68 protein-coding genes, 2 other RNA genes and 1 pseudogene (1 of these 71 cut by a window edge) are annotated in these 54466 nt (G+C 41.7%); 20 read left to right on the forward strand and 51 right to left on the reverse strand.

Annotation, left to right across the window (positions count from 1 at the left end):
* Positions 1–401: 401 nt before the first annotated feature.
* From GBN19_RS04095 to GBN19_RS04105, 3 genes are all read left to right on the forward strand, one after another.
* Positions 402–1928, forward strand: coding sequence for a fumarate hydratase (locus tag GBN19_RS04095; RefSeq protein WP_151710278.1), 1527 nt, complete (start codon positions 402–404; stop codon positions 1926–1928).
* 85 nt (positions 1929–2013) lie between these two features.
* Positions 2014–2430, forward strand: coding sequence for a DUF2059 domain-containing protein (locus tag GBN19_RS04100; protein WP_151777273.1), 417 nt, complete (start codon positions 2014–2016; stop codon positions 2428–2430).
* A gap of 80 nt (positions 2431–2510) precedes the next feature.
* Positions 2511–3089, forward strand: a complete 579-nt coding sequence (locus GBN19_RS04105; RefSeq protein WP_151777274.1) for a DUF2059 domain-containing protein — start codon at positions 2511–2513, stop codon at positions 3087–3089.
* A 48-nt stretch (positions 3090–3137) separates the two neighbouring features.
* Here the strand turns inward: GBN19_RS04105 and clpX are convergent, their stop codons facing one another.
* The 3 genes from clpX to tig all read right to left on the reverse strand — a co-directional run bounded on the left by clpX (position 3138) and on the right by tig (position 6607).
* Positions 3138–4445 (reverse strand): ATP-dependent protease ATP-binding subunit ClpX, encoded by a 1308-nt coding sequence (gene clpX / locus GBN19_RS04110; protein ID WP_151777275.1) that lies wholly within the window; start codon positions 4443–4445, stop codon positions 3138–3140.
* 27 nt (positions 4446–4472) lie between these two features.
* Entirely contained in the window at positions 4473–5078 is a 606-nt protein-coding gene (gene clpP / locus GBN19_RS04115; RefSeq protein ID WP_004753838.1) for an ATP-dependent Clp endopeptidase proteolytic subunit ClpP, read from the reverse strand.
* A gap of 194 nt (positions 5079–5272) precedes the next feature.
* Positions 5273–6607: a trigger factor gene (tig, locus tag GBN19_RS04120; RefSeq protein ID WP_151777276.1), complete on the reverse strand. Its 1335-nt coding sequence runs from the start codon at positions 6605–6607 to the stop codon at positions 5273–5275.
* 430 nt (positions 6608–7037) lie between these two features.
* Between tig and GBN19_RS04125 the strand changes: the two genes are divergently transcribed.
* The 7 genes from GBN19_RS04125 to rdgB all read left to right on the forward strand — a co-directional run bounded on the left by GBN19_RS04125 (position 7038) and on the right by rdgB (position 15386).
* Complete coding sequence (locus GBN19_RS04125) at positions 7038–9326, forward strand: TonB-dependent receptor (protein ID WP_151777277.1); 2289 nt, start codon at positions 7038–7040, stop codon at positions 9324–9326.
* A gap of 98 nt (positions 9327–9424) precedes the next feature.
* Positions 9425–10108: a Fe2+-dependent dioxygenase gene (locus tag GBN19_RS04130; RefSeq protein ID WP_151777278.1), complete on the forward strand. Its 684-nt coding sequence runs from the start codon at positions 9425–9427 to the stop codon at positions 10106–10108.
* Between the two features lie 370 nt (positions 10109–10478).
* On the forward strand, positions 10479–12176 hold the full coding sequence (gene leuA / locus GBN19_RS04135; RefSeq protein WP_151777279.1) for a 2-isopropylmalate synthase: 1698 nt from the start codon (positions 10479–10481) through the stop codon (positions 12174–12176).
* Positions 12177–12259: 83 nt separating this feature from the next.
* Entirely contained in the window at positions 12260–13420 is a 1161-nt protein-coding gene (gene metX / locus GBN19_RS04140; RefSeq protein WP_151777280.1) for a homoserine O-succinyltransferase MetX, read from the forward strand.
* Positions 13420–14013: a methionine biosynthesis protein MetW gene (metW, locus tag GBN19_RS04145; RefSeq protein WP_151710286.1), complete on the forward strand. Its 594-nt coding sequence runs from the start codon at positions 13420–13422 to the stop codon at positions 14011–14013. The genes metX and metW overlap by 1 nt, the downstream gene beginning before the upstream one ends.
* The gene (locus tag GBN19_RS04150) at positions 14010–14597 is read left to right on the forward strand and encodes a tetratricopeptide repeat protein (protein WP_151777281.1); all 588 of its coding nucleotides are present in this window, start codon (positions 14010–14012) and stop codon (positions 14595–14597) included. The genes metW and GBN19_RS04150 overlap by 4 nt, the downstream gene beginning before the upstream one ends.
* 159 nt (positions 14598–14756) lie before the next feature.
* On the forward strand, positions 14757–15386 hold the full coding sequence (gene rdgB / locus GBN19_RS04155) for an RdgB/HAM1 family non-canonical purine NTP pyrophosphatase (protein WP_151710288.1): 630 nt from the start codon (positions 14757–14759) through the stop codon (positions 15384–15386).
* Positions 15387–15413: 27 nt separating this feature from the next.
* Here rdgB and GBN19_RS04160 read toward each other — a convergent pair whose 3' ends face one another.
* The 3 genes from GBN19_RS04160 to GBN19_RS04170 all read right to left on the reverse strand — a co-directional run bounded on the left by GBN19_RS04160 (position 15414) and on the right by GBN19_RS04170 (position 18122).
* Positions 15414–16295 (reverse strand): AEC family transporter, encoded by an 882-nt coding sequence (locus tag GBN19_RS04160; protein WP_151777282.1) that lies wholly within the window; start codon positions 16293–16295, stop codon positions 15414–15416.
* A 109-nt stretch (positions 16296–16404) separates the two neighbouring features.
* Positions 16405–17262 carry a DMT family transporter gene (locus GBN19_RS04165; RefSeq protein ID WP_151777283.1) on the reverse strand — a complete coding sequence of 286 codons (858 nt, stop codon included), beginning with the start codon at positions 17260–17262 and terminating at the stop codon, positions 16405–16407.
* Positions 17263–17339: 77 nt separating this feature from the next.
* Entirely contained in the window at positions 17340–18122 is a 783-nt protein-coding gene (locus GBN19_RS04170) for an NRDE family protein (RefSeq protein ID WP_151777325.1), read from the reverse strand.
* 96 nt (positions 18123–18218) lie between these two features.
* On the opposite strand from GBN19_RS04170, the gene lgt reads away from it, so the two are divergent.
* From lgt to GBN19_RS04185, 3 genes are all read left to right on the forward strand, one after another.
* The gene (lgt, locus tag GBN19_RS04175) at positions 18219–19031 is read left to right on the forward strand and encodes a prolipoprotein diacylglyceryl transferase (RefSeq protein WP_151777284.1); all 813 of its coding nucleotides are present in this window, start codon (positions 18219–18221) and stop codon (positions 19029–19031) included.
* A gap of 88 nt (positions 19032–19119) precedes the next feature.
* Complete coding sequence (locus GBN19_RS04180; protein ID WP_151777285.1) at positions 19120–19497, forward strand: hypothetical protein; 378 nt, start codon at positions 19120–19122, stop codon at positions 19495–19497.
* Between the two features lie 2 nt (positions 19498–19499).
* Positions 19500–19841 carry a hypothetical protein gene (locus GBN19_RS04185; RefSeq protein WP_151710294.1) on the forward strand — a complete coding sequence of 114 codons (342 nt, stop codon included), beginning with the start codon at positions 19500–19502 and terminating at the stop codon, positions 19839–19841.
* A 6-nt stretch (positions 19842–19847) separates the two neighbouring features.
* Here GBN19_RS04185 and GBN19_RS04190 read toward each other — a convergent pair whose 3' ends face one another.
* Positions 19848–20675: a YwqG family protein gene (locus GBN19_RS04190; RefSeq protein ID WP_151777286.1), complete on the reverse strand. Its 828-nt coding sequence runs from the start codon at positions 20673–20675 to the stop codon at positions 19848–19850.
* Between the two features lie 126 nt (positions 20676–20801).
* Here GBN19_RS04190 and thyA point away from each other — a divergent pair, with 126 nt between their 5' ends.
* The 4 genes from thyA to msrA all read left to right on the forward strand — a co-directional run bounded on the left by thyA (position 20802) and on the right by msrA (position 23358).
* Positions 20802–21644, forward strand: a complete 843-nt coding sequence (gene thyA, locus GBN19_RS04195) for a thymidylate synthase (RefSeq protein ID WP_151710296.1) — start codon at positions 20802–20804, stop codon at positions 21642–21644.
* Positions 21641–22153, forward strand: a complete 513-nt coding sequence (locus GBN19_RS04200) for a dihydrofolate reductase (protein ID WP_151777287.1) — start codon at positions 21641–21643, stop codon at positions 22151–22153. The genes thyA and GBN19_RS04200 overlap by 4 nt, the downstream gene beginning before the upstream one ends.
* 191 nt (positions 22154–22344) lie before the next feature.
* Entirely contained in the window at positions 22345–22806 is a 462-nt protein-coding gene (locus GBN19_RS04205) for an META domain-containing protein (protein ID WP_151777288.1), read from the forward strand.
* 30 nt (positions 22807–22836) lie between these two features.
* Positions 22837–23358, forward strand: coding sequence for a peptide-methionine (S)-S-oxide reductase MsrA (msrA, locus tag GBN19_RS04210; protein WP_151710298.1), 522 nt, complete (start codon positions 22837–22839; stop codon positions 23356–23358).
* Positions 23359–23407: 49 nt separating this feature from the next.
* Here the strand turns inward: msrA and GBN19_RS04215 are convergent, their stop codons facing one another.
* From GBN19_RS04215 to GBN19_RS04225, 3 genes are read right to left on the reverse strand one after another with little or no spacing between them, the layout of a single operon-like run.
* Entirely contained in the window at positions 23408–23812 is a 405-nt protein-coding gene (locus tag GBN19_RS04215; protein WP_151710053.1) for an ExbD/TolR family protein, read from the reverse strand.
* Positions 23812–24444, reverse strand: a complete 633-nt coding sequence (locus tag GBN19_RS04220; protein ID WP_151710054.1) for a MotA/TolQ/ExbB proton channel family protein — start codon at positions 24442–24444, stop codon at positions 23812–23814. Before GBN19_RS04220 ends, GBN19_RS04215 begins: the two co-directional genes overlap by 1 nt.
* A 34-nt stretch (positions 24445–24478) precedes the next feature.
* Complete coding sequence (locus GBN19_RS04225) at positions 24479–25249, reverse strand: energy transducer TonB (RefSeq protein WP_151777289.1); 771 nt, start codon at positions 25247–25249, stop codon at positions 24479–24481.
* 320 nt (positions 25250–25569) lie between these two features.
* Between GBN19_RS04225 and ssrA the strand changes: the two genes are divergently transcribed.
* Positions 25570–25929: a transfer-messenger RNA gene (ssrA, locus tag GBN19_RS04230) on the forward strand.
* Positions 25930–26109: 180 nt separating this feature from the next.
* Positions 26110–26301, forward strand: a pseudogene (locus GBN19_RS15885) (Arm DNA-binding domain-containing protein); the annotation flags it as partial.
* Positions 26302–26583: 282 nt separating this feature from the next.
* Here the strand turns inward: GBN19_RS15885 and GBN19_RS04240 are convergent.
* The 25 genes from GBN19_RS04240 to GBN19_RS04355 all read right to left on the reverse strand — a co-directional run bounded on the left by GBN19_RS04240 (position 26584) and on the right by GBN19_RS04355 (position 46095).
* Entirely contained in the window at positions 26584–27255 is a 672-nt protein-coding gene (locus tag GBN19_RS04240; protein WP_151777290.1) for a phage baseplate protein, read from the reverse strand.
* Positions 27252–27791, reverse strand: a complete 540-nt coding sequence (locus GBN19_RS04245) for a DUF2313 domain-containing protein (protein WP_151777291.1) — start codon at positions 27789–27791, stop codon at positions 27252–27254. The genes GBN19_RS04240 and GBN19_RS04245 overlap by 4 nt, the downstream gene beginning before the upstream one ends.
* Positions 27788–28840 carry a baseplate J/gp47 family protein gene (locus GBN19_RS04250; RefSeq protein WP_151777292.1) on the reverse strand — a complete coding sequence of 351 codons (1053 nt, stop codon included), beginning with the start codon at positions 28838–28840 and terminating at the stop codon, positions 27788–27790. The genes GBN19_RS04245 and GBN19_RS04250 overlap by 4 nt, the downstream gene beginning before the upstream one ends.
* 1 nt (position 28841) lies before the next feature.
* Entirely contained in the window at positions 28842–29204 is a 363-nt protein-coding gene (locus tag GBN19_RS04255) for a phage GP46 family protein (protein WP_151710060.1), read from the reverse strand.
* An 8-nt stretch (positions 29205–29212) separates the two neighbouring features.
* Entirely contained in the window at positions 29213–29671 is a 459-nt protein-coding gene (locus tag GBN19_RS04260; protein WP_151777293.1) for a phage baseplate assembly protein domain-containing protein, read from the reverse strand.
* Positions 29668–30798 carry a phage baseplate assembly protein gene (locus GBN19_RS04265; RefSeq protein WP_151777294.1) on the reverse strand — a complete coding sequence of 377 codons (1131 nt, stop codon included), beginning with the start codon at positions 30796–30798 and terminating at the stop codon, positions 29668–29670. The genes GBN19_RS04260 and GBN19_RS04265 overlap by 4 nt, the downstream gene beginning before the upstream one ends.
* A 54-nt stretch (positions 30799–30852) precedes the next feature.
* Complete coding sequence (locus tag GBN19_RS04270; RefSeq protein WP_151777295.1) at positions 30853–32040, reverse strand: DNA circularization protein; 1188 nt, start codon at positions 32038–32040, stop codon at positions 30853–30855.
* Between the two features lie 70 nt (positions 32041–32110).
* Entirely contained in the window at positions 32111–34336 is a 2226-nt protein-coding gene (locus tag GBN19_RS04275; protein ID WP_151777296.1) for a hypothetical protein, read from the reverse strand.
* Between the two features lie 199 nt (positions 34337–34535).
* Positions 34536–34862, reverse strand: coding sequence for a hypothetical protein (locus tag GBN19_RS04280; RefSeq protein WP_151710065.1), 327 nt, complete (start codon positions 34860–34862; stop codon positions 34536–34538).
* Between the two features lie 19 nt (positions 34863–34881).
* Positions 34882–35259: a hypothetical protein gene (locus GBN19_RS04285; RefSeq protein WP_151710066.1), complete on the reverse strand. Its 378-nt coding sequence runs from the start codon at positions 35257–35259 to the stop codon at positions 34882–34884.
* A gap of 128 nt (positions 35260–35387) precedes the next feature.
* Positions 35388–36188, reverse strand: coding sequence for a phage tail sheath C-terminal domain-containing protein (locus GBN19_RS04290; protein ID WP_151777297.1), 801 nt, complete (start codon positions 36186–36188; stop codon positions 35388–35390).
* 19 nt (positions 36189–36207) lie between these two features.
* Positions 36208–36978: a hypothetical protein gene (locus GBN19_RS04295; protein ID WP_151777298.1), complete on the reverse strand. Its 771-nt coding sequence runs from the start codon at positions 36976–36978 to the stop codon at positions 36208–36210.
* Positions 36951–37220 (reverse strand): hypothetical protein, encoded by a 270-nt coding sequence (locus GBN19_RS04300; RefSeq protein ID WP_151777299.1) that lies wholly within the window; start codon positions 37218–37220, stop codon positions 36951–36953. The genes GBN19_RS04295 and GBN19_RS04300 overlap by 28 nt, the downstream gene beginning before the upstream one ends.
* A 12-nt stretch (positions 37221–37232) precedes the next feature.
* Complete coding sequence (locus GBN19_RS04305; protein ID WP_151777300.1) at positions 37233–37757, reverse strand: hypothetical protein; 525 nt, start codon at positions 37755–37757, stop codon at positions 37233–37235.
* A 10-nt stretch (positions 37758–37767) separates the two neighbouring features.
* Positions 37768–38397 (reverse strand): phage protein Gp37, encoded by a 630-nt coding sequence (locus GBN19_RS04310; RefSeq protein WP_151777301.1) that lies wholly within the window; start codon positions 38395–38397, stop codon positions 37768–37770.
* Positions 38391–38819, reverse strand: coding sequence for a gp436 family protein (locus GBN19_RS04315; RefSeq protein WP_151777302.1), 429 nt, complete (start codon positions 38817–38819; stop codon positions 38391–38393). The genes GBN19_RS04310 and GBN19_RS04315 overlap by 7 nt, the downstream gene beginning before the upstream one ends.
* Before the next feature lie 2 nt (positions 38820–38821).
* On the reverse strand, positions 38822–39730 hold the full coding sequence (locus GBN19_RS04320; protein ID WP_151777303.1) for a Mu-like prophage major head subunit gpT family protein: 909 nt from the start codon (positions 39728–39730) through the stop codon (positions 38822–38824).
* Positions 39727–40137: a hypothetical protein gene (locus GBN19_RS04325; RefSeq protein ID WP_151777304.1), complete on the reverse strand. Its 411-nt coding sequence runs from the start codon at positions 40135–40137 to the stop codon at positions 39727–39729. Before GBN19_RS04325 ends, GBN19_RS04320 begins: the two co-directional genes overlap by 4 nt.
* Positions 40134–41225, reverse strand: coding sequence for a phage protease (locus GBN19_RS04330; RefSeq protein ID WP_151777305.1), 1092 nt, complete (start codon positions 41223–41225; stop codon positions 40134–40136). The genes GBN19_RS04325 and GBN19_RS04330 overlap by 4 nt, the downstream gene beginning before the upstream one ends.
* Positions 41226–41408: 183 nt before the next feature.
* On the reverse strand, positions 41409–41885 hold the full coding sequence (locus GBN19_RS04335; RefSeq protein WP_151777306.1) for a phage virion morphogenesis protein: 477 nt from the start codon (positions 41883–41885) through the stop codon (positions 41409–41411).
* 179 nt (positions 41886–42064) lie between these two features.
* Positions 42065–43387 carry a phage head morphogenesis protein gene (locus GBN19_RS04340; protein WP_151777307.1) on the reverse strand — a complete coding sequence of 441 codons (1323 nt, stop codon included), beginning with the start codon at positions 43385–43387 and terminating at the stop codon, positions 42065–42067.
* Positions 43387–44970, reverse strand: coding sequence for a DUF935 domain-containing protein (locus tag GBN19_RS04345; RefSeq protein ID WP_151777308.1), 1584 nt, complete (start codon positions 44968–44970; stop codon positions 43387–43389). The genes GBN19_RS04340 and GBN19_RS04345 overlap by 1 nt, the downstream gene beginning before the upstream one ends.
* A 72-nt stretch (positions 44971–45042) precedes the next feature.
* On the reverse strand, positions 45043–45177 hold the full coding sequence (locus GBN19_RS16215) for a hypothetical protein (protein WP_266095375.1): 135 nt from the start codon (positions 45175–45177) through the stop codon (positions 45043–45045).
* A 1-nt stretch (position 45178) separates the two neighbouring features.
* Positions 45179–45817 (reverse strand): antA/AntB antirepressor family protein, encoded by a 639-nt coding sequence (locus GBN19_RS04350; RefSeq protein ID WP_228271209.1) that lies wholly within the window; start codon positions 45815–45817, stop codon positions 45179–45181.
* Positions 45818–45915: 98 nt separating this feature from the next.
* Positions 45916–46095, reverse strand: coding sequence for a DNA-binding protein (locus GBN19_RS04355; RefSeq protein ID WP_151777309.1), 180 nt, complete (start codon positions 46093–46095; stop codon positions 45916–45918).
* Positions 46096–46175: 80 nt separating this feature from the next.
* Here GBN19_RS04355 and GBN19_RS04360 point away from each other — a divergent pair, with 80 nt between their 5' ends.
* Positions 46176–46550, forward strand: coding sequence for a helix-turn-helix domain-containing protein (locus GBN19_RS04360; RefSeq protein WP_171494433.1), 375 nt, complete (start codon positions 46176–46178; stop codon positions 46548–46550).
* 33 nt (positions 46551–46583) lie between these two features.
* On the opposite strand, the gene GBN19_RS04365 is transcribed toward GBN19_RS04360, so the two are convergent.
* The 16 genes from GBN19_RS04365 to GBN19_RS04440 form a co-directional block, all read right to left on the reverse strand.
* Entirely contained in the window at positions 46584–47213 is a 630-nt protein-coding gene (locus GBN19_RS04365) for a hypothetical protein (protein WP_151777311.1), read from the reverse strand.
* Between the two features lie 48 nt (positions 47214–47261).
* A complete protein-coding gene (locus GBN19_RS04370) occupies positions 47262–48824 on the reverse strand; it encodes a hypothetical protein (RefSeq protein ID WP_151777312.1) in 1563 nt (520 codons plus the stop codon).
* Positions 48821–49369, reverse strand: a complete 549-nt coding sequence (locus GBN19_RS04375) for a DUF3486 family protein (protein WP_151777313.1) — start codon at positions 49367–49369, stop codon at positions 48821–48823. Before GBN19_RS04375 ends, GBN19_RS04370 begins: the two co-directional genes overlap by 4 nt.
* A gap of 7 nt (positions 49370–49376) precedes the next feature.
* Positions 49377–49688: a hypothetical protein gene (locus GBN19_RS04380; RefSeq protein WP_151777314.1), complete on the reverse strand. Its 312-nt coding sequence runs from the start codon at positions 49686–49688 to the stop codon at positions 49377–49379.
* Positions 49685–50029, reverse strand: coding sequence for a hypothetical protein (locus GBN19_RS04385; RefSeq protein WP_151710084.1), 345 nt, complete (start codon positions 50027–50029; stop codon positions 49685–49687). Before GBN19_RS04385 ends, GBN19_RS04380 begins: the two co-directional genes overlap by 4 nt.
* Entirely contained in the window at positions 50026–50397 is a 372-nt protein-coding gene (locus GBN19_RS04390) for a DUF7940 domain-containing protein (RefSeq protein WP_151777315.1), read from the reverse strand. The genes GBN19_RS04385 and GBN19_RS04390 overlap by 4 nt, the downstream gene beginning before the upstream one ends.
* Positions 50394–50894: a glycoside hydrolase family 108 protein gene (locus tag GBN19_RS04395; RefSeq protein WP_151777316.1), complete on the reverse strand. Its 501-nt coding sequence runs from the start codon at positions 50892–50894 to the stop codon at positions 50394–50396. The genes GBN19_RS04390 and GBN19_RS04395 overlap by 4 nt, the downstream gene beginning before the upstream one ends.
* A gap of 115 nt (positions 50895–51009) precedes the next feature.
* The gene (locus GBN19_RS04400) at positions 51010–51441 is read right to left on the reverse strand and encodes a Mor transcription activator family protein (RefSeq protein WP_151710087.1); all 432 of its coding nucleotides are present in this window, start codon (positions 51439–51441) and stop codon (positions 51010–51012) included.
* Positions 51410–51838 (reverse strand): gp16 family protein, encoded by a 429-nt coding sequence (locus GBN19_RS04405; protein ID WP_151710088.1) that lies wholly within the window; start codon positions 51836–51838, stop codon positions 51410–51412. The genes GBN19_RS04400 and GBN19_RS04405 overlap by 32 nt, the downstream gene beginning before the upstream one ends.
* 200 nt (positions 51839–52038) lie before the next feature.
* Positions 52039–52107, reverse strand: an RNA gene (locus GBN19_RS04410) — hammerhead ribozyme type II.
* Positions 52106–52399, reverse strand: a complete 294-nt coding sequence (locus tag GBN19_RS04415) for an Acb2/Tad1 domain-containing protein (RefSeq protein WP_151710089.1) — start codon at positions 52397–52399, stop codon at positions 52106–52108. The genes GBN19_RS04410 and GBN19_RS04415 overlap by 2 nt, the downstream gene beginning before the upstream one ends.
* Positions 52399–52671 carry an HU family DNA-binding protein gene (locus GBN19_RS04420; RefSeq protein WP_151777317.1) on the reverse strand — a complete coding sequence of 91 codons (273 nt, stop codon included), beginning with the start codon at positions 52669–52671 and terminating at the stop codon, positions 52399–52401. Before GBN19_RS04420 ends, GBN19_RS04415 begins: the two co-directional genes overlap by 1 nt.
* 17 nt (positions 52672–52688) lie before the next feature.
* Positions 52689–53306: a DUF3164 family protein gene (locus GBN19_RS04425; RefSeq protein WP_151777318.1), complete on the reverse strand. Its 618-nt coding sequence runs from the start codon at positions 53304–53306 to the stop codon at positions 52689–52691.
* Complete coding sequence (locus GBN19_RS04430; protein WP_151777319.1) at positions 53303–53980, reverse strand: DUF2752 domain-containing protein; 678 nt, start codon at positions 53978–53980, stop codon at positions 53303–53305. Before GBN19_RS04430 ends, GBN19_RS04425 begins: the two co-directional genes overlap by 4 nt.
* On the reverse strand, positions 53977–54195 hold the full coding sequence (locus tag GBN19_RS04435; protein WP_151777320.1) for a TraR/DksA C4-type zinc finger protein: 219 nt from the start codon (positions 54193–54195) through the stop codon (positions 53977–53979). Before GBN19_RS04435 ends, GBN19_RS04430 begins: the two co-directional genes overlap by 4 nt.
* A gap of 94 nt (positions 54196–54289) precedes the next feature.
* Positions 54290–54466, reverse strand: partial view of a LysR family transcriptional regulator gene (locus GBN19_RS04440; protein WP_151710094.1) — the 3' portion only. 171 nt of this gene lie beyond the right edge of the window; 177 of the gene's 348 nt are visible here — the last part of the coding sequence; its start codon lies off the right edge, out of view — the gene reads right to left on this strand; its stop codon occupies positions 54290–54292.

A 54466-nucleotide genomic window follows, 5' to 3' on the forward strand; every position in this document is an offset into this window, starting at 1 on the left:
TTTAATATTGTATTTACAAAAGATCCATAAATTGCATTACATTCTCTTTACATTGTATTTTTAAATACAGTATCTATACAAAATAATATAGTGTTTTTTATTATAAAACATAAATTTATCTTATTTTAAAAGAACATTCTTTATTCAACAAAACTGAATAAATATTTTGATGATGAATTTGAGAAACCGGCATAATCCCTAGCGGGTATAGACCATATCGCAATACCTAAAAGCACAAATGAGCAGTTGTTCAAATTTTAACAATTAAGGTAATTATAAAATATTTATCACTTTATTATTGGTGATTTTATAAATAAGCACTGGATATTTTGCCCACAAAATGGCCTTTTTATCATATAATTTAGCACGCTAGCTAACAGCCCGCTCAAGAGACTTTTGATATGACAACCATTATCAAACAAGATGACTTGATCACTTCGGTCAAGGATGCCTTACAGTTTATTTCATACTATCATCCACAAGATTTTATTCAGGCAATGAGCCGTGCGTATGATCGTGAAGAAAACCAAGCAGCCAAGGATGCAATCGCACAAATTCTTATTAACTCGCGTATGTGTGCAGAAGGTCATCGCCCAATCTGCCAAGATACCGGGATTGTCAACGTATTTGTTGATGTGGGCTTAGACGTTAAATTTGATTTAACCTTGAGTCTTGATGATGCGATCAATGAAGGTGTACGCCAAGGTTACTTAGAAAATACCAACGTACTTCGTGCATCTGTTTTAGCAGATCCTGCGTTTGGTCGTAAGAACACCAAAGACAATACGCCTGCCGTGATTCATTATAAGCTCGTACCTGGCAACAAAGTTGATATTACCGTTGCAGCAAAAGGCGGCGGTTCAGAAAATAAATCTAAACTTGCAATGTTAAACCCGTCTGACTCGATTGTGGACTGGGTACTTAAAACTGTTCCAACAATGGGTGCAGGCTGGTGTCCACCAGGGATGCTGGGTATCGGGATCGGTGGTACTGCTGAAAAAGCCATGATGCTTGCGAAAGAAGCACTCATGGAAGAAATCAACATGGATGAACTGCTTCGTCGTGGTCCTCAAAGCAAAATGGAAGAGCTTCGTATCGAAATCTTCGAAAAAGTAAATGCTTTGGGTATTGGTGCGCAAGGTCTTGGCGGTTTAACCACTGTTCTTGATATTAAAATCAAAGATTACCCTTGTCACGCTGCGGGCAAACCAGTGGGTATGATTCCAAACTGTGCAGCAACTCGCCATGCGCATTTCCAACTTGATGGTTCAGGTCCTGCACACATTCAAGCACCTAAACTTGAAGATTACCCTCAAGTGGCTTGGGATGCATCGAAGTCTAAGCGTGTAAACCTTGACACCATCACTCAAGAAGAAATGAACTCTTGGAAACCAGGTGATACGCTTCTTCTAAACGGTACAATCTACACAGGTCGTGACGCTGCCCATAAACGTATGGTTGATATGCTAAACAACGGTGAAGAGCTTCCTGTAGACCTTAAAGGTAAGTTCATTTACTACGTTGGACCTGTTGATCCAGTGGGTGATGAAGTAGTTGGCCCTGCTGGCCCTACAACTGCAACCCGTATGGACAAGTTCACTCGCCAAGTCTTAGAAGCGACTGGCATGTTTGGTATGATTGGTAAAGCAGACCGTGGGCCTGCTGCAGTTGAAGCAATCAAAGACAACAAAGCTACTTATTTGATGGCTGTTGGTGGCGCTGCATACCTCGTATCTAAAGCGGTTCGTCAAGCAGAAGTGGTTGCTTTTGCTGACTTAGGTATGGAAGCGATCTACAAATTTGTCGTTGAAGATATGCCTGTTTCTGTTGCTGTCGATGTGAATGGTACGTCAATCCATGCGATTGCACCAAGAATCTGGCAAGAGAAAATCGGCAAGATTCCAGTTGTAGATGCAACAGCGGGTTAACCGAAATACATCAAAAAACACGCCTCAGGGCGTGTTTTTTTATTTAAATTATTACGCTACAACGAATGCGATAAGGTCGTTCCTCATGCAACTCAAGAGTATTAGTCAAATCATCACTTTACTTGGAGGGTTGTTCTTATTTGAATTGAGCCATGCGCAACCCGCATCTCAAGGCTCTATTGATCAACTCTTTGATATTTTAGAAATTAAACAAGATACCCAAGCAATTATCCAACCTCGACAGCTACAAGTGCTTGGTTTAAACCAAGAACAATTTTGGCAAGGTGTAGAACCTGAGCTCAAACAACTCTATCAAAAAAATCTATCCGAACAAGAAGTTCAAGCACTCAACCGTTTTTACCAAACCCCTGAAGGTCAATCACTTACAGTACAAATGCCCTTCTTGAGTCAAGAAACATATAATCATGTTATCAATCACATGATGCATAACACTTCTGTAAACAACAGCCTATTTAAACTCATAGGCATTGATAATATATAGTGATAAACATACAATTTGTAAGGTTTAGACACAAAATCCACTCATAGCAACATCGAGTAAAATAGTAATAGGAATCTAATATGCTTTTAAAAACAACGATTAAATCTGCTTTAACAATTGGACTAATGAGCTGTGCTGTCACAGCATTTGCTAGCCCTGCTCAACCGAAATCTGTTGATGAATTATTAAAATTAGCAAATATTGATCAGACTATTCAAAACTCAATTAACAATATGCAACCTTATTACTATCAGCAAGGTGTGACGATTGTTAAAGACTACACTCAGCATACAACGCTTAATCAACAAGAATTAAATGCAGCAAGCCAACTTAGTCAACTCATGCTAGGAACTACACGAAATATTTTAACTCAAAGTAATTTCCATGATGTAATGCAAAAAATTTATGCTCAACAGTTTAGCGAGCAAGAAGTACAAGCTTATATTCGTTTTTTGAAAACACCTGAAGGACAAGCAATTAACCGCAAGACCCCTGCATTAGTCGCTGAAACATCCAAGCAAATGGCACAAATCAGTACTTCAGTCATGCAACAACCCCAAATGAAACAACAGCTACAAGTACAAGTCGCAAACATTCTAAAACCGATCACGCCAGCTCCTCAGCCTACACCTGCACCAACAAAACCTAAAAAGAAATAAATAAACATAAAAAAACGCGCACATGGCGCGTTTTTTTATAGCTGAGTTTTAAGCAGATTTTGAATCAATGATTTTCAAATCTGTTTTCTCTACAGCCACTTGCTGACTTTTATGAATTCGCTCAGCTTTTACTTCAGGCTCAGCTTGATCATTAATCACAGCATCATTAATGATGACTGTACCGACATCTGTACGACTTGGTAAATCATACATGGTATCGAGCAAAACATTTTCCAGAATTGAACGCAAACCACGTGCACCTGTATTACGCTCTAGCGCTTTTTTAGCAACAGCGTGTAATGCAGACTCTTCAAAAACTAAATCTACATTTTCCATATCAAACAAATGTTGATACTGACGTGTTAATGCATTTTTAGGTTCAGTCAAGATCTGAATTAAAGCGTGTTCATCAAGTTCATCGAGCGTTGCAATTACAGGTAAACGACCGATAAATTCAGGAATCAGACCAAATTTTACTAGGTCTGTCGCTTCAACCTGACGGAATAACTCAGAGACTTTTTTATTGTCATCTTTATTCTTCACTTCAGCATTGAAACCAATACCACCTTTTTCCTGACGCTGCTGAACGATTTTTTCGAGTCCAGAGAATGCACCACCACAAATAAACAGAATATTTGAGGTATCAATCTGAATGAATTCTTGCTGCGGATGCTTACGCCCACCTTGTGGTGGAATCGATGCCACAGTACCTTCAATCATTTTCAGCAAAGCTTGCTGTACACCTTCACCAGACACATCACGAGTAATGGAAGGGTTTTCAGATTTACGGGTAATTTTGTCGATTTCATCGATATAGATAATGCCTTTTTGTGCTTTCTCTACATCATACTCTGCTTTCTGCAAAAGCTTCTGTATGATGTTTTCAACATCTTCACCCACATAACCTGCTTCGGTCAGTGTTGTTGCATCTGCCATGGCAAATGGTACGTCAAGCAAGCGTGCCAAAGTTTGAGCCAGTAAGGTTTTACCTGAACCTGTAGGACCAATCAGCAAGATATTGCTTTTCGCAATCTCAATATCGTCATGCTTGTGCCCTGTTTGTGACACTTTTAAGCGTTTATAGTGGTTATAAACTGCCACTGATAAGGTTTTCTTCGCCATATCCTGACCAATGACATACTGGTCAAGCGCTGCGCGAATTTCATGTGGCTTTGGCAAAGGACGGCTTGCCCAGTCACCTGAGTCGACTTGTTGACTGGTTTGTACCAAGTCAAGACATACGTCCACACACTCGTTACAAATGTATGCGTCCTCGCCTGCAATCAGTTTCCCGACTTCAGACTGCGTTTTACCGCAAAATGAACAATGTTTTTGTCCTTGAGGATGGTTGGACATATTTTCTCCAATAAATAATCTTTTACATTATGGGCGTTTAGTTAATACAGCATCAACTAAGCCATACTCTTTCGCAGCCTGCGCAGTCATGAAGTTATCACGATCTGTATCTCGTGCAACAGTTTCATAATCTTGACCGCTATGTTCTGCCATTAAGCGATTTAAACGCTCTTTAATGAACAGAATTTCACGTGCGTGAATTTCAATGTCCGATGCCTGACCACGGAAACCACCGAGTGGTTGGTGAATCATGACACGCGCATTTTCCAAACAATAGCGTTTGCCTTTTGCGCCTGCATTGAGCAAGAATGCACCCATAGATGCTGCCTGCCCCATACAGATCGTCGATACATCTGGTTTAATAAACTGCATGGTATCGTAAATCGCCATACCAGCCGTTACTGAACCACCTGGTGAATTAATATAAAGGTGTATATCTTTATCTGGGTTTTCTGCTTCTAAAAACAACATCTGAGCAACAATTAAATTTGCCATGTTGTCTTCAACTTCACCCGTCAGAAAAATGACACGCTCACGCAATAAGCGTGAAAAGATATCAAATGAACGTTCACCGCGTGAGGATTGTTCAACAACAACTGGAACTAAAGCATTTTCTATGTTTGGAACATACATACGTTTATTTATTCCTAAATTTTTATGACTTAAACCATAACAACAATATGAGGGATAAAAGTCAAAATTGCAAAACTATTCCTTATCTAAATAACAGATAAATAATCGGATTACACGTATTATCCACTGTATTAACAATTTTTCTACAGCATAAAAAAAGGCGCAACAAGCGCGCCTTTTTTTATGTCAAAGGATTAACCTTGTTGACGAGCTTGTTGCTCTTTCAGTAACTCTTCATAGCTTACCGCTTTGTCAGTTACTTTAGCAGAAGCCAAGATGAAATCTACAACTTGGTCTTCCAACACAACCGCTTCGATTTGCTGACGTTGTTTTGCATCGTTTTTGAAGTATTCAATCACTTCTGTTGGATCTTCATAAGAAGAAGCCATGTCTTCGATGTAAGCATCAACGCGAGCTTGATCAACTTCAAGTTTAGCATCAGCCAATACTTTGCTGACTAACACGCCAAGTTTAACTGACTTTTCAGCTTGCTCTTTGAACAATTCATCTGGAAGCAAGTTTGAATCAAATGCTTTCGCACCTTCAGCACCAAACTGTTGAGTGAATTGTTGGATCATTTGTTGACGTTGACGGTCAATTTCTTGAGCAACCATTGCATTTGGAACTTCGATTTCGTTTGCAGCAACCAATGCATCAAATGTAGCTGCTTTAACTTGGTTACGAAGACCATTTTTCACTTCACGTTCCATATTTTTGCGAACGTCTGCTTTTAGTTTTTCAACACCTTCTTCTTCAGTCAAACCAAAGATTTTCAAGAATTCAGCGTCAATTTCTGGAAGCTTTGGCTTTTCAACTTGTTTAACAGTGATTTTGAACTGAGCTTGTTTACCTGCAAGGTTTTCCGCTTGGTAATCTTCAGGGAAAGTAACGTCGATGACTTTCTCTTCACCCGCTTTCATACCAACAATGCCGTCTTCAAAGCCAGGGATCATACGACCAGAACCTAAAACAAGTTTAAAGTCTTGTGCAGAACCACCTTCGAAAGTTTCACCATCAATTGAACCTTCAAAATCGAAAGTCACTTGCATGTCTTTTTTCGCCATACCCTTGGTTACAGCCCAAGTTTGACGTTGTTTTTGCAAGTTTTCGATCATGAGATCAACGTCTTTATCGTTGATTTCAGTTGTTTTACGTTCAACTTCTAGTGTATCAAACGCATTGACTTCAACTTCTGGGTAAACTTCAACAGTCGCTTCAAAAACTAAAGCATCGTCTTTGTTTTCAACTTTTTCAATGTTAGGCATACCTACAGCATTGATTTTTTCTTGTTGAATTGCTTCAAATACTGTATCGCGAATGATGTCATTTACAACTTCTTGATAAATGCCTGCGCCATATTCACGGCGTACAACATTTACAGGTACTTTACCTGGACGGAAGCCGTTGATTTTCGCAGTTTTGGCAGTGCGTTTTAAGCGAGCTTCGAATTGCTCGTTAACACGGCTCGTCGGTACAGATACATTTAAACGACGGGCAACGCCCGAAACCGCTTCAGTCGTTACTTGCATGGCTTCCTCAATATTTAGTTAGTAGTAACAATTTTTCAAAGTCAAACATTATATGCCATCACGGCAGGATATACAAAACTTTGCGGAAATATTCTACTGAACAGATCAGATCATGCCAATTTTTAAATTTAATTAGGATTTTTTTATTCAGCTTATCGGATGCCAATCATTGTATTTTTTGTAGTGGATGAAGAGATATACCTATGAGTCTCACTCATAAATCTATAAAAACACTTAAAATCATAAAATCAATTAAAATAATAGATTATTAATAAAATCAACAATTTAACTTATGATGTAATTTTATGTATCTGTTTTTTCATATTCTACACTATTTTTTGATAGCAAAATCCAATTAAACAAGACTATTCTTACAAACAATAATCATTATTATTTTGCATATTCTTTACAAATAGCTAGATTTATCAATATGTCATTCATTCGCACCCGCAAAAAATTGGTCTCCTCTGCGATTGTGTCATCACTTTCGCTTGTTGCAACAACTGCTGCTATCGCAGCTGATGATGCGACTGAATTACCAACCATTTATAGCCATGCTTCTGCAAGCAATAGTTTAAAAGTTGATAAATCAGCCAACAAAAAATATGTTGCGCCTTTACTGGATACGCCCAAATCAGTAAGTGTTATTTCTCAACAATTGATTAAAGATACTCAAGTTACAACTTTAAGTGATGCTCTTCGTACAGTACCTGGTATTACGTTAGGAGCTGGTGAAGGCGGCAATCCAAATGGTGATCGTCCATTTATTCGCGGCTATAACTCAGAAAGCTCTATTTATGTCGATGGCGTGCGTAATGCTACATCTCAAAACCGTGAAATGTTTGACATTGAACAGGTTGAAGTGACTAAAGGTTCTTCTTCATCTCTAGGTGGTGCAGGTTCTGTTGGTGGGAACATCAACATGATTACCAAATTGCCACACGCAGGTGATTCAATTGAAGGATCTATTGCTGGTGGTACTGATGATTATCAACGTATTGTTCTAGATGGTAACAAAGACTTTGGTAATGGTATTGCAGGTCGTGTTGTTGTATTAGGACATCACAATGATAAACCAGGTCAAACTGATGGTGCAGAATATAAACGTGCAGGTATTGCACCAAGTATTACTTTTGGTCTAGATACCGATACACGTGCAACATTAAGTTATTACTACTTAAAATCAGATGATACACCAGATTCTGGTGTTCCTTACTGGGATGGCAAAACCAACACAGCTACAGGGAAACCTTTAACTGCGAAACAAGGAATTTACTACGGTTGGAAAGATCGTGATTTCCAAAAACAAGAAAACCAAATTGGTACAATCAAGTTAGAACATGACTTTAATGAAAATCTAACGATTGCCAATACGGCGATGTACAGCAAGTCTAAAAATGACTATGTTTGGACTCAACCAGATGACAGCCAAGGTAACATCGTTAATGGTAAGGTTTGGCGCCGTGCCGATACACGTATTACAGATACTGATGCATTTAACGATCAGTTAAGTCTCCGTGGTAAATTCAATACGGGCGCGATTAAACACAGTTTCAATGCTGGTTTAGAATACGGTTATCAATCATCTGATAAAGGTTCTTATGCTTTAACAGATCTCTCTAGAGTCGTTAACATTAATGGAAAAAACACGACTGTAAGTGTTAATAGTGGTAATAAATCCACTGGTTCATGCTCATCTTATTATGGTTTAGGAGCTGCATCTAACTATTGGTGTACAGATGCTTACAATCCGAACTCAAGTGATCCGTGGTTAGGTAAAATCACTGCAAATCCTAAATTATCAAATACCAAAACTGAAACGTATGGTGTTTATTTCTTAGATAGCATTGAATTTACACCAAAATGGCTTTTGGACTTAGGTCTTCGCTGGGACAAATTTGACACTGAGGAAGTTACTTACGCAACTTCAACAGCGGCCGAATCACGTGCAAAAAGCGATACTGATTTCTTCTCATACCAAGCTGGTTTAACTTACAAACCTACAGCAAATAGTAGTGTATATGCAAGCTTCGCAACTTCTGCAAACCCACCGGGTGCTGACCAAGGTGACGGCTCTGAATCAGTTGCTGCAAACCAAAGCGATCTTGATCCAGAAAAAGCACGTACATATGAAATCGGTACAAAATGGAATTTATTTAACGATCGTTTAAACTTAACAGCAGCGATCTTCCGTACCGAAAAACAAAACACACGCATCCAATTGAGTAATGGTACATACTCAAATATCGGTGAAAGCAAAGTTGATGGTTTAGAACTTTCTGCAAGCGGTAACATCACTGAAAAATGGGCTGTATCAGCAGGCTATACATATTTAGACAGCGAATTGACTAAAAATGGTTATAGCTGCCGAGGTACAACATGTACAGACCAATCAGGTTACAATGGCAACCAAATGCCAAACGTCCCTAAAAACAGCGCAACTTTATGGTCAACTTATAAAGTATTACCGAAGTTAACGATTGGTGCTGGTGCAGTCGCTATGGATAAAGTATTTGGAGATGCTGCAAATACTAAATACGTTCCTGGTTATGTTCGTTACGATGCTATGGCTCGTTATGACGTAAATAAAAATGTTAATTTACAGCTTAACCTAAACAACTTATCTGATAAGCGTTATTTCACTAAAGCTTATGCTTCTCATTATGCAACAGAAGCTGATGGTCGCAATGCTGTATTAGCGCTTAACTTCAAGTTCTAATCAATAAATTCCATATAACTACTATGGAATTCTATATAAAATAGCTCCTATGATAGGGGCTATTTTATATTCTATTTTTTAAGTTAAGAGGGTTCGCTATGATCCACCATATTTCCAATGTATTGAGTAAAGAACAGGTCCAATATTTTCGTAATGAAATGGACAAAATTGAATGGGTCAATGGCAAAGTAACCGCTGGTACACTCTCTGCAACTGTAAAACGCAATCAGCAATTACCTGAAGATCATCCGCTTACTCACCATCTGAGTAATATTATTCTTGAGGCACTAGGCACTCACCCATTATTTTTATCTGCTGCAATACCACTTGATATTATTCCTCCCCTGTTTAATCGTTATGAAAATCAGGAGTCTTTTGGTTTTCATGTAGACAACTCTATCCGTCGTATACGTGGTACAAACGAACGACTTAGAACCGATTTGTCATGTACTTTATTTTTAAGCGAACCTGAAGAATATGAAGGTGGTGATCTGGTCGTAGAAGACACTTATGGTTATCACGAAGTCAAACTTCCAGCAGGAGATATGATTTTATATCCATCTACCAGTTTGCATGAAGTGACGGCGATTACTTCTGGCTGTCGTATTGCTTCTTTTTTCTGGGTGCAAAGTATGGTGCGTGATGAGGCCGAACGACATATGCTTTTTAACCTAGATCAAACAGTACAAAACCTAAGAATGCAGCTAGGTGACAATCATAGCGAAGTCATTAAACTGACCAACCTTTACCATAACCTGATGCGTAAGTGGGCTGAACTATAAAACCACTTTACTAATTTCCCGAAAATATCTTCGGATCACTTTGGGAAATTAGTTTTTATTTGCATTTTAAGACCAATAAATAGAAAAAATTTCCAAACCTTGTGCAAAAAATGCAAAAAACGAAAAATATTTTTTATTGTGCAGCATTATAATAATCTTATTGAGTAATGTACCCGAGGTATTATGCCAATGTTATTTGCGATAGCATCTGCCCTGTGGTTTGAACTGCGCTTTGCGCGCACATAAATTTTATTTGCTCATTCAGTGCAAAAACTGAAATACAGTTGAATTCACTTCGTTTAGACACAAAATAATATAGTAGATTGCCCAATTACCCCTTGGCACTGCTGCTATGCAAGGAGCTATCCCCATGATGTTGGCTGACCCAAGCAAAAAATACCGTCGTATGTACCAACGCGTCGATTTACCCGATCGCCAATGGCCAAATAAGGAAATTACCCAAGCGCCTATTTGGATGAGTACCGACCTTCGTGACGGTAACCAAGCGATTTTTGAGCCAATGGATATGGAGCAGAAATTCAAAATGTTCCAGATGTTGGTGAAAATTGGCTTCAAGCATATTGAAATCGGCTTCCCGTCTGCATCGCAAATTGACTTCGACTTCACCCGTAAATTGATTGAAGAAGGTCATATTCCTGAAGATGTCTATATTGAAGTTTTAGTTCAAGCACGTGACCATTTGATTCAGCGTACTTTTGAAGCGCTTGAAGGTGCAAAACGTGCGATTGTACATATTTACAATTCAAACTCGCCAACATTTCGCAGCAAAGTTTTAAATGTGGATATTGCGGGAGCGAAACAACTTGCTATCAATGCTGCTGAAAAAGTCAAAGAATATGCAGCAAAACAACCAGAAACTCAGTGGATCTTCCAATACAGTCCAGAATGCTTCTCTGCAACAGAATTGGAAGTTGCAAAAGATGTCTGTGACGCTGTGACCGAAATTTGGGAAGCAAGCCCAGAAAATAAAGTGATTTTAAACTTACCTGCAACTGTTGAAGTGTCTACACCAAATGTCTATGCAGACCAAATTGAATGGATGCATCGCAACATTGCACGTCGTGATGGTGTATTAATCTCAGTTCACTGTCACAATGACCGTGGCTGCGGTATTGCGGCATCTGAACTTGCGATTATGGCAGGTGCTGACCGTGTTGAAGGTTGTGTATTTGGTAATGGTGAACGTACAGGTAATGTCGATGTCGCTGCAATGGCATTGAACATGTATACCCAAGGTGTTGCACCAAACTTAGATTTCTCCAACATCAATGAAATTATTGCAACAGTTGAAGAATGTACAGGTTTGCCAATTCACCCGCGCCATCCGTACGCAGGCGACTTAGTGTTCACTGCATTCTCTGGTTCACACCAAGATGCAATTAAGAAAGGCTTTGAATACCAGAAAAATGCTGAAATTTGGGATATGCCTTACTTACCAATCGATCCAAAAGACTTGGGTCGTGACTATGATGCCGTCATTCGTGTCAATAGCCAGTCGGGTAAAGGTGGGATCGCATACTTACTTGAATCTAACTACAACGTGGTTTTACCGCGCCGCTTGCAAATTGAATTTAGCCAAGTTGTACAACAACATACCGATGCTACGGCTAAAGAAATTTCAGCAACTGAAATCTGGACATTGTTCAAAGATACTTATGTTGCAATTAAAGACAAAAACTATAGTGCGAAAAACTATAAATTGTCCGATGAAAATGGCAACCAAATCGTTGAACTTGAAATCGAGATTGACGGTGAAACCCAACACTTGCGCGGTGAGGGCAACGGTCCAATTTCTGCCATTTTGAATGCCCTTCAGTTACCCATTGATGTCTTAAACTATGAAGAACGCAGTATCGGTTCAGGTGCCAATGCCAAAGCATTAGCCTTAGTTGAACTTCAAGTCAAAGGTACAGGCAAGAGCGCCTTTGGTGCGGGTATGCATGACAATATCGTCACCTCTTCAATTGAAGCGATTATTGCATGTACCAATCGCTTAATTGAGCAAGACTTGTTAAGCACAACAGATATCATTTCTGAAGCCGTTTAACCTTAAAAAAGATATTTTAAAAGGATACCCAAGTTGGTATCCTTTTCTTTTTAAAATTCCAAAATATAAGGCGATTTCTACTCGTGTCTTTTTCAGCTGACTCCGTGGGTTTGGTCGTCCCGCAAAAGTACCAATTCGAACAACCACTTGAACTGGAATGTGGTCGAGTTTTACCGCGTTTTGACCTCATGGTTGAAACTTATGGCACATTAAATGCCGAAAAATCCAATGCAATTTTAATTTGTCATGCACTTTCTGGGCATCATCATGCAGCTGGCTATCATCATGAAGATGATAAAAAAGCAGGTTGGTGGGATGCCTGTATTGGTCCAAATAAAGCTATCGACACCAACAAATTTTTTGTGGTTGCATTAAACAATATTGGCGGCTGTAGTGGTTCAACAGGTCCTATATCGCCTAACCCAGAAAATGATAATTTGCCTTATGGTCCAGATTTTCCTCTCGTCACTGTTCGAGATTGGGTCAAAACTCAAGCCATGCTTTCAGATCGTTTAGAGATCAATACATGGTATGCCATTATTGGTGGTTCTTTGGGGGGAATGCAGGCTTTACAATGGTCTGTTGATTATCCTGATCGCCTCAAAAACTGCGTGATTATTGCCAGTGCACCCAAGCTTTCAGCACAAAATATTGCCTTCAACGAAGTTGCCCGTCAGTCAATTTTATCCGATCCAGATTTTCATCATGGTCGCTATTTAGAACATGATAGTTACCCAAAACGCGGTTTGATTTTGGCACGTATGGTGGGTCATATTACCTATTTGTCAGAAGAAGCCATGAAACAGAAATTTGGGCGTGATCTCAAATCAGGTAAATTCATGTATGGTTTCGATGTGGAGTTTCAGGTTGAAAGTTACCTACGCTACCAAGGTGAACAATTTAGCCGTAACTTCGATGCCAATACGTATTTGATTATGACCAAAGCCTTGGATTATTTCGATCCTTCTCGTGAATATGAACAGTCACTGACCAAAGCCATGGCAAATACCCAATGCCGTTTCTTGGTCGTATCATTTACCACCGACTGGCGATTTAGTCCTGCGCGTTCTCAGGAAATTGTCAATGCTTTGATTAGTAACCATAAACCTGTCAGTTATATTGATATTGAAGCTGAGCAAGGTCACGATTCTTTCTTATTCCCAATTCCACTCTATGTCAAAACTCTCCGAGCATTCTTGGGCGGTGAAGACCATCTGGCAACGACATCCAAGGAGATTGTGTAATGCGTTTAGATCAACAACTCTCAGAAAAGTGGATTAAACCAGGTTCTAGTGTTTTAGATTTAGGGTGTGGCGATGGTGAACTTCTTGCCCACATGAGTAAAAAACATCAAATTCGTGCCTATGGACTGGAAATTGATCAAGAAAAGATTGCAATTGCGATCAGTCGAGGGTTAAATATTATCCAACAAGACCTCAACTTGGGGTTACATCGCTTTGCAGACCAGTCATTTGACTCTGTGGTCATGGCACAGGCGTTGCAAGCCGTTGATGCACCTGATGTTTTACTGAGAGACATGGTGCGTGTGGGGAAACAGGCGATTATTACCTTTCCAAACTTTGCACATTGGAAAACCCGTTCTTTTCTTGCATTGAAAGGAATGATGCCCGTTTCAGAAACATTACCCTATATGTGGTATAACACACCCAATATTCATTTATGTACTTTTCGTGATTTTGAAGCATTGTGTGCGGAAAATCAGATCCGAATTATTAATCGACTCGCCGTAAATGGGAATCAACAAGACAGTTTACTCAGTAAACATATTCCGAATTTATTTGGCGAGGTCGCTATTTATCGAGTAAGCGCCCTATGAAAAAAGTATTCTTTAGCACCATTCTGTTTGGTATTTTAAGTACTCAGGTTCATGCTGATTACCTGCCATCTCAGCAATCGACCTCCGCACAGGCTGCGCGTTACTCGACTATGGGCTTCAATGATTTATTGAGTGAAGCCAAAGCAGGTCAACCTGCTGCACAATTTTACGTTGCGACACGTTACCAAGCAGGTCGTGAAGTGTCTAAAGACCCGCATCAGGCATTTTTTTGGTATAAAAAAGCAGCCGATCAAGGTATTTCCGCAGCACAGCTCAATGTTGGACGAATGTTGGTTGAAGGCATTGGTACTGGCAAAAATGAAAAATTAGGGCGTCAATACTTGGAAAAAGCAGCGAGTCACGGCGATAACCGTGCCAGCTTTAACCTTGCGTTAATTGAAGAGCACAATAAAAATTATATGAATGCATACCAGTGGTATGAGCTTTCAACCCGTGATGGTATGTTGGACAACAAAGTTATTGATATGTCTCAAACCAAAAAAACGGCTTTGGCAGCTAACTTAACGCCTGAACAAATTCGTCAAGCCGTTGACCGTGCTGACAAATGGATTCAAGCGCAGTAATTTTTGCTCAAGTTCACAAGGGAAATCACGTATTTCCCTTGTGAGAGCATTGAAAATTTTCCCTCTATCTTCTCTCTTCAAACATCTCACATTCTTTTTGTTTTTCATCACTAAACTCGGCATAATTCTGCCCATGTTTTTCTAATTTTGATGATAATTATGTCTACTCCATCATGGCTGAATGCAGGTCAACTGGTTCTTGCCAGTAACAATAAAGGCAAAGTTGCCGAATTCGAAACCTTGTTTCAACAGCTGAATTTACCGATCGAAATTATTCCTCAAGGTCGTTTAAACATTGAAGATGCTGTCGAAGATGGTTTAAGTTTTGTGGAAAATGCGATCATTAAAGCACGTCATGCTTCTAAAATTTCGGGTAAACCCGCTTTAGCTGATGACTCAGGTATCTGTGTTCCAGTTCTTGGTGGCGCACCAGGGATTTACTCTGCTCGTTATGCGGGTGAGCATGGTAATGATGCTGCCAACAATCAAAAATTACTCGAAGACTTACAAGCATTTCGTAAAGATAACCAAGCGATTGAAGGCATGTTTGTTTGCGTATTGGCTTTGGTTGAACATGCAGAAGATCCATTACCTAAAATTTTTCAAGGCATTTGGGCAGGTGAAATTCTAGAAGCGGCTCGTGGTGAAAATGGTTTTGGGTATGACCCACTGTTTTGGCTGCCTGAACTGGGTAAAAGTAGTGCTGAACTCAGCAAAGCGGAGAAAAATCAGATCAGTCACCGTGGTCAAGCCATGCAACTGTTCCGTCAAAGCCTGACTCACGCTTAAGCAACGACTTCTCAAGGGTTAAATTATTTAGCCCTTGAGTACATGCCACACCAATCCAAAAATTAAAATGACCACAATACTAACGATCGTCCCTGCCGCAATATAACGTGCTGAATAACCTGTCCCCTGATAATGGGTTTCCAATGCCACAATATTGGCCGCAGGTGGTAAGCAAAATAAAAACAACATCAAGCCGATATAATCTTTAAACGTATCGATTGGAATACAGAAATAACTGACACTACAAATGATCGCCCCAAACATTAATTTTGGCAGCATGACGCGAACACTATGCCAAAGATCGGCTTTTTCAACTTTGGTGTGGCGTAGCCACATGCCCAGTACGCACATACCTGTAAACACCATCCCCACTTTGGAAAATTGATACAGATGCAGTACCCAGCTCGGTTCCTGAAAGTTTTGCACCTGTAATAAACGCAGAATTGCCGAAATAATTAAGGCAATCACAGGCGGTGAAAACACGACTTTCTTGGCTAAACTCAAGGTATCTTGGGGGGCTGAACTGACAGCCGAGACCGCCCAAATATTGCCAAATAACGATCCACCAATATAAAGCGCGATCATTGCGGAACTGATCTGATGCCCAAAAATTGCCAAAGCGAATGGGAAACCGAGCCATGCCAAATTGACATAACTGGCACAGAGTGCAATTAGCCGATCTTTAAAGAAATAAACAAAGCCAAGATAGACCAAAAATGCAGAGACAAAGCTAAACAACATCAGGCTTAAACTACCTGACTGGTAGTAAACCATGTTGTAAACAATCACAAAGGGAATAAAGAACCGCGCCAAAATACGTGAACAAACCGTTTTGATGGATTCGGCAGATTTTAATCTTGCAGTGAGCCAGCCAAATATAAATGCCAATGTTGGTAAAACTAAACTCACCCTGATCTCCTTATACTGTATGTTTTATAGCTTAATCACGATAAAACAGCCTTATGAAATTACTTGAAATTTCAAATAAAATCAAATCACAGCCCGTGAATCTATCCAGTTAGATGGGTGATGAATGATCAGTATGTTTTAAACGCTGTGCTGCAAAAATCAACAGCAAAATACCACTCAATACCATCATGCTTGCCAATAGCATTTTTAGTCCAAAAGGCTCATGTAACAATAGTACACCTGCCAGTAAAGCCAGACATGGCACACTGAGCTGCACAGTACTTGCAGTGAGAGAATCAAGTTTTTTCAAGACTTTATACCACAGCACATATGCCAAGGCAGAAGTTAATGTTCCTGAAATCACAGCAAAAACCACACCTAGCCCATGTAGTTTGACTTGATCAAAATGCCCCACACTAAGCAGTAGGCAGATCGGAATTGCCCACAAGAAATTTTGATAGGTCATCAGCACAGGTGATGTGCTAGACATTCCTAAAACGCTATATGCTGCCCAGCTCAAACCTGCAATCACCATCATCAGCACATAAAAAACAGGTGGTGCATGACTGGCTGGCAAGAATAATATTAAAATCCCAGAAAATGCTAGAAGCAGCCCGAATGCTTTTGCCCATGTCATTTTCTCTCCAATATATAAGGCATACAGTGCCATGCTGATTTGTACTGTGCCAAACAGCAACAGGGCGCCCAAGCCTGCATCTAGCCGTACATACGCCACAGAAAACGCCAAAATATACCCTGTTAAATACACGCCCCCTTTCCAATGTAGACGGTTGGGCTTGAGTTGCTGTGTTGATCTAAGTAACAAAGCCAACACCAAAGCACCACTGAGCATCCTAATCAGGCTAAAGCTGTATGGGTCAATCATTTGCTGGGTGAGTGCCAAACGACAAAAGATCGAATTTGCTGCAAATGCACTCATCGCAAGCGCGATTTTTCCCCACATCATCGTCAATATCCTTATTGATGACAGCGATTTCAGTCTATAAAAATCATTTCCTGTCCAAAAAATTTCATCAAGCCGACTCAACCAGAGTAGCTAAACTCAATGGTTTGAACCACTCTCTGTGGCTGCCCATGTTGGGTTTTCTCGAGCCATATACAGTGCTGTGAAAAAATCCGCAAAAAATTAGAGCAACGTGTCCCATAATTTGGACTGACAATAAAGGTTGATGACAGGAGTTGTTCTAATTCTAGAGAAATGCCTGTCTGTGGCAACTGCTCAGGCAAACGCTGACGCGGGTCTTCTAAAATATCCCAAGCCACCTGTTGCAGCTCAGACTCAGTAACATCAGGCAATGCCAATAATGGTAAAAGTTCCTGCACAAACCGCTGACGCAAATGCTGATTTTTTGCCCAGTGTTCCGACATCAAACCATTTGATACCACATACACCCCATTCGCCAAAACTTGCGGCGCTTCACCACGATTGCTCATATAGACCGCTTGCTGTCGATCTCCCATAATCAGGTTAAAGCCTGCATAATCTTGCTGATGCTGTTCGAGTTGCTGCCCGAAACGAATGGGTGGCAGTTCTGAAGCCAGATAATCCGCCACAATGTCACCACGTGAAGTCGGATAGGTTCGCTGATCTGATGCATCGCGATAGTTGGTAATCACCGCCCAACGCCCCACCTCAGTCATTCCCATCCATGTTCCCCCCGACTGCAAGTCCTGCCCTGCAATAATCGGACTATTTTCCCAATGCTTTAAAGCTTGGGTTGGACGTGCGTAAAACTCGTCACGATTGGACAATAAACACAGAGGCAAGCCTTCAATCACCTGCCAAGCCAGCGCCACAATACACATCATAGTTCCTTTGTATCTTTAAACATTGAATGTACAACAATTTTAAGGTTTATCGGCTAGAATCTTGCCAAACATACAGAAATGAAAGGAATAGTCATGCTGACCTATCCCAACATCAATCCAATTGCGATTGAGCTTGGTCCGCTCAAAGTACACTGGTATGGGTTAATGTACCTCTTGGCATTTTTATGTGCATGGGGACTTGCCAACTATCGTGCCAAACAACGCACCGACTGGACAGCCGAAATGGTCTCCGATTTGGTCTTTTATGGAGCTTTAGGCGTTGTACTCGGTGGTCGGATTGGCTATGTGCTTTTCTATGAATTCGATAAATTTCTTGCCAATCCACTCTGGTTGTTTCAAGTCTGGACAGGTGGCATGAGTTTTCATGGCGGCTTTATCGGTGTCATGGTTGCCATGCTGTTATGGTGCAAGAAATATCAAAAGACGTGGTTTCAGACCATGGACTTTGTCGCACCTTGCGTACCCACAGGCTTAATGTTTGGGCGTATTGGGAACTTTATTGGTGGAGAATTGTATGGTCGTCCTGTGACCGATCCGAACTATCCATTTGGGATGATCTTCCCGACCGATCCGTTGCATTTAGTTCGTCACCCATCACAAATTTACCAAGCGCTATGTGAAGGTTTATTGCTGTTTATCATTTTATGGTGGTTTAGCAACAAACCTCGCCCACGCATGGCAGTTTCAGCTTTATTTTTGATTGGCTATGGTTTATCACGTTTCTTTATGGAATTTTTCCGCGAACCCGATGCAGATCAGGGCTTCATCCTGTTTGGTTGGGTCACAAAAGGTCAAATGCTGTCTTTCCCGATGATTGTTGCAGGTTTACTGTTAATGGCATTTGCCTACCAGCGTAAAATTTATGACTGGACACTGCATAAATAAAAGCAAAAATACAGTAGAGCATAAGGGGCGAAAGCCCCTTTTTTTATGCTAAAGTGCCACACTGCTTCCATCATGTTATTGAGATAAGATGCTCGAATTTTGGTTTGAATCGAATACAACACTTGCCAAGAAAATCCTGATTTTACTGATCACGGTTGCCATCGCTGCGGGGCTGTATCTCTATAAACCACTTCCTGCTTCGGTCATCCTGATGTTTACAGGCACAGGTTTGGTGTTTTTAATTTGCCGTTATGCACGTTTACAAATTGCCAAAAATGATCCAAGCCGCTTTTTATTCCGCGTATTTACATGGATACCCCTCGCCCTGATCTTGGCTTTATTGTTTATGAAAACCATGAATGACTTACTGATTTTAGGGGTTCAGGGACTCGCCTTTATGGCGCTGAGTGTTTTTATTTTTTCTCCACTGGCACATTTGTCAAAACCCACTTCTTCTGAATCTTAATTATGCTGCAATTTTGGTACTCTGAACGCTGTAACCGCCACGTGAAACTCACCATCACCATCGCTATTTGTGTCATTACCATGCTACTGTCAAAGGTATCAGCTCTCCCCTCTCTTTGGGTGGGAATCTGTGTCGTGATTGGCGTGTTTATGCATCTGATTTATCAATATGGCGCACGCTATCCTTATACAAAAATTCTAGTTTGGATTTTACCTGCGGGTGGACTGATTGCCCTTGGCTTACAACCCAACAATGCGCTATGGGCGTGGTTGGGGCAAGGACTCGGTTTTATTATTTTGGGTCTTTTTGTGATGTCTATTTATCAAAACCGAGCCAAACGCTAACAGGGGTTATGCACAATCCCAGTTATAAAGCACTTTAGAAAAATCACGATTTTTCAGATCATTGGGGTGTATAAAAAAATTGCCCACACCGCAATCACCCCACATGATGTCTACTCCATTGTCGGTATCCGAATCAATCTGTAGCAACAGCACATAATCCTGAATGGTCGGATTAAACTCGCGCGGATCAGATTGGGTAAAGAATGGATAACCGCCAATTCGATGCCCATTGGCAGGGCACAAATCTGCATACGGCTCATAGCATTCTTCATAAAAATCTTCACCCTCGAATTGTTCCTCAAAGTCAAAGACTTGATCGACCGCTAAAATTTGTCGACCGAAATGCGTATCTTCAATACTGATATACTGCTCGGTTGGGTTAAATGTCAGCGCGTATTGTCCTGTGAGTGGAGAATAAACCTCATCAGCATTTGACGAAGATGGAAACACTTGATGCAATTGCGCCAAATCTTGTGTCACCTGCTCAAAATACTGTACTCGAAAGTCTTGCTGTAAACGTGGCTCATCAAAATCTGCACCGTACAAATCATCTGTACCAATAAAAAACTGCAAGATCCCTGTACTTGGAAAATCGGGATGGGCAGGCATTTCAGAAAAATTAAGCTGAGCCAGCAACTTCAGTGGTCGACCTTCACGATCAACAGGATAAGAAGCTGTTAAAGGTAAATAAGGTTCTCCACCGACTTTACTTTGCCACAAATTTAAATCTTCAGATGGGCTCAATTGTATTTCAATGCTCGGTTTTGCCGAAGCCAAAATCTGATTTTTATAGGCCTGCAACGCTGCGGGCAACTGCTGTAGATCAATGGTCATTTTTGCTAATTAAATATTATTGGGCTTTGATGGCGATTAGTATAAACTTCTCAGACTGACAAATCTTGGCATAAACGCCATAGTGCGACAACTAACGTCGTAACATTTCAGCTCTATAGGAATTTTATGAAAGCGTATCTTGATCTACTACAGCACATTCTGGACAACGGTGGCGATAAGGGCGACCGTACAGGGACAGGGACACGTTCTGTATTTGGTCATCAAATGCGTTTTGACCTAAACCAAGGCTTTCCCTTACTCACCACCAAAAAAGTTCATTTTCGCTCGATTGCGATTGAGCTGTTGTGGTTCTTAAAAGGTGATACCAACGTTCAATATTTACAAGACCATAAAGTCACCATTTGGGATGAATGGGCAACCGCAGAACAAACCGCACGTTTCGGCCGCCCTGAAGGTGAACTTGGCCCTGTCTATGGTCACCAATGGCGCAACTTTGGCGCAACTCAAAATGCCGATGGCAGTTATCAAAAAGATGGTTTTGATCAGATTCAATGGTTAATTAATGAAATCAAAACCAATCCAAATTCACGCCGTTTAATCGTTTCAGGCTGGAATCCGCAAGAAGCTGGGCAGGTGGCTTTACCACCCTGTCACACGCTGTTCCAGTTCTTCGTTCAAGACGGCAAATTGTCTTGCCAATTGTATCAACGTAGTGCCGATGTATTCTTGGGCGTGCCGTTTAATATTGCCAGTTATGCCCTACTCACCCATATGATTGCGCAAGTCTGTGGTCTAGGTGTTGGTGACTTTGTTTGGACAGGCGGCGATACACATCTATATGCCAACCACTTTGAGCAAGCTCGCCTACAGTTAACACGTGAGCCTTTGCCACTGTGTCAACTTCAACTGAATCCTGAAATTCAAGATATTTTCGAGTTTAAGTTTGAAGATATCGAAATCGTCAATTACCAATCACATTCTGCAATTAAAGCACCGGTGGCTGTATGAGTTTTCAAGGAATCGAAGTTGTCCATGTTGTCGCGATGGATCAACAAGGCTGTATTGGTAAAAGCAACGCCCTACCTTGGCATATTTCCGCAGATTTAAAACACTTTAAAGCCATCACGCAAGGTGGTGTGGTGGTGATGGGACGTAAAACCCTTGAATCTATGGGACGTGCTTTACCAAAACGAGTCAATTGGGTGATTACCCGTGATACCTCATGGTCTTTTGACAAGGTTAAAGTCGCACATAGTATTGAAGATGCATTGGCTCAAGCGCTCACTGATGTTGCTGCTAGCGAAAAACCTGAAAGTATTTTTGTGATTGGTGGTGGGGAAATTTTCAAACAAACGCTACCGATTGCAGATCGTTTAGAATTAACTCATGTTGAGCTTGATGTACAAGGCGATGCTTACTATCCTGAAATTCCAAGTGACTTTCATAAGATAAGTAGTGAAAAGCAGGTTGATGAGCAATCAGGCATTGCTTTTGAGTTTGCAAGCTATCGTAAGTAATCATCCCCCACCAAAATGAGTATTTTTTCAGCAAAAAGATACTCATTTTTTTCATAAAAACATCATATCTTTATCTTTTGTTGCACTTTTTGCAAAGCATAACAAAATCTTCGTTTTAAAATGACAGTCATACCCGAAAAATAAACATATATTGGTTTTAATTAATTATTAAAATAAATAAGGATAAGCCCATGACCTTAAAACAGCTGATCTTCTCAATGGTTTTTGTCGGTTTAAGTGTGATTGCAGCCTGTTCAAATTTACCGAATCAGCCTTCTGCACAAATTTTGCAGCAACAACAGCAATTGCAAAAGCCACATACAGTTTGGAAAGTGACTCAAATTCAGGGGCATCTGCTCACCGCAAATGAATTGAATCATCAACCGTCTTTAACATTTGATATTGAGAACAAACGTGTCAGCGGTAGTGATGGATGTAATCGAATTTTCGGCAGCTATCAATTACAAGGCAATGTGCTGCATCTTAGCCCTCTGGCATCCACAAAAATGATGTGTTTGGACAGCGTACAAATGAATGATCAATTTCATTTAGCATTGGCACAAGTTGAAAGCTTCAGTGTGGAAAAACAGGTTTTGAAATTAAAGGATCAATCCAATCATGTTATTATGGAACTAAGTCCTCAAACTCCCTAAACTTTTTTGATTTTATTGAAGGATAAAAATATGCAACAGGCTTTATTTGGTGGTGGCTGCTTTTGGTGTGTAGAAGCTGTCTTTTTACAGTTACGTGGAGTTACTCATGTAACAAGTGGTTATGCAGGTGGTCATAGCACTGCGCCAAGTTATGAAGCTGTTTGTAGTGGCAATACAGGTCATGCAGAAGTTGTTCGTGTTGATTTTGATGAAACACAAATCAGCTATCATGACTTACTTACTGTTCTTTTTGCTATTCACGATCCAACCACCTTAAACCGTCAAGGCAATGATATCGGGACACAATACCGCTCAGTGATTTACTATTATAATGACGAGCAAAAACAGCAAGCTGAAGCCTTCATCAATCAGCTTAAATCAGAAGGTATTGATGTTGTGACTGAACTGACTGCTGAACCTGTATTTTATACAGCGGAAGAATATCATCAAAATTACTTTGAAAAGAACCCAACTCAAGGCTATTGTAACTTTGCCATTCCACCAAAACTAGACAAGCTCCGTAGTAAATTCTATCGTTTACTGAAGGCATAAAATAAAAAAGCGACCGATAATGGTCGCTTTTTTACTTCAAAATTGCTGATTAGTTTTCACTTACAAAAGCAATATCACTCAGCCCGGCTTCGCTTGCACGTGACATTACTTGAGCAACCATATCATAACGTGACTCTTTATCAGCACGCAGTTGCACAGTTGGTTTTTGAGCTTGTTGACCCGCAGCATTAAAGCGCTGAGCCAAATCATCTAAACTAATAATTTGGTCATTCCATGCCACTTCACCTTTAGCATTGATACTAATCGTGATCGCTTCTGGCGGCGGTGTTGTAATTTCCGCTGTGGTTTTGGGTAAAGTCAACGGAATCGATGGATTTGCAACCGTTGCTGTCACCAAGAAAATGATCATCAACACTAACATAATATCGATGAGTGGAATGAGGTTCATCTCATTCATACCAGCATCGTGATCTTCACCCAATTGAAAAGCCATTATGCCTGACCTCCAGCATAATTTTGTTGTGCTGTTTTCGCAGTATTGGCTGGATTGCTTTGTGTCATTGATTCTTGTTGCAACATGGTATCAATCAATAAAGTATGTGCTTTGTCTTGTAATGCATGTGCTAAGGCACGATTTGCACGTACGCAGATGTTATAAGCCAGTACCGCAGGAATCGCAACACCCAAACCTAAACCTGTCATGATCAACGCTTCACCGACTGGCGTTGCAACTTGAGCCAGACCTGCTTGTCCACTACGACCTACTGCAACCAATGCATGGAAGATACCCCACACGGTGCCAAACAAACCAACAAACGGTGCAATAGAAGCAATTGTACCCAGTACAGCAACGCCTTTTTCTGCTGACGTTTTTTCTTCAGAGATTTGACGTAGCAATGCTTGTTCTGCAACTGCTTTACGCTGATCAAATGCAAGCGGTGCTAGTTTTGCCTTAAGCTTGGTCAATGCTTGTTCGAGTTGAGCATATGCTTGTTGCTTAAGTTGACGTGTACCCATCAAACGCAGTGCGAAGATCGTCCACGTTGTGATCGACATTGCAATAAGTACAAAATACAGTGTTTTACTTACTGCATCGGCACTTTGCCAGTAGACTGAAAAGTTCATGCTCGAACTCCTGATTTCATAAATTAGCCGTAAATTATGGTGTTAAATCAAATGGTTGTTTCGCCTTAATTGGATACGCCACACCATTTTCTTTATAAGGTTTAAATTTTGCGCTACGCACTGCTCGAAGAACTTTCTCATCCAGTGCAGCTATACCACTACCTTTTACAAGTGTAACTTTAGTCACTTTGCCTTTTTCATCGGCCTCGATTAACACAACAACAGTTCGTGTTGCACCTTGCAACTCACTACCATCATAAGAAATACGAGGTGAGCGACTCCACTGCACTCCCGATCCACCAATACTCACTGTTTTTGGAGATGGATCTGCCGCAGGTGCGCTGGGTTGTGGTGTAGCAGGTTGTGGTACAGACTGCGGTGTCGATTTCGCTACAACAGAAGTTGTGGTTGTCATGACAGGTGCAGGTGGGGCTTTTACAACAGGCTGTTCGACTGCTTGTTTAGGTGCCTGAGTTTTAACTTGCTGAATTTTTTCCACTTTTTTAGGTGGCGGAGGCAACTGTTTCTCAACAACCTTAACCTCTTTAACTTCCTTAGGTTTTTCCTTAGGTTTTGGCTTCTCCTTAGGCTTTGGAGGCAAAGGTTTTGGAGGTTGTTGAATTTTAACAAAATGGACTTGCAACGGATCTTTATGAACTGGTTTTAAGTCCTGAATTTTCATTTGACCTAATGCCCATAACACCCCGACATGTCCAATTACAACAGCAGTGACTGCAGCAAGGATTTTCTTTTTCATGCGATCACTTGAGTGAGGATCTAAATTCAATGCGGGAGAGTGACTCATAACACAACAATAACCTGTGATACATGATTTATTTTCTAAAAATAAATCACAACTTTTGAGTTGGACGATTAAGCCTGAATATAATAAATGAGAAGTGTTTTCATTTGCAACCTCTTTTTCATAATTTCTTCATATATAAGCTTTTATATCAGAAAGCCCCAAAGATATTATGAAAAATAAGAATTAAAATGATATAACATAACAATGAAATTTCCAACAAAATCTATGTAACAGACGACCACCGATACCTTACATTTCATTGATCACTTAGAAAAATTATCAATTTTTCAATTGTTATGTTATACTCCAAAAACCATTATGGGGATGTTATTGGCTTCGACGCTGGTGATGAAACTCATAGATGCATGCCGAGAGCGCATTTCCTCTCGTAAATCAAATTTGCATTTTTATAGTCGCAAACGACGAAACTTACGCTCTAGCTGCCTAAGGGCCGCTTGTCCGCTTCACTGAATACTTGTGGTCAGTGAACCCGACCGAAGCGAACGCACACAAGTCCGTATAAAGTCAAGCCTCGGGACTTTATACCAAATTAAGAGGATCGCGTTTTGTACCCTGTTCGTCGGGTCACTTAATGTTAAAACAATAGACGATATCTAAGCATGTAGTATTCTCGAGCGTAATGCTGGCGGACGCGGGTTCAACTCCCGCCATCTCCACCATATACTTAAATTTATATGTCGTAATATGACGATGTATAAGTTGGAAAGGCTTAAATCTAAAGGGTTTAAGCCTTTTTTCTTGCCTATATATAACGAATCATAACTGTATATACCATTGCTCACCATGTATCACTCCTTGTATCATTGAGTTTTTATTGAAACCGCAGTGATACAAGAAAAATGAAAAGAAGCCAAATTAAAAAACGCCCAATGTCCGATACCACCCTATCTAATCTTGAATCAGAGGATAAGGATTATCGAGAGCTAGATGGCAATGGCTTATATTTCTTTGTCCAAAAGAACGGTAATAAGTCATGGCAACTCAGATACAAGAAACCCAATGGTAAATGGGCATGGCTAGGCTTAGGTGGTGTAAGTTTTCGGCTTATTTTGCACTCTTTTAGACTTTATTTTGCACCATATTTTTATAATTCATTCTGCACTAACCAAAATTCTAACGCTTTAACGATAGTGCAGAATAAAACGTAAATTATTGAACATAACTACAGAACTGCTTGAATACCTCTTTAAATAACTCGTCTGCAAGTTCAGCCTCTTGATATGATCCCATAGAGCCTAGTGTTCCATGCAGCTTACGATCATCTAACAAGTATAGATGCCCGACCTGAAGTCCAATCTGTTGCTCCTGATCGATTAAGATAATCTTCTCCAGACTCCAACAATCATTGATGGCTGAATAATATTAAAAGCTTCACCTTCCCCAGCATCTTGAATATCATCATTCATTGCATAACCTACATCTGATCTTATTGATCCAGCCAAATGTTGTGCACGTTCATATCCAACAACTGTATTCTCATCACCACTTTGATAAACTTTATGACTATGCTTTGTAAGTTCAGACAGTGTTAATGCGTGTTTCAACTCACCACCCATACCACCTAATATCTTCATCCACGACGGTGCATTCTCATCTACAGATGGATTAGAAAGCAATGCATGACCAGCTCCCAATTTTTCCCATTCACCATAGCCCTTATGTACCTTAACAGCAGCACCATTTTCAAAAAGTAATGTTGTAATAAATAGATCACCAACTTTAATATCCTCAATAATACGAGCTTCCAATGTTTTTATCCTGTCGGTTATCATTAGTAAGATATGTAGCATCTGATCCTTTTTTTTTGGATCTAAATTAACCCCAAACCCCTCAATGACATTTGAAATTTCTTCCTGTACATGATTACACCATTCAGGCGTGAGATAAGTTGCATCTTGACCTGACAAATCAGCATTGTCATTAAAGCCAGCTTTGCCTATGCCGTTTTGATCTGGTCGTGCATTCACACTATCAATTCGTTTCATGCTTGTTTCTCCTCAATGTCATAGCGTAAATACGCAGGTAGATAATTTTTAATAATGCAGTCCATATCTGCATTTACTGGGCTTTGTAGTTTGAGCAAGACCTTATATCTAAGCTGCTCAGTATTCACAGGCGCGTTACTTGGGGTTGTACATTGCATTGGTTTATATGTAACTAATTCAATCAACTGCACACCAAAAATGCTTAAAAGTTGTTCTAAATAAACCCGATTAAAGACGTTCTCGGTATTTTTAAACCAGTTAAGAATCTGCAAACGCTCTTCAATCAATTTTGTGGCGTTGACCGTACACTTCAGCGGCAAGCCATACTCATATTCGTACTCACTAAGTAGCTCGGTTGGAATTCCTTCCAAAACACTGAGCAGGCGCTTGGCATCAAGATCGGCTTGAGCAAGCACCTGTGCATGAGCATAGACATCAGCCGCAACAACGGTATTGGGTGCAGTGTCATAACCGCCAACGGGTAGAAGTTGGCGTAAAACAGTGGCATACAGTTGTGTAGCTTGTTCCATGTTCATGATGCAGCACTCACTGTAATTGAACCAGCCCGCAACCAGTAAACGTACATCCAGTCGACAGTTGGCTCGACATTGCTACTTGGGGTCAGGTCAACATCGGTCACATTGTCTAACGCCATAATACGGCTGACTAAAGTTGCTGATTGAAAGATTTCGGCTGGAGCAAGCTCAGCGATATAGTCACGAATCGTTTGCTCAACTTCAGTCAAATCCGCACCGCTACCTGTCACAATCGCAGTAACATCTAGCAATTGCTGAGTCGGTGAGAAAATACGGCAATCTGCCCAAAATCCTGCATACTCATCGAGTAGGGCTTGTACGGCTTCAATCAGCGCTGTACTAGGCAAAGTTGGTGGATCACCAGCAGCGGTAATGGCCGCATCCAATGAACCCAGTCCACGACGTTTTGGGTACACATAAACAGAAGCAACACCAGCCACTGATTTGATCAAAGATTTCAAATCAGCGGAACGGTCTCGATTAAAGCCAAGCTGTTTACGTTCAAGCAAACGTGCACGCCAGTCTTCAAGCTCTTCCTGATCTGAACCGCCCGCGATACTGATTACTGTTGCTGTGCCATTTAAGCCAGCAGCAGGGCTAACCCATAGCAGGGTTGAACCTGAATAATTCCAAGAAGCTCCCGTTTGATCCGCAATTACATCAATTGTGGTTTCTTTATTTGCCGTGAGAACCGTGTCGCTAACCACACTCCAGTAATAGCCATTGCCATCAGTCAGTTTTGAACCCACTGTAAGGGTTAAATCCACGTTAGAAACCGCTTTAACTGTCCCTGAAGCCTTTGTCCCACCTAGACGGGGTAAATTGAGTTCTTCAGCGTGAATGTATAAATACGGCTCATCTGCGGTACTAATAAAAAGCTGGCGCTGAATATAAAGCTGATGATGATAAAGTCCCTCCACAACCGAGGACGTACCATCGGCACGAATGGCTGCATCTGAGTCATCTGGGACAGTGATGCCTGTTCCGTTGCGATACTCTTGAATGATCGCTTTACGGATTTGCGAGAAGGTTAAAATTGAAAAAGCCATCTTAGCCACCTACCGCAACAAAGTATGGAATCTTTTGGGTTTCACCCGTCAAGCGAACAATTTCAATCTCTAAATCAATGCGGCTGACCACCGATTGTGATGTAGTCACGCTAAGAGAATCCAGTCGGCTAGGAACAAGATCCGATAAAGCCTCTTCAGCAAATTGTTTAACCAGTTGCAACATCCGTGGCACATCTTTTGAGCGACGTAGGGTATTAAGACGGCTGCCTAGATTTGGATTGGCCCAGTACTTTCCACGGTGGATATTGAGCCGCTGACAAACCGACTGCACCACATCTGCATTAAATGCAGCATCCAAACTGGTCAACACATAATCTTTAATTTCTAGGTTAATTGTTCCCATAGTGCCTCCTACATTTGTGGACTTGGTGCAGGGCTACTGCCATGTTTATGTTGGTTGTATTGATCGCGTATTTCTTGCATCGTGCCTTTTTTGTCTTTGACTTCACCATTCACAAACAAGTCGCCTTCGATATATGTCCCGTCTTTTTTTAGCCAGACGGAGTGCCCAAACTGGTCATAAATACAGGTTTCACCTTCAGCAACATCAATCTTGATCGCACCGCCACTGGTGGCGACCACAATCGACTTGGCTGTTTTCCCTTGAAGTGGAATTACCACCACTTTGGCGGCATCAGGTACATGCGAGCTAAAGCCGACCTGTTGCACCAGTTCAACTTCTTGCAAGACTTCATCGGCAAAGCCTTTAAGTTGTAAGCTGCTTGAACTGCCACGGGCAACAATGCCTAAAAAGCATTGGCGGACTTGAGTTTTAGCTTTACTAATTTGGGAACGAATGGCATCAATCATGCTGTAGCTCCTTGTTTCTTGGTCTTTTCAGCCTGTTGCTCAGCCTTCTTTTTGCTATGGCGTTTTTTGGCTGCTTTGGTTTGTTTCTCTTTATGAGCAAGTGGCTGTGCCCAGTCACCTTGGCGTTTTAATTTCAGTTCCGTGGTTTGACCACCGCTACGCGAAAGCTTTAAGGTACGACCCATCACCGCCCATTTAGCGGTGGCACGGGAAAGCACGTCGCTTTTTAAATTGAGATACCAGCCTGTTGACCAGACTTTATTGTCGATCTGCCAGCCTTTCACAGTGGGGTTTAAGCTATAGGCTTCTAGGTTATTGTCAGCTTGGATTTTTTTAAGCGCTGCGTCGGCTTCAGCTTTGGTTTCAACATCACCCAAAGACACGATTTTTAGGCGATTAAAGCCATAAGACGTAGAGGTTTTGCCTTCAGACAAAATGTGATTCGCATTGCCATCCTGACTTAAAATTTTAATTTCGCTATAGACGTTAGAAACATCTTCATCGTATTGCGCTTCTAACACGTTGTTATCATTACCGTCATACATCAGTAATAAATCGGTCTTAATGTGGTATGGATTCGCAAAAGGATCACCAACTTTTAATGTGCCATCAGCTTCTAACCAAACATACTGACCAGTGACTTGAGCCGCCTTATTAATCGCATCCCAAAGTGCTTCCCCTGGTTCAACTGAAACCTTATTTTTTAAGGCTGAATTGTCTTGAATAGAGATGCTTTTAAATAGAGAACCGAGGTCACCCGACTTGACATATTTATTGAGCAAAACACCTAAAGTGACTTGTCGACCACTGAAAATAGGCACAGAGCAATCAATCAGTTGACCGACCAAGTCACGCCCTGAAACTTGTAATGCACGTCCGTGGCGGCTAACAGCCTCGGAGATTTTGTCAATAATTCCAGTAAGTACCAGCTCATTGCCATAATAAAATTTGACAGGTTTTCCACTTGCCACACTGCTCGGAAGTTGATCATAAACAGGATTAAATAGCGTGACACTCCAGCTATCGGCTGGTGTATCAATTGCGTTGTCGAGCGAAGCCTCATCCCAACCTGAGAGTTCATAGCCACCCACAATTAAGCGGATTGCGTTGTTGTTCGAGTCAATCATAGATTGCCTCCTTGCACTCGTACAAAGATTCTCAATCTTTGTTTAACCTCGTTCTTATCTTGCATAAACAGTCAACTCCATACCCTTAAGCAACACAGCAGGGTTCTGCAAATTTGGATTTAAGCGTCGAATTTCATCGGCACGGGTGTAATCTTCATAGAGCTGATGTGCTAACCAGTGCAATGTGCAAGGCACAAGCACTGTCGTGGTTGTAATGGGTGGACGTGTTTCAATCAGTTCCTGAATCTGCAAATGCAACTGATCAGCAACGTCCTTATAGATTTGAATTTGGGTGACTGAGGTCAACTGGAGAGCATCATCGGTTTGCTCACGCTCAGTATTGATCGCGGCTTGAATCACCTGACGGTTTTGTTGACGAATCACTGCCAAGTCAATTGGTGTCAAACTAACTTCATTACCTGCCACCATGTCTGACTTAACGCTTTCAATAATCTGTTGAGTCACCGCGACAGTGCTGGCCACTTGGGTGGCTGTCCAAAGCTGTTTTAATGAGGTTGGCGTATCATCATCTGTAAACAGATGACCAAAACGAGAAATACGTTTAGCTAAATCACGCCACTTTGAGATCGCTGAAATGGATGTATCAAATGTGACGAGCTGACTGAGATCATCAACCAAGCCAACGATATAATCTGCGGGAGATAAAATATCTTCAATGGTTGCTTTGGCGAGATTTAAGTATGAGCGGGCTGTATTAATGCCATTGCGGATGTTGTTTACAACGGTAAAGAATTGGTTCTTATCTGCGTTATTCAACTGTTCTAACGCTGTTTCTAACGCAGTCGCAGGCGCATCAATAATCGATGCCGTATCAATACTGTCTACCGTTGCAACAGGAACAAAGAAGGTTTTTTGCTGATCTTTACCAAGGATGAATTCGATAGAGATGTAACAGGTATCAACATTCTCAGCGTCATGGTCGACATTGTGACTCAGTACGCTTGCAGTACAGACACCATAAATCGGGTGAATCAATTCACCCGAACCAGTTTCATCCAGTGCAAGGATTAAATTGTCTGATTCAGCTTTATAGTCATCACCTGTAAAGACAGCTTGAATACTGATTTTACGCGGGTCTTTGCCCATGTCCTCAATGTATGCTTCATCGGAATAGGGCGCTTGGTGGATGGCTTGAGATTTGGACACGGCATCTTTGGTAGAGATACACTCAAATGGTACTCCCCGAAAACTCGCATCCTGTAAATCATCTTTCCAAGCCATAAAAAAAACCTCACGTTAATGAGGTTATTTTGCAGAGACTAACTCAAAAAATTAGGCGGAAATGCTTCCATTATTTTGCGGCAAGGTAAGAGGGTACAGCACCATGTCTTTTTTCTTCAGTGTTAGCGTGTTGAGACAGTGAATTCAACAGTGGTGATGATGAACCACCAGAACCCGCTGGCATATTAAACACAGGCTTATTGTTTTGAATTGCACTCACGACTGAGTCAAATTTTGCGGATAATACGGTGGTCTGTCTTTGTTGTTCGGCAATCATCTGCTCATATTTAGTCTGAGCTTCAACAGCGGCTTTGGCATCTTCATTACCAAAAAATGCGAGTGTTTTTGCAATGGTTTCACCAACTTTGTCATCAAATTTTTGACCAGTTTCCGTTTTCATGTACATGTCACGAGTTACTGTACCAATACCATAGCCAACGCCACCCGCTAGAATAAACTGTCCCGCTGTGGTTGCAGCACCACCTGAAGCAAGCCCACCCGCAGCAGCACCTGCGGCTCTCCCCCCAAGCCCACCGCCTAATCCGCCAGCTCGCATTGCTAGCGCAGCCGCACCACCAGCTGTTGCGACTGCTGTTAAACCCAATACTGCCGCAGAGGCAGCAGCAGCAATCCCTGCATTTGATGATGCAAAATCGGCAAGTTTTTGTTTTAAATTACCTAACCAATCAGCTACACCATTGTAGTTATCAACACGTGCATTAAATCTAGCCGTATCGAAAGCACCATCTTTACCATACTCTTGAGCAGCTTGACGATCATGTGATGTTTGAATTGTACCGCCCGAATTATCGACACCTTTGTCTAGCTGGTCTTTGAATCCTCCTTTGTCCATATTCATGGTGAAACCCATAAATGATAGTAGAGCCTGTTTATTATGAAATATCTTACCAACTTCTGATTGAGCAACAATTTGTGTGGCTGCTTGAACATTTTCTAAATATTCAGCATCATTACCTGATTTTAAAGCTACTTGAGCTTTATCACGATATTTACGATATAGAGGATTTGTTTTCATTTGACGATTTAGAAGAAGTGCAGCAGCTTCAACCTCACCTATACCTTGTTCACGCATATTTGCGACATATGTAGTCCAGTCAAATCCTTTACGTTTCTTACTTACACCATATGCTGCAATGGGATCTCCATCTTGCACACGAATATTTTTAGCAAATGACAATCCAAGATGATATTGACTAAATGATCCTAGTAAATCAGATAAGTTAACTGCGGCACCTTCAGCAGTTCCCGCAGTTTTTTTACTTAGCTGCATCATGACAAGTAAATCCCGATACCCTTTGTCACCAATATAACCAGCGCCTTTACCTTGAGTAAGTAGATCAGGCATATAGCGAGCCATGTCACGTAATTCAAATGACCCCAACTGACCAGCTCTCATTGCTTGATCATTTGCACGCGATAAATTAGTTAAACCAAAATTACGTTGAGCGACAGTCATTAAGGCAACATCATTTGGATCTGCACCAGAAGCAAACCCTGTACGACTGACTTGTAACATGACATCTTTTAATTCTTTAAAATCATAAACGTTTGAAGATGTTAAGGTATTTAGAGCTTGAACCATCTGCTGAGGCGATGATCCGCCTTTAGTCGTTGAATTACGAACAAAGCCTTCCATCTCAATCACTTTTTTATTAAAGTCAGGTACAGACATTTCTTGTCCCGCAAGTGCTGTATCTGTTGAAAGACTAATTTGACGCATATAATCGCGAGGATCTTTTAAATAATTCGATCCAATCATACCAGCAGCATATGCTCCTCCAGCGATTGCTGCTGTTGTGCCAATCAAATTGCTACCTCCAGTTCCACCGCGCCCAATTTCACGGTTGGCACGACCAGCCGCTTCTAACTGTTGACGCAATCGATCAGCAGCAGCGACCTGTTGCCGTAGCATATTAATCTGTAACTGATAATCTCGATTTTGATTACGAGTTTGCTGTGACAGTGATCTGGATTGCCGAACTTGCTGCTCAAGCACGCGCTCCAGCAATTGATTGGTTCTTAGAGAGGCATTGGTCTGTGTGGTTTGTTGAGTGACAGAACGAGCATTTTGCTGATAGAGCCGACCAAGCTGTTGCAACTGCTGACTTTGAATGCGGGTTTGTTGGGACTGTTGACGTAGCACGCCTTCCAGCATACGGTTGGTACGCAGCAGCTCATTGGCTGTGCCTTTTTGAGACTGCCCAAGCTGCTCAAGGACACTCTGAGCCTGCTTTCCATTCAAGTTTAACGTCAAGCTTACTGTTGTATTGGTCATTTACACACCCGCTTGGTAGAGACATATTTTTTTTCAGTCGTTTGAGCTGAAGATGACTGGGGCTTGGGAGGAGTATTGTGCTGCCGCTCCTGAGGGAGTTTTTTTAATTCGATGACTTCTGTTAAAAATGCCAATGCATATTGCATTGGCATTTTTTCAGCATAGTCTAAACCGACACCGACTCTGTGCAATGCAGCAATCAGTTCGATGGGTTGCTTAAACTCTCGGCTTCTAGCTTTAGTGTAAGATCAAATTCTAGTGCTTCTAAAGCCTTAAAATTTGCACTTGAGCACTGCGTTAATTGTTCATAAGTGAGTGTATGGAAAGCTCCATCAGGATCAATTAATTCAGTTTTTGCTGCCATTTCATAGAGCAACCAAAATTCACCATCCTTTGCCTGTTGACGGGCTTTGAATAATTCTAAAGTAGTGAGATCAGACACTTGAACTTGTGTACAAGCCACCGCTTTGTTATTTTTCAAAATTGTAATTGGAACAGGTAACTTACCTAAAACACTGAGCTTCATCATTTTTTCCTAGTCAAAATTAAGCTGATTCATCCAATACATCCATCGCAAACATAGTCAGATCACGACGGGTTTCACCTTCAACGGAGTAAGCGTCACTGACAGTTTGGGTTGTACAGTCAATATAGGTTTTACGATGATTCCCTGTGATTGATTCGATACTAAGACGAGCATCTACAATTGCGCCCCAGTCAACCGTATCTTTTCCATCTGGAATCACCACTGAAACATCAAGGGTATAGGTTTCTACACCGCCCGCACGGTATCGTACTTTACGTGTACGGTTCATGGTCTTAATGGGTTTTTGCCCAGTGTCTGTCTTGGGTGTACAGGAAGCACAATCATAGTCTTCACCATTCACACTCAAGACGATAATGCCAACAGCTTCTTCAGCCATTTGAGTCTCTCGTTTTATATGATGACTTATTATTCAATAGCAGCACTGGTGGTTTCAGTCGGAAATGCTTCCAAAAATAAAGCGGACAAATTGTCCGCTTTATTTAAAACCAAGTATAAAAATTGTACTTAGTAGACATTCAATGTCGCAGCAATCACATGCATACCACGCACCCAATAAGCAGGCACTTGCACATTCACTCGATACTCATCACTTGCATCTTTTGTCACTGTCAGCTGATCAGCCGTATCGCTTACATTCTGTAGAATTTCGGCTTTATCAAGCTTGAGTAATTCAGCTAAGAATAATGAACGCAAGTTACGACGTTGTGCGGCTGTGTTTTTACGACGACGTTCTTTTAAAGCTGCTGTGCGTAATACTTTACGTGTGTAGTCAATCGTGAGCGCACCGTTGATATCGAGCATGATGTCATCATCCAAACCTGAGTCTGGATTAACGCGATAGGTCGATACAGCGCGAACAATTTCAGGGTTGCCATCAGCGCCTGTTTGAATCATACAGACACCTGCATTCATAGCACGTTCCATACGTTCAAATGTTAGCTTGTATGAATCATCTACAGCGGTTACACCACCCAAATTCACACCATTAAAAGGCAAAGCAGGGTCGGATGAATCTGCCAGTGCTGCTGCCATTGCACCTGCAATTTCGGGTTCTTGACCTGTTGCACCGTGATAGCAAACACAAATCACTCGATAACTGGTCTTGACTGTGGCTTGATCTGCAAAAGTAGTTGCGGTATCGATGTCTGAAAATGGAATCACTAAAATAGCAGGGCGTTGCTCAATCGCATCGCTGACTGAATTTAAGTGTTCAATCCAAGCCGTTGTCTCCGCACCAAGTTCGGGTGCTTCGGAAAGGGCGATGATGGTATGCCCAAGCGGGGCGATTTTTTCTTGAATAGACATTTTATGTACTCATAAATAATTAGTAACTTACAGACCAATTCACAATAGCGCAGGATTGAAGTGTTATCTCCTCACCAAAAATAGTTTGAATCAGGTCATGTTCAGCACTTGGAGTGAATAAAAATTCAATCGTATTCGATTGTGCCGTAATCATATTTGGGTGATCGAGTGAACCACCTTGAATAGGTTGATCATACGCAGCAACGAATGCTTTTTGATTCGTTGTTCCCTCTGGCGAAAAATAGCTAGTGACTAAGTCATCAAAAAAACCGTAATGCGCCAAAATATTCACAAGGACTGTTGGAGCTGGGGCACCTCCTGCATTTTCAGAATTGGTGATAATTTCTCCACCATTAATACGATATGAGTATTGATACATTCCGCCTATAGTAGGAATAACCAAATCAGGAACAGTTAAAGAGGTCGGCGTACAGATAAATTCAGGCGTTCTTTCTAGCCGCTCTAGCGTTATGGTTTCTGCTGCAATGCTAAGTGTGGCATCTATCCAATTCATTATTTCAACATAAGGAATTTTTAGGGAAAAATGACGAACTCCTGAAGGAATGGTAATTTTCTGATCGCTCGAATCATAAACCACACCATCACTTAGCACTAAACTGACATCTGATTGCGAACCCTCTGTGTGTGAAGAAGACAATTTATAATCAAATGAAATCGTTTCTTGAGTAATTCCTGTCAATTCAACATCAACAACAATATCTTCCCCGTCAACCCATTTAAGCCCAGTAAGAGAAGAAATGCTCAAAGGATCGCCTGCTTTCCCACGCATTGCACATCCACCGTACGAAAAGTTTTAATTGCTGCTTTCATCATTCGACCAGCCACTGAGTCTGTACCAAATTTGGTATCTGCCGAGGTGGTATCATAAATATCCACAGGGCTTGTGATTGCTGCAATATCAGAAGTGACAAACAGAACTTTTTGGGTATTACTCAAAAGCCCCGAACGCTGTGTATTAATGTTAATGTCGGTATAGACACCTGGTGTTTTAATTCCTGCTGAAATCGCCATAATTCATTCACCTCATACAGCTTGCGGTTGTGCGTAGAGTTGAACTGGGATAGTGAATTGCTTAGAGCCACCATTCCATTCAACTAAAATCGTGGCATCACGACCCGCGTACTGACCGCGTGTTGAGATTGTGCGTGTTGCAGCATCATATTCGAGATATTGCAAAGCATTATTTTCACTCACATCTGTGACTGTAATGGCTTGATTTGCGCCACTTGGAGTGACAATAAGCTGAATCTTTGTTTCATTGGGTGCATCTTTTAAAATGACCGTATTTGGATAAATGTTGACATCTGTAATTTGAATCAGACTTGAGTCAGAACCGCCAGTATTGCTACCTGAGTCAGAACCGCCAGTATTGCTACCTGAGTCAGAACCGCCAGTATCTGAGTCAGTCGCGGGTAGATTAATCACACCGCCCAATGCTTCAACTGCTGCGAACAGCGCATTAAGTTTTAAAACATCTGCGCCTGTGACTTGATCACGGCTTGAGATACGTACTGTCATTTCCAAATTAACCTCTGCTTGAAAACTCATATTTTTGCCTTTATTTTTTCAATTGAATGAGATCGGATTGATCTTTAATTTCGTCGCTAGGTTGCAAGTAATAATCAAAATTAATGCGGTGGATTTCCGCAACAAGCGGTTGACCTTGCTCATCAACAGCATTCTCTTCACGCAAGCGATCCGATGCCTGAATGACATATTGAGTGGTAAATTCTTGGGCAAGCACACTAATGGACTGCCCACGTGTGGATGTATTAAAAATGGTTTTGGTTCGACCTAGCATAATCGGTGCTAAGCCTTTCACTTGTTGACTGGTTAAATCATTGTTAAGCAGTAGACGCTGGACATAGTCCAGCATTTGATACGTCCCAATATCTGCACCTGTGCCATGCCGCTGAGTCTCCTCATTGCGTAAAGAGCGTGCGCCAACTAAAACCGCAAACTTCACGGGATATTCAACTTTGTCAGCACTAATGTGCTTGGGTGATCCTGAACCGTCGAAAGTAATCCAAATCGCGGGAAAGGCTTTAATGACGGCTGAAATATCATCATCAAATTCACCGCCATAAGTCTTGATTTCACGAATCCAAGACCAATGTCCAGATTCAATTTGAGCCGCCATCTCATCCTTGATGGCTTGCTCAATGATTGAAAGGTTCAGGTTCACCATCCTTTACCTCCAAAATCCCGACGCCCAATAGCAAATACAACATTGTTGGTAGTTTTTACAGGTGTGGACTCTCCCGCAGGTGAACCACCTAATGTCAGTTCACCTTTAGAAATTTTGGTTAAGGTTTTAATTGATGCGTCATAGCGGGTTTTAATCGGATCATTCTCAGACAAATCGCCCGTATTGGCATAGAAACGAGCCAAGTTACAACCGATATTGACCAAGAAGGGTGGCATGACCTGTAACGGTAGTGGATAGCGGCTCCCGATATAGGCATCAATTTCAGAATTGGCTTCCTGCATGGCTGCATTCAGCTTATCCATATTAATAGCATGCTGGTAAGGTGCTTCATTATCCGTCAATTGAATTAATTCAGACTCACCGAACTTGAGCCGCATCGCCTCTACCGTTACATAGCTCATGATTAATCCACCGTGCCGTCCGAACCGTAAGCCAATTGCCAGTGACCAAATCCAGCCGCTGCACGTGCTTCTGCACCAAACTTATAGACACCACGATTAAATACATCGTCAGAGTCCATATTGGTCTGTTGTACAAACGCAGGCTTTTTACGCTCTTGGTAAACAAATGGTTTTACTGGCTTATTACAATCCAGTAAGAACCATGCGCTGTCACTGGTTAAACGTGGCTCTTCAACCACTTCACAAACACCCTTATAAGGATTTGGCTTTCCATCTTCTAAGCGGTCTACCGTCATTAATGCACGGGCAGTATCACCCAACGCAACGGGTACAAGTAAGATGTTCGGCTTCACATTCAGTGGACGACCTTCATCATCTTTAAATTGCATCATGGCAATACGGGCAGCACCGAAACTGCCTTGCGCTTTGGCTAAAGATTCAATGGAGAGTTTTTTCGTTCCTTTGTTGCTCACCGCACTTTTGCCAACAGGGTGATTGACTGAAATAAAAGGCTTACCGTCATAGCACTTTTCAGTAAAGGATTGATTGACCAATTCATAGATCAACTCATCTGGTAACTGCTTGGCAGACCATGCTGCGGATTCTGCCTGTGGCTTATAAATCCCCAGTTGGTCATCTTCAATATCGTTACGACGTACTTCAATCGTCGCTGCAAAATCTTCATTGACGATGGTGTATTTATAGTCAGACAATTTAGTGACTTGTTTTGGGCCAATCCAACGCTTCATCTGCGGGAAATTAGCAAGCCAACGATAGTCCACGTATGCGCTCGAACTTGGAACGGTCATGGCAATTTTTTGATAGGTGGTTTGTACATCAGCAAAAGTCTTATTAAAGACTGTGCTCATACCCATAAAGATTGCTGAAATAGTTGCTGCATTTACCTTCATTCTACCCATACTCCATTTTCATCAATACCCACGACACGACCTGCTTTAGATAACGTCCCCGCGTTATCGGTTGCGGCAACTGTTTCACCATCTGCGAGATAGCAAGGCAATCCAAATGAGGTTTGTGTCACTGGGTCACTTGAACTGTTTGCAAACTGAAAAGCACAGGTATTTCGTACAAGCACCTGAACATCACCATCTGCACCGCCCGTGTTATCCACGCTATCTTCATAACGTCCGAGATAAACCAAACCTGTTGCGGCTGTAGCTGCAACGGCATAACCAGTGGCATCTACCACAGCAGCAAAGCCAGCGGTCAGGACGGCATTGGCTTTGACTGGGACTGCAAATAAACCCAATTCACGTAAAGGTGTTTGACGCTCTTCTTGGTTTAAAATACTGCTCATACTTGTGGTGCTCCTAAATCAATCCCCATTTGTGCAGCAACACTTAACGCTTCAGGGGTATGCTGTTGACCGCCATACTGTTGATGATTGGCTGCCAAATTGACTTGCTCAGTTTGACGCTGAGTTAAAGCGGCAATTTTTGGCAAGCTTTCAATATGTGCTTTGACAAAATCAGGGTTGGTCTGTGCCTGATCCTTAATCCAATTAATAGTCGCATCACCTGTTAAACGTCCATCACTACATGCCGCAGTGATCAGGTCATCAATTTCTTTGGCTTTGGCATCAGCAACGGCTGAACCTGCTTTGTTTACAGCTTCCTGATACACCGCCATCGGAACATATTGACTCAGGTCAACCGTAGATTGGCTGTTCGCTGCCAGTTTGATTTGATCAATTACGGCAATGGCATCAAAAAGGTTTTGACTATTTGCGGCTACTGCAACGCCAGTTTTTTCTTTAATTTGCGACTGAAGTTTGCTGAGTTCCGCCATGATCTCTTCTGGTGTTGCAGATAAAGGCAGGTTCAGCATCCAGCGCAACTGTTCTAATAACTCATCCATTTCGGAGTCCTGTTGGGTTGAATTTTGGGTAAAGTAATCCTGTGCTGCCGCAGCAAGCTTGGCTTCGGGCAACTGATCTAATGCAGGGGTATTGGTTAAAGCAACATTGAGTAAAGCGAGAACTTCACCTTGTTTGTTGTATAAAAAGACAGGTGAAAGGTATTTATATTCTCCCGACTCAATAAAGCCTTGTGCTCGATCAAGCCATTCAAATTGCGTACTACATAAGCCCACTCCATCCACATAAGTAAAGAAGCTAGATTTCAACCATCCAGCAGCTGGAGCAGGCTCACCACTTTCTTGTGCCTTTAATGTGGCATGTTCATAATCAATCACCATATCAATGGCACGTTGATTTAAGGCTGCAACTATTTGATGTCCACGTTCTGGTGTAAGTTGCCAGTGGGGAGCATCAAACGGGCGACCATCATTCGCTCGGAAAATTCCTTCAGGAATTAAAACCAAGTGATTCGATGATGCGCTTAAGTCGAATGAGCAAGCTGCTGCTGCGAGTAATGTCTTTTTCATACTCGCAGTGTGAATGACGGGAAATTAAAAAAAGGTTGGAATTGCTTCCGAAAATTCAAAAACCATAATTCTTGTTTTAAGGCGATTTAAACCATGCCAATAATGAACATGATAGATTCATTACTTTTGGTTTTTGTATTTAATTTAGAACAATCTAACGCTGATCTAACGATATATTCCGACTCAATCAAATATAGTTTTATAAAAATGGTCGACATCATCCCAAATAGCTTGCTCAGCTTCGGCTTGAAGATTGCCGTTTTTATCCATCGGTAAGAATGGTCGTGCAGGAATTTTTCCCCAAGGTAAAGGCGTATTTCGAGAGCTATGTCCGTACTCTCCCTGTTCTGCCCCAAACTGATGTGTTGGGGCTTTAGGATCATTTGTTCCAATCATCACACTGTCTTTACTGACCTGAGTGGTAATACTGTTGCGGAGTTGACCTGATTGAAAAAGTTTTTTCCCTGATCGACGTCGCGCTAATGTCACTGCACTTAATCCAGCCCAAGAAGGTCGACCTTCAGCATCAAAGTTGTCCTCAACTACAGTGAGAAAGCTATTGGCAATCGCATGTCCTAACGGCGTAGGATCACGCATTGCACGAGCAACCTTATTTAAACGAGTAATCAGGTTTTGGTCGTTGATTTGTATAACGGTCATAAATTAAACTATCCTGTGAGATGGTAGTTTCCTAAAAGAAAGGTTACGGTTTAACAAGTTTTGTTAGTCAGTATTATGCTGTGCAAGTCAGCCACCATCTTCTCGGTGAAATAGTAGTTTCCAAATAGAAGGGTTATGAGTGTCGAAAGGCATTGATATTATGCTGTGCAAGTCAGCCGCTATTTCACCACTTCATATTGTCCAGATTGAATGCCCGCTGAAATATCAAGCTGTTTAACTTTAAAAATACTCACAATCTCCATCACGCCATTTTGGTTGCGGATAGACAGCTTCAACACATCATCTTCATGTTGCTTGACCAGTGCGGGCAGTAAATACAAAACGCTTTCGTTCTTCACGTCGTAGACAACTTGCTCAACTTGTGTGATCAATTGAGGGAGAGCCGTCCATTCCTCTAGCGTTGGTGCATTACCCGCGTCACCGTGCCGCTGGGCTTTTTTACCGACCATAAGGTGGTCACTAATGGTCATAATCGGACTTTCAACCGCTTGCCCTTTATGTGCTAAAAATTCAATTTCTTTGGATTGAATCACGCCAACAGTACTGGTTTTATTCTGCGGTTTGGCAAAGCTCATCGAGTTTTTGACAAAAGCTTCATGGGCTTTGATACGTGGCTGGGCGTTCAGCATCTGCTGCACTTGCTGTAAGCCTTTTTCTGTTCCCATAAGTTCTGTGGCACGTTTAGTCAAAACGGTATCGATCAAATAGCTACTCGCTGGCGAACCATTAAAGCCTGCTGCTGGCGCAAAACTGAGTGTTTCACCAGACTTAGTCGGAATATTAAACTGGGTGCGTTTGGCAAAAACATCTGCACCTGTATTGCGATCTGTACCGACTTTTTCAGTAATTTCAGTACGACGCCCCTCACTGGAGAGGATCTCTTTATCAGCCACTTCACGGTTAGATCGGGCAATTACACGGCATTTGCAGCCCCATTCTGAAGGCGGGTAAGCCACTGACCAAAATGGATCATCAAATCTAAAAAGCTGTCCGTTCAATGCAAGATGTTGTTTCCTTGGATTGCTTATGGTGACATGCCGCCATTCCCAATAGGGTCGGGTATCGCTACCTGCCAACATCGCTTTATAACGTCCTGCTGAAAAAGCCGACTGCATATTGGTATCGTAAATGGTGCGTAAGCGTCGTGGGCTACCCAGTTGGACGTCTTGTTCTTTGCCTTCAGGATTAATCACCGTTTTACGTCCCCACCAGCCTTTATCTTGTAAGACTGGAGTTATATTGTCTTTCCACTTTTCAAAGCCCTGACCGCTTTCTAACGCAGTGATCAGCGACTTACGAATGTCTTGTAGAATATCAATCCGAGCGACTTTTGCGACGGTAAACGCACGGCTGTGGGCATCGTCTAAAGTTTCGTGCCAATCCCAACCGATTTTAAAGCCTTTATTTTTTAGGTAATCAATCGCATCTTGTGGAGGCAATTCAAATAAAGCCTTGAGTTCAGGACGTTGTGGAGTTGGCATCAGCTTTCACCCTCAGCTTCAACACTTAAACGCCCAAGCATTTCACACGCAAAAATTAATCGAGTTAGTTTTTCCTGTAATGCTGGTTCTTCATCGTTTGGGTAAGCATCTTGTAACAGTGCCAAAACCTCATCTTCATTTTGTCCCGACTGAATTTTTTTAAGTAGGTCTTGTGTCCATTCCTGCGCTGTGGTTTGAGCTGTTTGAGTCTGCTCTTTGAGTAACAACTGCATGGCTTGGTCTTCCAGTGGTAACTGACTACTGTTTGTTGCAAGCAAATGACCTAACAAATGAGGCTGGAAAGTATTCACTGCCAACTGTGGCGTTTGCGATGGTGTACGTGCAAGGATTAGTTCTTTATCATCAGCAGGCATTGGGATGCCCGCACGTTCATGCGCCCATGTCAGTGGAATTTTCATACCTGTATCCACCATTTCACCCAAAGCCTTACTGAAACTTTCAAGGTCTTCAGTATCAGAGGTATCAAACCAAAATGTTGGATAACGGTCTGGGGTAATATTGGGATAATTCAAACGCATTAAATAGCTGATCAAATGATCATTAATAGAACGCGCTAATTGATGAGCATCCGACTTTTTGATGGTTTCAAATTGAATTTCATGCGTTGAGGATTGAGCATTGGTTGATGTTTTACCGTCCGCTTGGCTCAGTAAAGTACCACCGACAATAATTTTAGATTGAGTCTTTTCACACCAATCAACCAAGTCAAAATGGTTTTTGGTGTCACCATCGGTGGCTTTTTCAAAATCAATGGTCATGCCTTTGGGGATAATACCTCCAGCATTGCGTCCGATTGACATGACTGCACGCAGTAAGGTCATTTTTTCTTCTTGGGTTGCACCTTCCTGATATTTACCGATTTTACTCGGTAGACCATAGGTTTCTAAAAACTCCATCACGTCACGAATACCGTAGTTTTTAAACAGAAACGGCCAGCTTAAAATACGGTGTAATCCTGAACGGGCAATGTAGCCTGACTTGGCTTTATGCTGATGTATAAACCAACCAAAGTCCCAAAATTCAGCACCTTCCATTGATCCATCATTAATCCGTAATTCATTAGGCTTTGAATATGGCGTCATAAAATTACGCGGAATGACAAAGCCAAAACTCTTCGGAAGCCATAGATTACCAAGTTGATGCCATATAATTTCTTGGCAGCTATAACCGTGCCCAACGCCATCCATTGCATCAAATAAAAATGTTTCAAAGTCCTGAATATCATCAATCCATTCAGCAACTTCAGCGGCAATCTTGCGCTCTTGCTCAGAAGGATTACGGGGTGGTTTGACGTTCCATTCTAAGGCTTTGATGGCACTTTTGCGCTTATCCATCTCGCTAAAAATATGCCCGTCACGTTCTTCCATATCACAGAACAAATCTGCCTGAGCCTGTAGATTGCCTTGCTCGGCATCGGTCAGTAATCGGTGCAAGCGTGCAGGGGTCAAGCCTACAACTGGATGCTCTTGCCATTGATTAGTCAGCCAAGCAATCTCAGCGGTTTGATTGGTTTCTAACGCGCTACGGTCTTGAGTGTTAGATTTAGTTTTTTTCTTAGCCATAAAAATTAAGCACAATACAAGATTGTGCCTAATTTGAAGGATGATTAGTTAGAATATGAGTGGAAGTCGTTCCTAACTTGGCATCACACCCTTATTTTGAATTAAAAGCTGAATTGCAGTTAGCGTAATAATCGCTGCATCTAAATCATTCTTTTCTAAAAACTCTAATGAGAGTTGAATCATTTTTTCAAATCGTTCAGGTTGCATATTACACCTCCAAGCCGAGTTGGCTTTGTGTGGTAATACGAGAAATACGCCCAGTATGTGCCAACACAAAAACCTCTTGCTCAGGCAATAATTCAAGCTCCTGCATTTCACGATAAAGCATTCGCACCATCCGTGTTGAAATTTGCATACAACGGGCAATTTCTTCTTGGGAAAGCTCTTTTTGTAGATAGCGATACATTTGGCGATAACGCAAATGTTGTGACATGAGTTTGTCTTTGAGTTTAGTGTTGAGATGAACAAGGGTGGTTTGTTGGTGTGTCGCATGTTGTTCCATTGAAATAAAGTAGCGACGTGCTTGGCGACCTTTCTCGGTTTTTTCTACCATTGAAAGCTCTTTCGCCATGTCTAAGCTGATGTGGTATTCGACTTGAGGGCGACCACCTTCTGGGTTTTCGCCAACTTTGGCGAAAACTGCAAAGTCATGATTTTCAACGAAATCATAATCAGAAATACGTTTCTTTAGCCAATTTGAAAAATCACGACCAACTTTTAAAAATTCATGCAAATTGCGAGCATTGACAAGCAATTGCTCTTTGCCATCCAACATACCTGTAAAGGCAGGTACAAGTTGCATAGCGTTAGAATTTTTTACAGATGTATTTACAGCGTTAGAATTCATGTTAGAATTTCCTTAGCGTTAGATGATTATGGCAACTTTCTGAGGGTTGGGTCATAATCATGTGATTTATGAAGAACGTCAGCTTAGGCTGGCGTTTTTTATTGTGGGTCTTTTAACCCAAGTTTTACGGCAATTTCATGCCCTAAACCACGTTTTGCTTTGCATAAGCCATTGAGGACACGGTACACATCGGCACGACGATAACCATGTTCTTTTGCCCAATCCGTAAAGGTTTTACCTTCTTGGTGGAATTTGGCTTTTACTTCCTCTGGGGTCATTTGTGATAAACTCTATGTAGTTGGTATATGTGCAATATAACCCTATTATGAGTACCTGTAAACACAAAATTGGATGCTTTATGGAAGATTTTAAAACTATTGGCGGGAGAATTCGTCAAATTCGTACAACAATGGGCTTAATACGAGATGATTTTGCTGGTCTTGTTGGGGTAAGCCGAAACACTCTTGCACGTTACGAAACAGATGAACGCAAGCCTGATGCGGACTTTATTATTAATTTTTGTCAAACGTGTGAAGTAAGTGCGGATTGGCTGCTTTTCGGTATTCTTCCAGAGGATCAGCAACAGCAACAACTTTCAGTAGATGAAATGCTTTTGATTGCACTATGTCGTCGTCATCCTGATGAAGTAATCCACCGTTTAAGAGCTTTACTAACAGCAATTGCTTTAGGTGAGTCAGAAAAAGATGTTGATCCATCATTAAGAGAAGAATAAAAGAAAGCCTTACAACTGTAAGGCTTCTTTAGATTATCTATTTGCAGGTAGGTCAAACATTCCAACTATATAAGGGGCACTCGTTGTACCACCAACAGAATTAGTAAATCCAATTTTACCAATCACAACACCACAAAAAGTTCCCTTTGAATTTGCTGTTAAACTACCTGTAGAGCCAACTGCTAAAACTCGGGTAACATCAGTATAGTTCGATACAATACCTGCATGGTAAACAGGAAAACCTCCTGAACGATCCACTTGAATTTCCACAATCTGACCATGAACACAGTATTTCTTACCACGCTCATTAAAAGAATCTTTTAAAATTTGACCTCGGGTTGTAGATTCAATCGCTTGGATGTCTCCTATTTTGGTTTTATAGTTTTCCATCCAAACAGCCATCAGTCCTGCTGCTGGAGGCAAGGCATCGAACTCATCTGACATTTCTGGTTTAATCATGGCAATTGCTTCAGGTAAAGTTTTATTTGCCAAAAGGCGCTCAAGTCCTTTTTCTTCATCTGTTTTTTCTTTAGCTGCTGGGCTTTCTTGCGCTATGGTTGGTTGAATTGTATTCTCAGTATTTGTTGTTTTTTGTTCCTCTGACTTAGAACATCCAACTAATCCCATCATACAAATTGCTGTAGTAAATAATATTTTTTTCATAAAGTTCACCTGTATAAGAGGTGATCATTTTACTTAAATTTTAATCATTTAAAAACACCCCACATCACTAAACCACCCATCAAAATCATCCTGTCTCATTTCCATCTCTTCACGGGATGGAAGTGACATAAACTCAATTGGGGCACTTGGGTTCTTAGCGGCATAGTCCGCCAACAAGTGAGCAATCGCACTATCGCCATGACGGTCTTTATTGTTCGAGTTAGTTTTACCCATTGTTGGAATACGCGCCACACCGTTCACCATCACAAATGCTCGGTGATCTTCTTGCACGTCCTGATCCGCAGGCATATTCTCAATATCACCGTCTTCCAGCGCTGCCTTGAAGTGAGGTGTATGCTCTCGATACCATGACTCAGTCAGCATAATTGCTTCAATACGTTCGCCATAAAGCACTTGCATCGCTTCAGCCAAATAACCACCGTTGCCACCAGCGTCATGTGCGCCTTTACGGAAGTTAGGCAACTTGGCAACAATCAGTTTTAAAAATTCCTCTTGCTGCTTATAAGGTACTTTGAACATTTCAAATAAAAACGGAATACGTTTATTGGTATTCTGCTGCTCAACCAACGGCCAAAATGAACAGGCATTTCGTTTACGCGCAAAGTCCAAACCATAAAAGCTCGTCACTTTCTTTGGAATGTTTTCCAGCACAGGCTTTAAATGTTCATTAAACCATTCAAGTACCTCGGCATTACGTGATTCCTCAGTGACACGTTCAAAATCATCCCAGCCTTTTGGAGCCTCAAAGCGGAGTACTGGAACACTGGCGTCCTTTTTACTTTCCAGTAATGAATGTGGCAACCAACGACCACCGCCTTTACTTGGTATGGCATCTAATTCTTCATCTGCCGCACTGCCGTAGAAGTCATAAACTTCCTGCATCCACAATGCTTCCTCATGTGGATCATAGACAATGCCTTTACGCATACAAACACGTTTATACAAACCTTGTGCCACTGCTTCACGGAAAGTCGTGCGGTGAACCGTGCCTTTACGTTTACCTGCACGGATTTCATTAATTAATTCATTGAACGGGTTATCTTCACCATCATGGGTACTAATCACGCGAACACAACCACCCCAAATGAGCAGGGCAAGTGCAGCTTTTAATAACTCATCTAGCGACTCATGGAATGCCGCTTCATCCAGAATAACTCGACCTTGACGACCACGGAGGTTAGACGGACGGCTGGTTAAGGCTTCAATCCGAAAACCTGACTTTGGAAAGCGAATGATAAAGGTCTGAATATGTTTATCACCATCTTCCCAAATACCTTCCTCAACCTCAGCAGCCGCCAAGCCATAAGCCCGCGCCCACATGGCACAGGCTTGAATAAACTCAACGGTCATGTCCTTGTTATAGCCAAGGTAATAACAATTCTGACCACCCGCAGAGCGATCACTGGCGCATTCTAACGCGGCATCAGCGGCTTCAGCCCAAGTTAAACCAATACGACGGGACTTCTCACCAATTTTGAGTGGGCTTTTATCTGCAATCCATTCTTGCTGATAGGGCAACAGAACCGCAGGAATATCACTATCGAAGTCAGGCTGTAATAGCCCAATTGGTGAGTTTGGCTCTTGGATCATTTATCGACAATACCTAGAATCTGTTTACGAATTTCAGCCGCAGTTTCAGCAGATAAACCGCCTTTCTTGGCAATCTTATCTACCGCTTTGGCAGCCGCTTGTACACGCTCTTTAACTTCGGATTCCCATTTCTTTTGGTTCACAGATGCCTTGGAAATTTCGGCAATGCCTTTGCCTGCTTTAGCCATGAGCATGATGCGCTCTGCGGGATCAGTATCGGGGTCGCTAGATTCTTGCAAATCAATCAAAGCATTAAACAGTTCAGTCTGTACCAATGATAAAACTGCCGAACTACGCAAATCACTGTCATCTGGTGCAGCATCAGCAATCATCATGGCAGCTTGTGTGCTTGCCTGAACAGCAGCAAGTTTTTGCTCGATCTTCTGACCATAGCGGTGCACACTCGATTTACTGACGTTATAACCACGTTCTTGTAAAATCTTGGCGATTTCTTCATAACCGCAAAAGCCCTGATCCATAAAACGACGGTCAAGCCATGTTTTATCTTCTGCGGTGAGTTGATCAATCGATGACTCTCGTGCCATGCTCACCTCAAGTCCAATACTTTGTAGGTCGTGCAATTCCTGCTTGGCAATCAATGGTGTATTCCACACAATCAATGCCTAGGCGGTCTAGCTTTGAATGCCAGTGCCCATCAGGCTGACGCTGAATTTCAATCATTTTCCGTTGCTCTAAATACTCAAGCTGAACGTGTAATTCTTGCGGGGTAGTATCTGGGTAGATGGAACGCATAACATCTAACAGCAGCATATCTAACGCGCCTAACGGACGTGCTTTATCCAGTGCGTTTAAAATATTCCAACGCATACCTTCGCGGCGGCTCTTTGCTAAATCAATGCTCATGTCTGTAAACCCTGTTTAATTTGTACTTTTTCTAATTTTTCCGCGACGGCATCCAGTTTGGCTTCAATGACTGTTTGCCCCCGAATATAGTCATCGCGGGCAATATATCGGAACGGCATATCTGCCTTGAACTCCAAAAACTGGCGTTCAAGCTGTCGAATGTCTTGTTGGCTTTTGGTTGCCTCTTGAGCAACGGATTCGATTTTATGATTGGTCGCTGAGAAATTTTGCTCTAAGCTTTTTTCAATACGAGACCAAAGCAGTTTTACCGTCCCAATCACGGTACTGAGTACCGCGATCAGGATCATAATGAACTGATAGACCTCAAGCTGAATGGTCATGCACCCTCCGCCACTGGGGGAAGTGCCTTGTTTTTAGTTTGATTGATAAATCGAAAAACCAGACCTATTAAAGCTAAAAGCCCTGTAACTTTGGCTTGTGAGGCTTCAGGTACAAACATTAAAACTTCATTGGGCACGCCATAAACCGAAATATACCCAATCAAGATAAATGCCCAGTTGCTAATCCACTTCCAGCCACTACGCCAGTTATGTACCAATACACCTGCTTGATTTTCAATTGTGCCAATCGTGGCTGTGACATATTGCAAAGGTTGCGCCTGTTGCAGCCGATTATTCAATAAGTGTGCTTTCTGTTGCTGTAAACGACGGTTTAATTCAGCATGTGAAACATACGGTTTTTTGCTCATGGCGTATCTCCAGCAGCATAACGGAGATTTTGAGCCACTCGATTTGTCCACCCCTTACCAAAGGTCGCAAAGGTCGATAACTTAGTATAAAAATTTAAGCGCTCAGCATTAAAGAGTATCACCACGTCATCAATCGACTTGGCTTGAATAGCTGCAAGGGTTAATTGACCAATAAGACCATCATCCGCTACATCGACAGCACGCTGTAGCATACGAATCGCATTCCCGATACCATGATTCACCGCAGCATCAAAAAGTTGAAATGCAAGAATAGGATTATATTGTTCGCATTTAGTACGTTGCCAAAATGCTTTTCGATAAATCTCCTTTGCTTGTTCACGGGTCATGGCTTTCATCGAACCTGTATAACCGTTTGCCATAGCAGTTGTTTTTGTAACCCCCCAATTCGTTTCCCCACCAGGATCTTTCGGATTATTGACATAACCACCTTCATGTCCGATGGTACGATCAAAAACATCATCAAAAGTAATCGGCATTATTTTAAAACTCTTATTTAACGTCCCGTTATTGTTTGGCTTATGAGCTTTATTTTTGAGCGGAAATACTTCCAATAAAAAACCGCCACTTGGGCGGTAAGAGAGGCGAAGGATATCAAGCCATGAAGAGGTCTAACTGGTCATCATCCTTCGCTTTTTGGGGTTTATTCTCGACCATATCTTTACGAATTTTTCTAATCCAGCGTGGGGTAACTTTGTATTTTTCAGCTAGCTGGTCTTGAACTTTTGATGCAGCGCCTAACTCTTCTAAATCTTGTTTAATTCGCTGGTCTCTAAGTAAACCAATGTAACGATCTGCTTTAGGAATATAAACCCTATCTCCACTCCAATACTGACATAATTTTTTTAGATTATTAAAGCCGAGTAAAATAGCGAGTTCATGGTTTTCAGAAACCATTTTCATGGGGGGAAATGAATAATCATGACCACCGAACCGTTGCACTAGAGTCATGGCAGTTCGGTAGTCAGTGAGTTGAATAATAACTCTAAGGTTTTCAGGAAGTTTGTGGAGATATTCGTCCTTCATGTTGCGCTCTCTTTTTTCTATACTCTAAAGCTGCAACTATACGATATAGCTCATTTTCACTGCAAAATTCTAACGCTTCTTTTTTAAACATTTTTTTAGCAATGCCAGTTGCATAGTTCCAGTGCAATCCTGCATCTGCCAAAAGCGCTTCAATTTTGCCGATTAAAGCCTCCTTAGACGCTTTAACTTTAGGTTTTGTACCGAACTCGGGCTTAGTAAATCCAAGTTCTTCATAACGCTTTAATACTGCAACAAGTTCATCATCGTTTAGATCTTTCGCTGAGCGCTTACCAGTGACTTGCTCAAGTAAATCACGGTAAGTATCATCATCTAAACCCAGCTCTTTTTTACCCAAATGAATGGCCGCAAGGCGTTGGTTACGTGTTGGTTTTTTCATGGCGATACTCATAAATAAGCCAAAGCCTGATGGGTTGATTCAGAAGGTGTCATACATAGACATGCAATAATCAAAACAATGATAGCCACAAAAAGTATATCTTCTTGTTTCATAGATAAGCTCATGATACCTCACCCAAGCTTTCCACAACTTCAGGTGGTAATTTGTCTAAATCTTCAATTTTAATCATATATTTTCCTTATTCGCTGCTCGTCAGTACTGGATCACGACATCCAGTAGACACAGGCACGGATGCCTGTGTTTCGCTTAGAAGGTTGTTGGTTGTGCTACTGCACGGGTTAATGCCATAAGTCCTTGCTGCAAATTAGTTGCGCCAGTTGCTACCCAGTGGTGTGGCTCAGCATCGGTTAAACGCTGAAACTCTGTGAAATCACCTGTTGCAGCTCCATGTGCATTTGCTTGCTCAAGTTGTTGACGGGCGTGATCAAATAGCTTTTCGACTAAAGCACCCAATTCCACGCCTTTAGCTTTAATTTCGTTGATCAAGTCCGTTTCTGCTTGAGAGAGATTGCGGTAACCTGTAAGTTTTTGCTTTTCCATCAGTTCACTGCCTCTTTAAGTGCTTTACCTGCTTTAAACGTTGGTACTTTTGCCGCAGAAATTTGAAGCTCTTCGCCAGTTTTAGGGTTACGGCCAGTACGCGCAGGGCGATCTGAAACTTTGAAAGTACCGAAGCCAACGAGGGTGATATCTTCACCAGCAGCGAGTGTGAGTTTGACAACAGACTCAAAACCGTTAAGTGCTTTGGTGACTTGTTCTTGAGTCAAGCCTGATGCTGTTGAGACGTTTTTGATTAGTTCTGACTTATTCATATAAAAAAATTCCTGTATTAAATAGATGCGATGTCGAGTGATAGTGGTAAATAACCACCAGTTGCATCATCGCGGGTGTAAAAACGTAGGTAGGCTTTGCTGCCAATAATGTTGATGCTGTCTGAAATGGCTTGCATTGCTGACTGCCATTTCGGGTGGTCGATTTCGATAGTTTTAAGGGCTAGTACTTTTGCTGTGCTGATTTCTCCTTTTTTGTCGACGTTGAAGGTGCGGTTGATCAGAGCTTTAATTTCATTACGACTGCCATCCGTCCATTCCTCTAGGCATTCATCAATGAGCTGTTTGGCTGCTTGAAGTTGCTCGTTGAAACTGATTTTCTCTGCAATGTTGCGCTGGATTTTTAGACGTCCGTCATAGCTACTCAATGAAAGATTGCCTTTGTTGCCGCCAATTTTTGCACCGTATTGGTCGGCAGAAATCTGGCTAAAGTTGGCAATATCGCTAAAGCTTGAATCTTTAAAAACGGTGAGTAGTTCATTCAGTTCTTGTGCTTTTTTGAAAATTGTGCGAACAGTTTGGTCACGCAATTTATCAATTTCTTTGACGTTGGCTTCTGGAATTAATGCACCTGTTGCATTCTCCCAGTAGCCATGTGGAATTTGTTGGGTTGTCATGGTGTTGTTCCTTGTTCAGTTAATAGGCGCTCAAAGCATTCATTGTGGGTTTCACCATCACGTCGGTTTTTTGCAACATGTGCAAAAACCTGTTCAGCTGGTATGTCTTTCAAAGTTCTCTGTGGTTTGGGCTTGTTCGTATTCGCCTTAGCAATCAATTCATTGAACGTGAAAGCGGGCTTTTCATGCTTTTGCTGCTCATGTGCTTTTCGCTCTTGCTGACGCTCATACATTGATTTTTCAACAACCAATGGCGGGCGTTTTGCCGTTGCTGTTGGCTCAGGCGCGGCATGCTGATCAGGCTTATATGAAGTGATAACTTCATATAAATAACCATGGGTTTTCAGTGGCAAATCAATTTTGTTCTGATCACGACGCTCCAAGAGCACTCCAATTGCCCATCCCCATGCGCCCGTAGGCGCTGGGTAGGTGTGATGACCTCGCTTGATTTGCTTAGCCACAAAATCAGGTGCAATCTCAGTGAGCAGCTTCGCAGCACGCTCGAAAGTCAGATCACGATTTTGGGGACGAAACATCGCTAGATACTTCACCATTGGTATTTTCAAATCGCCTAACAAACTCAGAGAAGAAACAAAGGCTTGACTAGCTTCACTATGACCAAGCAATGCATCTAAACTTGAAGTTGCACCACAAGCAGGACATCGCGTTTTCATCGGTAACCTCTGTGATGCTTCTGTTTCGCTTCAAGCACACCTTGGCAAGTAACACACAACGTCACACCACCAAGCTTACGACGCTGTTCAGGAATCACGTCACCACATTCATCACACTCAAAATTACTTACAGCATGAAATTGTGGGCGTGCATTGATTTGTTCTTGCAGTTGTAAGGCATGGAAATCTTCTGCCATATCGACTAAATCAACCATGACAACCCCCGAATTTTTCAATTAAGCCCAAGATTTCTGGTAACCCAAAAATGATGAAAACCACAGCAAGCCAAAAAAAATTATCACTCATTTCTTATTCCTTTTTCTTTATCTGACCACATCCAATCGAACATGATTGACATGCTCTCCAATGCCGCATTTCTGCGGGGTTTTGGGTAGGGGCATCACGCTCTTTGTACTTTTGGCAATCAATAGAACTGATTTCGTGCTTTAAATAAGGACACTCAATTTTTCCAAGCACCGCCAATAC

Origin of the sequence: Acinetobacter brisouii (genome assembly GCF_008993995.1) — a bacterium.
Classification (GTDB): domain Bacteria; phylum Pseudomonadota; class Gammaproteobacteria; order Pseudomonadales; family Moraxellaceae; genus Acinetobacter; species Acinetobacter brisouii_A.

Excerpts from the sequence above, each read along its gene's own strand:
- GBN19_RS04265 (WP_151777294.1), bottom strand. The coding sequence starts at position 30,798 with ATGATTGACTCGAACAACAACGCAATCCGCTTAATTGTGGGTGGCTAT.
- GBN19_RS04150 (WP_151777281.1), top strand. The coding sequence starts at position 14,010 with ATGAAAAAAGTATTCTTTAGCACCATTCTGTTTGGTATTTTAAGTACT.
- clpP (WP_004753838.1), bottom strand. The coding sequence starts at position 5,078 with ATGTATGTTCCAAACATAGAAAATGCTTTAGTTCCAGTTGTTGTTGAA.
- GBN19_RS04165 (WP_151777283.1), bottom strand. The coding sequence starts at position 17,262 with ATGATGTGGGGAAAAATCGCGCTTGCGATGAGTGCATTTGCAGCAAAT.
- GBN19_RS04330 (WP_151777305.1), bottom strand. The coding sequence starts at position 41,225 with ATGAAAAAGACATTACTCGCAGCAGCAGCTTGCTCATTCGACTTAAGC.
- GBN19_RS04270 (WP_151777295.1), bottom strand. The coding sequence starts at position 32,040 with ATGGCTTGGAAAGATGATTTACAGGATGCGAGTTTTCGGGGAGTACCA.
- GBN19_RS04185 (WP_151710294.1), top strand. The coding sequence starts at position 19,500 with ATGCTGCAATTTTGGTACTCTGAACGCTGTAACCGCCACGTGAAACTC.
- tig (WP_151777276.1), bottom strand. The coding sequence starts at position 6,607 with ATGCAAGTAACGACTGAAGCGGTTTCGGGCGTTGCCCGTCGTTTAAAT.
- GBN19_RS04335 (WP_151777306.1), bottom strand. The coding sequence starts at position 41,885 with ATGACCGTTATACAAATCAACGACCAAAACCTGATTACTCGTTTAAAT.
- GBN19_RS04125 (WP_151777277.1), top strand. The coding sequence starts at position 7,038 with ATGTCATTCATTCGCACCCGCAAAAAATTGGTCTCCTCTGCGATTGTG.
- GBN19_RS04415 (WP_151710089.1), bottom strand. The coding sequence starts at position 52,399 with ATGGAAAAGCAAAAACTTACAGGTTACCGCAATCTCTCTCAAGCAGAA.
- GBN19_RS04295 (WP_151777298.1), bottom strand. The coding sequence starts at position 36,978 with ATGCGTGGGAAAGCAGGCGATCCTTTGAGCATTTCTTCTCTTACTGGG.
- GBN19_RS04435 (WP_151777320.1), bottom strand. The coding sequence starts at position 54,195 with ATGGTTGATTTAGTCGATATGGCAGAAGATTTCCATGCCTTACAACTG.
- GBN19_RS04425 (WP_151777318.1), bottom strand. The coding sequence starts at position 53,306 with ATGACAACCCAACAAATTCCACATGGCTACTGGGAGAATGCAACAGGT.
- GBN19_RS04370 (WP_151777312.1), bottom strand. The coding sequence starts at position 48,824 with ATGATCCAAGAGCCAAACTCACCAATTGGGCTATTACAGCCTGACTTC.
- GBN19_RS04305 (WP_151777300.1), bottom strand. The coding sequence starts at position 37,757 with ATGAGTTTTCAAGCAGAGGTTAATTTGGAAATGACAGTACGTATCTCA.
- rdgB (WP_151710288.1), top strand. The coding sequence starts at position 14,757 with ATGTCTACTCCATCATGGCTGAATGCAGGTCAACTGGTTCTTGCCAGT.
- GBN19_RS04310 (WP_151777301.1), bottom strand. The coding sequence starts at position 38,397 with ATGGTGAACCTGAACCTTTCAATCATTGAGCAAGCCATCAAGGATGAG.
- GBN19_RS04430 (WP_151777319.1), bottom strand. The coding sequence starts at position 53,980 with ATGAAAACGCGATGTCCTGCTTGTGGTGCAACTTCAAGTTTAGATGCA.
- GBN19_RS04390 (WP_151777315.1), bottom strand. The coding sequence starts at position 50,397 with ATGAGCAAAAAACCGTATGTTTCACATGCTGAATTAAACCGTCGTTTA.
- GBN19_RS04285 (WP_151710066.1), bottom strand. The coding sequence starts at position 35,259 with ATGGCTGAAGAAGCTGTTGGCATTATCGTCTTGAGTGTGAATGGTGAA.
- GBN19_RS04180 (WP_151777285.1), top strand. The coding sequence starts at position 19,120 with ATGCTCGAATTTTGGTTTGAATCGAATACAACACTTGCCAAGAAAATC.
- GBN19_RS04355 (WP_151777309.1), bottom strand. The coding sequence starts at position 46,095 with ATGACCCCAGAGGAAGTAAAAGCCAAATTCCACCAAGAAGGTAAAACC.
- GBN19_RS04200 (WP_151777287.1), top strand. The coding sequence starts at position 21,641 with ATGAGTTTTCAAGGAATCGAAGTTGTCCATGTTGTCGCGATGGATCAA.
- GBN19_RS04420 (WP_151777317.1), bottom strand. The coding sequence starts at position 52,671 with ATGAATAAGTCAGAACTAATCAAAAACGTCTCAACAGCATCAGGCTTG.
- GBN19_RS04240 (WP_151777290.1), bottom strand. The coding sequence starts at position 27,255 with ATGAAACGAATTGATAGTGTGAATGCACGACCAGATCAAAACGGCATA.
- GBN19_RS04260 (WP_151777293.1), bottom strand. The coding sequence starts at position 29,671 with ATGATTGATGCCATTCGTTCCCAAATTAGTAAAGCTAAAACTCAAGTC.
- GBN19_RS04365 (WP_151777311.1), bottom strand. The coding sequence starts at position 47,213 with ATGAAAAAAATATTATTTACTACAGCAATTTGTATGATGGGATTAGTT.
- GBN19_RS04275 (WP_151777296.1), bottom strand. The coding sequence starts at position 34,336 with ATGACCAATACAACAGTAAGCTTGACGTTAAACTTGAATGGAAAGCAG.
- GBN19_RS04325 (WP_151777304.1), bottom strand. The coding sequence starts at position 40,137 with ATGAGCAGTATTTTAAACCAAGAAGAGCGTCAAACACCTTTACGTGAA.
- GBN19_RS04280 (WP_151710065.1), bottom strand. The coding sequence starts at position 34,862 with ATGAAGCTCAGTGTTTTAGGTAAGTTACCTGTTCCAATTACAATTTTG.
- thyA (WP_151710296.1), top strand. The coding sequence starts at position 20,802 with ATGAAAGCGTATCTTGATCTACTACAGCACATTCTGGACAACGGTGGC.
- GBN19_RS04345 (WP_151777308.1), bottom strand. The coding sequence starts at position 44,970 with ATGGCTAAGAAAAAAACTAAATCTAACACTCAAGACCGTAGCGCGTTA.
- GBN19_RS04255 (WP_151710060.1), bottom strand. The coding sequence starts at position 29,204 with ATGGGAACAATTAACCTAGAAATTAAAGATTATGTGTTGACCAGTTTG.
- GBN19_RS04350 (WP_228271209.1), bottom strand. The coding sequence starts at position 45,817 with ATGAATTCTAACGCTGTAAATACATCTGTAAAAAATTCTAACGCTATG.
- GBN19_RS04205 (WP_151777288.1), top strand. The coding sequence starts at position 22,345 with ATGACCTTAAAACAGCTGATCTTCTCAATGGTTTTTGTCGGTTTAAGT.
- GBN19_RS04300 (WP_151777299.1), bottom strand. The coding sequence starts at position 37,220 with ATGGCGATTTCAGCAGGAATTAAAACACCAGGTGTCTATACCGACATT.
- GBN19_RS04385 (WP_151710084.1), bottom strand. The coding sequence starts at position 50,029 with ATGACCATTCAGCTTGAGGTCTATCAGTTCATTATGATCCTGATCGCG.
- GBN19_RS04170 (WP_151777325.1), bottom strand. The coding sequence starts at position 18,122 with ATGTGTATTGTGGCGCTGGCTTGGCAGGTGATTGAAGGCTTGCCTCTG.
- GBN19_RS04290 (WP_151777297.1), bottom strand. The coding sequence starts at position 36,188 with ATGTCTATTCAAGAAAAAATCGCCCCGCTTGGGCATACCATCATCGCC.
- GBN19_RS16215 (WP_266095375.1), bottom strand. The coding sequence starts at position 45,177 with ATGCAACCTGAACGATTTGAAAAAATGATTCAACTCTCATTAGAGTTT.
- GBN19_RS04095 (WP_151710278.1), top strand. The coding sequence starts at position 402 with ATGACAACCATTATCAAACAAGATGACTTGATCACTTCGGTCAAGGAT.
- clpX (WP_151777275.1), bottom strand. The coding sequence starts at position 4,445 with ATGTCCAACCATCCTCAAGGACAAAAACATTGTTCATTTTGCGGTAAA.
- GBN19_RS04340 (WP_151777307.1), bottom strand. The coding sequence starts at position 43,387 with ATGCCAACTCCACAACGTCCTGAACTCAAGGCTTTATTTGAATTGCCT.
- GBN19_RS04400 (WP_151710087.1), bottom strand. The coding sequence starts at position 51,441 with ATGAAGGACGAATATCTCCACAAACTTCCTGAAAACCTTAGAGTTATT.
- GBN19_RS04250 (WP_151777292.1), bottom strand. The coding sequence starts at position 28,840 with ATGGCTTTTTCAATTTTAACCTTCTCGCAAATCCGTAAAGCGATCATT.
- leuA (WP_151777279.1), top strand. The coding sequence starts at position 10,479 with ATGATGTTGGCTGACCCAAGCAAAAAATACCGTCGTATGTACCAACGC.
- GBN19_RS04360 (WP_171494433.1), top strand. The coding sequence starts at position 46,176 with ATGGAAGATTTTAAAACTATTGGCGGGAGAATTCGTCAAATTCGTACA.
- GBN19_RS04100 (WP_151777273.1), top strand. The coding sequence starts at position 2,014 with ATGCAACTCAAGAGTATTAGTCAAATCATCACTTTACTTGGAGGGTTG.
- GBN19_RS04225 (WP_151777289.1), bottom strand. The coding sequence starts at position 25,249 with ATGAGTCACTCTCCCGCATTGAATTTAGATCCTCACTCAAGTGATCGC.
- msrA (WP_151710298.1), top strand. The coding sequence starts at position 22,837 with ATGCAACAGGCTTTATTTGGTGGTGGCTGCTTTTGGTGTGTAGAAGCT.
- GBN19_RS04130 (WP_151777278.1), top strand. The coding sequence starts at position 9,425 with ATGATCCACCATATTTCCAATGTATTGAGTAAAGAACAGGTCCAATAT.
- GBN19_RS04320 (WP_151777303.1), bottom strand. The coding sequence starts at position 39,730 with ATGAAGGTAAATGCAGCAACTATTTCAGCAATCTTTATGGGTATGAGC.
- GBN19_RS04215 (WP_151710053.1), bottom strand. The coding sequence starts at position 23,812 with ATGGCTTTTCAATTGGGTGAAGATCACGATGCTGGTATGAATGAGATG.
- GBN19_RS04380 (WP_151777314.1), bottom strand. The coding sequence starts at position 49,688 with ATGAGCATTGATTTAGCAAAGAGCCGCCGCGAAGGTATGCGTTGGAAT.
- GBN19_RS04245 (WP_151777291.1), bottom strand. The coding sequence starts at position 27,791 with ATGAACATGGAACAAGCTACACAACTGTATGCCACTGTTTTACGCCAA.
- metW (WP_151710286.1), top strand. The coding sequence starts at position 13,420 with ATGCGTTTAGATCAACAACTCTCAGAAAAGTGGATTAAACCAGGTTCT.
- GBN19_RS04315 (WP_151777302.1), bottom strand. The coding sequence starts at position 38,819 with ATGAGCTATGTAACGGTAGAGGCGATGCGGCTCAAGTTCGGTGAGTCT.
- GBN19_RS04375 (WP_151777313.1), bottom strand. The coding sequence starts at position 49,369 with ATGGCACGAGAGTCATCGATTGATCAACTCACCGCAGAAGATAAAACA.
- GBN19_RS04105 (WP_151777274.1), top strand. The coding sequence starts at position 2,511 with ATGCTTTTAAAAACAACGATTAAATCTGCTTTAACAATTGGACTAATG.
- GBN19_RS04220 (WP_151710054.1), bottom strand. The coding sequence starts at position 24,444 with ATGAACTTTTCAGTCTACTGGCAAAGTGCCGATGCAGTAAGTAAAACA.
- GBN19_RS04405 (WP_151710088.1), bottom strand. The coding sequence starts at position 51,838 with ATGAAAAAACCAACACGTAACCAACGCCTTGCGGCCATTCATTTGGGT.
- GBN19_RS04190 (WP_151777286.1), bottom strand. The coding sequence starts at position 20,675 with ATGACCATTGATCTACAGCAGTTGCCCGCAGCGTTGCAGGCCTATAAA.
- lgt (WP_151777284.1), top strand. The coding sequence starts at position 18,219 with ATGCTGACCTATCCCAACATCAATCCAATTGCGATTGAGCTTGGTCCG.
- GBN19_RS04395 (WP_151777316.1), bottom strand. The coding sequence starts at position 50,894 with ATGCCGATTACTTTTGATGATGTTTTTGATCGTACCATCGGACATGAA.